55 protein-coding genes are annotated in these 56,684 nt (G+C 59.5%); 46 read left to right on the forward strand and 9 right to left on the reverse strand.

All coding sequences use genetic code 11. From position 1 onward, the window contains the following. From CTP10_RS39505 to CTP10_RS39520, 4 genes are all read left to right on the forward strand, one after another. The gene (locus CTP10_RS39505) at positions 1-1,299 is read left to right on the forward strand and encodes a replication initiation protein (protein ID WP_116321320.1); all 1,299 of its coding nucleotides are present in this window, start codon (positions 1-3) and stop codon (positions 1,297-1,299) included. A 96-nt stretch (positions 1,300-1,395) separates the two neighbouring features. Beyond that, positions 1,396-2,550 carry a ParA family protein gene (locus CTP10_RS39510; protein WP_116321376.1) on the forward strand — a complete coding sequence of 385 codons (1,155 nt, stop codon included), beginning with the start codon at positions 1,396-1,398 and terminating at the stop codon, positions 2,548-2,550. Between the two features lie 8 nt (positions 2,551-2,558). After that, the gene (locus CTP10_RS39515) at positions 2,559-3,560 is read left to right on the forward strand and encodes a ParB/RepB/Spo0J family partition protein (protein ID WP_116321321.1); all 1,002 of its coding nucleotides are present in this window, start codon (positions 2,559-2,561) and stop codon (positions 3,558-3,560) included. 269 nt (positions 3,561-3,829) lie between these two features. After that, on the forward strand, positions 3,830-4,966 hold the full coding sequence (locus CTP10_RS39520; RefSeq protein WP_147316236.1) for a hypothetical protein: 1,137 nt from the start codon (positions 3,830-3,832) through the stop codon (positions 4,964-4,966). A gap of 564 nt (positions 4,967-5,530) precedes the next feature. Here the strand turns inward: CTP10_RS39520 and stbB are convergent. Together stbB and CTP10_RS39530 are read right to left on the reverse strand one after the other, a co-directional pair. Continuing rightward, the gene (gene stbB, locus CTP10_RS39525) at positions 5,531-6,220 is read right to left on the reverse strand and encodes a StbB family protein (protein ID WP_116321324.1); all 690 of its coding nucleotides are present in this window, start codon (positions 6,218-6,220) and stop codon (positions 5,531-5,533) included. Then, complete coding sequence (locus CTP10_RS39530) at positions 6,221-6,676, reverse strand: hypothetical protein (protein ID WP_199414641.1); 456 nt, start codon at positions 6,674-6,676, stop codon at positions 6,221-6,223. Between the two features lie 1,332 nt (positions 6,677-8,008). Between CTP10_RS39530 and CTP10_RS39535 the strand changes: the two genes are divergently transcribed. The 15 genes from CTP10_RS39535 (at position 8,009) to CTP10_RS39605 (ending at position 23,254) form a co-directional block, all read left to right on the forward strand. Next, positions 8,009-8,935 (forward strand): site-specific integrase, encoded by a 927-nt coding sequence (locus CTP10_RS39535; protein WP_116321325.1) that lies wholly within the window; start codon positions 8,009-8,011, stop codon positions 8,933-8,935. 671 nt (positions 8,936-9,606) lie between these two features. After that, complete coding sequence (locus CTP10_RS39540; RefSeq protein WP_116298363.1) at positions 9,607-9,957, forward strand: helix-turn-helix domain-containing protein; 351 nt, start codon at positions 9,607-9,609, stop codon at positions 9,955-9,957. 62 nt (positions 9,958-10,019) lie between these two features. Then, positions 10,020-10,643, forward strand: a complete 624-nt coding sequence (locus tag CTP10_RS39545) for a DotI/IcmL family type IV secretion protein (protein WP_158577687.1) — start codon at positions 10,020-10,022, stop codon at positions 10,641-10,643. A gap of 8 nt (positions 10,644-10,651) precedes the next feature. After that, a complete protein-coding gene (locus CTP10_RS39550; RefSeq protein WP_135707257.1) occupies positions 10,652-10,918 on the forward strand; it encodes a hypothetical protein in 267 nt (88 codons plus the stop codon). Positions 10,919-10,920: 2 nt separating this feature from the next. Further along, entirely contained in the window at positions 10,921-11,868 is a 948-nt protein-coding gene (locus CTP10_RS39555) for a DotH/IcmK family type IV secretion protein (protein WP_116321327.1), read from the forward strand. A 2-nt stretch (positions 11,869-11,870) separates the two neighbouring features. Next, on the forward strand, positions 11,871-13,043 hold the full coding sequence (locus CTP10_RS39560) for a DotG/IcmE/VirB10 family protein (RefSeq protein ID WP_158577688.1): 1,173 nt from the start codon (positions 11,871-11,873) through the stop codon (positions 13,041-13,043). Between the two features lie 55 nt (positions 13,044-13,098). Further along, positions 13,099-14,022, forward strand: a complete 924-nt coding sequence (locus CTP10_RS39565) for a hypothetical protein (protein ID WP_116321329.1) — start codon at positions 13,099-13,101, stop codon at positions 14,020-14,022. Next, on the forward strand, positions 14,022-14,552 hold the full coding sequence (gene traQ / locus CTP10_RS39570; protein ID WP_116321330.1) for a conjugal transfer protein TraQ: 531 nt from the start codon (positions 14,022-14,024) through the stop codon (positions 14,550-14,552). The genes CTP10_RS39565 and traQ overlap by 1 nt, the downstream gene beginning before the upstream one ends. Before the next feature lie 25 nt (positions 14,553-14,577). Then, complete coding sequence (locus CTP10_RS39575; protein WP_116321331.1) at positions 14,578-15,129, forward strand: hypothetical protein; 552 nt, start codon at positions 14,578-14,580, stop codon at positions 15,127-15,129. A gap of 12 nt (positions 15,130-15,141) precedes the next feature. Beyond that, on the forward strand, positions 15,142-15,918 hold the full coding sequence (locus CTP10_RS39580) for an HNH endonuclease (protein ID WP_116321332.1): 777 nt from the start codon (positions 15,142-15,144) through the stop codon (positions 15,916-15,918). After that, a complete protein-coding gene (locus CTP10_RS39585; RefSeq protein WP_147316237.1) occupies positions 15,893-17,176 on the forward strand; it encodes a hypothetical protein in 1,284 nt (427 codons plus the stop codon). Before CTP10_RS39580 ends, CTP10_RS39585 begins: the two co-directional genes overlap by 26 nt. Continuing rightward, a complete protein-coding gene (locus CTP10_RS39590) occupies positions 17,157-17,414 on the forward strand; it encodes a hypothetical protein (RefSeq protein ID WP_116298372.1) in 258 nt (85 codons plus the stop codon). The genes CTP10_RS39585 and CTP10_RS39590 overlap by 20 nt, the downstream gene beginning before the upstream one ends. Beyond that, positions 17,411-20,479 (forward strand): hypothetical protein, encoded by a 3,069-nt coding sequence (locus CTP10_RS39595; protein ID WP_116321334.1) that lies wholly within the window; start codon positions 17,411-17,413, stop codon positions 20,477-20,479. Before CTP10_RS39590 ends, CTP10_RS39595 begins: the two co-directional genes overlap by 4 nt. Beyond that, on the forward strand, positions 20,476-20,973 hold the full coding sequence (locus CTP10_RS39600) for a hypothetical protein (protein WP_147316238.1): 498 nt from the start codon (positions 20,476-20,478) through the stop codon (positions 20,971-20,973). The genes CTP10_RS39595 and CTP10_RS39600 overlap by 4 nt, the downstream gene beginning before the upstream one ends. A gap of 46 nt (positions 20,974-21,019) precedes the next feature. Further along, positions 21,020-23,254: a DotA/TraY family protein gene (locus CTP10_RS39605; protein ID WP_233528224.1), complete on the forward strand. Its 2,235-nt coding sequence runs from the start codon at positions 21,020-21,022 to the stop codon at positions 23,252-23,254. 147 nt (positions 23,255-23,401) lie between these two features. Here the strand turns inward: CTP10_RS39605 and CTP10_RS39610 are convergent, their stop codons facing one another. Beyond that, positions 23,402-23,683 (reverse strand): hypothetical protein, encoded by a 282-nt coding sequence (locus tag CTP10_RS39610; RefSeq protein ID WP_233528225.1) that lies wholly within the window; start codon positions 23,681-23,683, stop codon positions 23,402-23,404. An 852-nt stretch (positions 23,684-24,535) separates the two neighbouring features. On the opposite strand from CTP10_RS39610, the gene CTP10_RS39615 reads away from it, so the two are divergent. Both CTP10_RS39615 and CTP10_RS39620 read left to right on the forward strand, forming a co-directional pair. Next, on the forward strand, positions 24,536-25,162 hold the full coding sequence (locus tag CTP10_RS39615) for an ATP-dependent DNA ligase (protein WP_233528226.1): 627 nt from the start codon (positions 24,536-24,538) through the stop codon (positions 25,160-25,162). Between the two features lie 239 nt (positions 25,163-25,401). Beyond that, positions 25,402-25,659 (forward strand): hypothetical protein, encoded by a 258-nt coding sequence (locus CTP10_RS39620; protein WP_116321336.1) that lies wholly within the window; start codon positions 25,402-25,404, stop codon positions 25,657-25,659. 154 nt (positions 25,660-25,813) lie between these two features. Here the strand turns inward: CTP10_RS39620 and CTP10_RS39625 are convergent, their stop codons facing one another. The 3 genes from CTP10_RS39625 to CTP10_RS39635 all read right to left on the reverse strand — a co-directional run bounded on the left by CTP10_RS39625 (position 25,814) and on the right by CTP10_RS39635 (position 27,811). Continuing rightward, on the reverse strand, positions 25,814-26,137 hold the full coding sequence (locus CTP10_RS39625; protein WP_147316239.1) for a hypothetical protein: 324 nt from the start codon (positions 26,135-26,137) through the stop codon (positions 25,814-25,816). A gap of 276 nt (positions 26,138-26,413) precedes the next feature. After that, a complete protein-coding gene (locus CTP10_RS39630; RefSeq protein WP_116321338.1) occupies positions 26,414-27,418 on the reverse strand; it encodes a replication protein RepA in 1,005 nt (334 codons plus the stop codon). Positions 27,419-27,580: 162 nt separating this feature from the next. Continuing rightward, positions 27,581-27,811 (reverse strand): hypothetical protein, encoded by a 231-nt coding sequence (locus tag CTP10_RS39635; RefSeq protein ID WP_116321339.1) that lies wholly within the window; start codon positions 27,809-27,811, stop codon positions 27,581-27,583. Positions 27,812-27,904: 93 nt separating this feature from the next. Between CTP10_RS39635 and CTP10_RS39640 the strand changes: the two genes are divergently transcribed. From CTP10_RS39640 to CTP10_RS39695, 12 genes are all read left to right on the forward strand, one after another. Next, complete coding sequence (locus tag CTP10_RS39640) at positions 27,905-28,312, forward strand: hypothetical protein (protein WP_147316240.1); 408 nt, start codon at positions 27,905-27,907, stop codon at positions 28,310-28,312. Continuing rightward, positions 28,309-28,785: a lytic transglycosylase domain-containing protein gene (locus tag CTP10_RS39645; RefSeq protein ID WP_116321341.1), complete on the forward strand. Its 477-nt coding sequence runs from the start codon at positions 28,309-28,311 to the stop codon at positions 28,783-28,785. The genes CTP10_RS39640 and CTP10_RS39645 overlap by 4 nt, the downstream gene beginning before the upstream one ends. Beyond that, a complete protein-coding gene (locus tag CTP10_RS39650) occupies positions 28,770-29,888 on the forward strand; it encodes a secretion/conjugation apparatus DotM-related subunit (RefSeq protein ID WP_116321342.1) in 1,119 nt (372 codons plus the stop codon). Before CTP10_RS39645 ends, CTP10_RS39650 begins: the two co-directional genes overlap by 16 nt. A gap of 10 nt (positions 29,889-29,898) precedes the next feature. Next, positions 29,899-30,897: a thioredoxin fold domain-containing protein gene (locus CTP10_RS39655; RefSeq protein ID WP_116321343.1), complete on the forward strand. Its 999-nt coding sequence runs from the start codon at positions 29,899-29,901 to the stop codon at positions 30,895-30,897. A gap of 14 nt (positions 30,898-30,911) precedes the next feature. Further along, on the forward strand, positions 30,912-33,773 hold the full coding sequence (locus tag CTP10_RS39660) for a type IV secretory system conjugative DNA transfer family protein (protein WP_116321344.1): 2,862 nt from the start codon (positions 30,912-30,914) through the stop codon (positions 33,771-33,773). Positions 33,774-33,865: 92 nt separating this feature from the next. Further along, positions 33,866-34,309 carry a YcbK family protein gene (locus CTP10_RS39665; protein ID WP_158577689.1) on the forward strand — a complete coding sequence of 148 codons (444 nt, stop codon included), beginning with the start codon at positions 33,866-33,868 and terminating at the stop codon, positions 34,307-34,309. A 116-nt stretch (positions 34,310-34,425) separates the two neighbouring features. Then, a complete protein-coding gene (locus CTP10_RS39670; protein WP_116321346.1) occupies positions 34,426-35,547 on the forward strand; it encodes a hypothetical protein in 1,122 nt (373 codons plus the stop codon). A 3-nt stretch (positions 35,548-35,550) separates the two neighbouring features. Continuing rightward, complete coding sequence (locus tag CTP10_RS39675; protein ID WP_147316241.1) at positions 35,551-36,066, forward strand: hypothetical protein; 516 nt, start codon at positions 35,551-35,553, stop codon at positions 36,064-36,066. Between the two features lie 19 nt (positions 36,067-36,085). Continuing rightward, positions 36,086-36,691, forward strand: a complete 606-nt coding sequence (locus CTP10_RS39680; protein ID WP_116321348.1) for a hypothetical protein — start codon at positions 36,086-36,088, stop codon at positions 36,689-36,691. Positions 36,692-36,833: 142 nt separating this feature from the next. Beyond that, a complete protein-coding gene (locus CTP10_RS39685; protein WP_116321349.1) occupies positions 36,834-37,529 on the forward strand; it encodes a hypothetical protein in 696 nt (231 codons plus the stop codon). A 7-nt stretch (positions 37,530-37,536) separates the two neighbouring features. Then, positions 37,537-38,241, forward strand: coding sequence for a bactofilin family protein (locus CTP10_RS39690; RefSeq protein WP_116321350.1), 705 nt, complete (start codon positions 37,537-37,539; stop codon positions 38,239-38,241). Positions 38,242-38,507: 266 nt separating this feature from the next. After that, complete coding sequence (locus CTP10_RS39695; RefSeq protein ID WP_116321352.1) at positions 38,508-39,896, forward strand: helicase HerA-like domain-containing protein; 1,389 nt, start codon at positions 38,508-38,510, stop codon at positions 39,894-39,896. Here CTP10_RS39695 and CTP10_RS39700 read toward each other — a convergent pair. Further along, positions 39,893-40,168: a hypothetical protein gene (locus CTP10_RS39700; protein ID WP_147316242.1), complete on the reverse strand. Its 276-nt coding sequence runs from the start codon at positions 40,166-40,168 to the stop codon at positions 39,893-39,895. The two genes, CTP10_RS39695 and CTP10_RS39700, sit on opposite strands and share 4 nt — an antisense overlap. Between CTP10_RS39700 and CTP10_RS39705 the strand changes: the two genes are divergently transcribed. The 12 genes from CTP10_RS39705 (at position 40,167) to CTP10_RS39760 (ending at position 53,178) form a co-directional block, all read left to right on the forward strand. Continuing rightward, positions 40,167-40,445, forward strand: a complete 279-nt coding sequence (locus tag CTP10_RS39705; protein ID WP_116321354.1) for an HU family DNA-binding protein — start codon at positions 40,167-40,169, stop codon at positions 40,443-40,445. The genes CTP10_RS39700 and CTP10_RS39705 overlap by 2 nt on opposite strands. Positions 40,446-40,947: 502 nt before the next feature. Continuing rightward, positions 40,948-41,451: a hypothetical protein gene (locus CTP10_RS39710; RefSeq protein WP_116321355.1), complete on the forward strand. Its 504-nt coding sequence runs from the start codon at positions 40,948-40,950 to the stop codon at positions 41,449-41,451. A gap of 12 nt (positions 41,452-41,463) precedes the next feature. Further along, complete coding sequence (locus tag CTP10_RS39715; protein ID WP_116321356.1) at positions 41,464-42,102, forward strand: DNA topoisomerase; 639 nt, start codon at positions 41,464-41,466, stop codon at positions 42,100-42,102. Between the two features lies 1 nt (position 42,103). Further along, a complete protein-coding gene (locus CTP10_RS39720) occupies positions 42,104-42,532 on the forward strand; it encodes a hypothetical protein (protein WP_116321357.1) in 429 nt (142 codons plus the stop codon). A gap of 12 nt (positions 42,533-42,544) precedes the next feature. Then, positions 42,545-42,772, forward strand: a complete 228-nt coding sequence (locus CTP10_RS39725; RefSeq protein ID WP_116298407.1) for a hypothetical protein — start codon at positions 42,545-42,547, stop codon at positions 42,770-42,772. A gap of 2 nt (positions 42,773-42,774) precedes the next feature. Then, a complete protein-coding gene (locus CTP10_RS39730) occupies positions 42,775-49,395 on the forward strand; it encodes an LPD1 domain-containing protein (protein WP_116321358.1) in 6,621 nt (2,206 codons plus the stop codon). Between the two features lie 7 nt (positions 49,396-49,402). Then, entirely contained in the window at positions 49,403-49,597 is a 195-nt protein-coding gene (locus CTP10_RS39735) for a hypothetical protein (protein ID WP_116321359.1), read from the forward strand. Positions 49,598-50,029: 432 nt separating this feature from the next. Further along, positions 50,030-50,440, forward strand: a complete 411-nt coding sequence (locus CTP10_RS39740) for a hypothetical protein (protein WP_116321360.1) — start codon at positions 50,030-50,032, stop codon at positions 50,438-50,440. A gap of 14 nt (positions 50,441-50,454) precedes the next feature. Continuing rightward, a complete protein-coding gene (locus CTP10_RS39745) occupies positions 50,455-50,946 on the forward strand; it encodes a hypothetical protein (RefSeq protein ID WP_116321361.1) in 492 nt (163 codons plus the stop codon). A gap of 92 nt (positions 50,947-51,038) precedes the next feature. Then, complete coding sequence (locus CTP10_RS39750) at positions 51,039-51,461, forward strand: hypothetical protein (protein ID WP_271816411.1); 423 nt, start codon at positions 51,039-51,041, stop codon at positions 51,459-51,461. Then, positions 51,458-52,672 carry a conjugal transfer protein TraW gene (gene traW / locus CTP10_RS39755; protein ID WP_116321363.1) on the forward strand — a complete coding sequence of 405 codons (1,215 nt, stop codon included), beginning with the start codon at positions 51,458-51,460 and terminating at the stop codon, positions 52,670-52,672. Before CTP10_RS39750 ends, traW begins: the two co-directional genes overlap by 4 nt. Before the next feature lie 8 nt (positions 52,673-52,680). After that, the gene (locus tag CTP10_RS39760; RefSeq protein ID WP_147316244.1) at positions 52,681-53,178 is read left to right on the forward strand and encodes a hypothetical protein; all 498 of its coding nucleotides are present in this window, start codon (positions 52,681-52,683) and stop codon (positions 53,176-53,178) included. 408 nt (positions 53,179-53,586) lie between these two features. Here CTP10_RS39760 and CTP10_RS39765 read toward each other — a convergent pair whose 3' ends face one another. After that, the gene (locus CTP10_RS39765) at positions 53,587-54,141 is read right to left on the reverse strand and encodes a hypothetical protein (RefSeq protein ID WP_116321366.1); all 555 of its coding nucleotides are present in this window, start codon (positions 54,139-54,141) and stop codon (positions 53,587-53,589) included. A gap of 810 nt (positions 54,142-54,951) precedes the next feature. Here CTP10_RS39765 and CTP10_RS39770 point away from each other — a divergent pair. After that, on the forward strand, positions 54,952-55,851 hold the full coding sequence (locus CTP10_RS39770) for a DNA-binding protein (RefSeq protein ID WP_116321368.1): 900 nt from the start codon (positions 54,952-54,954) through the stop codon (positions 55,849-55,851). Between the two features lie 94 nt (positions 55,852-55,945). On the opposite strand, the gene bamE is transcribed toward CTP10_RS39770, so the two are convergent. Beyond that, positions 55,946-56,293 (reverse strand): outer membrane protein assembly factor BamE domain-containing protein, encoded by a 348-nt coding sequence (bamE, locus tag CTP10_RS39775; protein ID WP_158577690.1) that lies wholly within the window; start codon positions 56,291-56,293, stop codon positions 55,946-55,948. Positions 56,294-56,684 lie beyond the last annotated feature (391 nt).

Consider the following 56,684-nt stretch of genomic DNA (forward strand, 5'->3'; position numbering starts at 1 on the left):
ATGCAAGCCACATCTGACAGCGGCCAGGAGCCGCGCAAGAATCATCTCAAAAAGCATGTCGCCGCCATCCATACTAGCGGCGAGCTGAGCCTGCTCGAGCGGAAGCTGTCGAATGTGCTTCTGTTGAACGCGTACGATGACTTGCCAACGGCGCGTACTCATCGGATTCCGGTCGCTGCACTGTGTGTGATCCTGGGCTGGGAGACTAGCACCAGTCAACGCAAGCTGAAGGACGCCCTACTTCGGCTCATGTCCACTCCCATCGAATTCAATCTGATGGGAGATAACTTCAAAGGCGGAGAGGACTGGAGTGCGACGTCCATCATCTCATACGGGCGCATACATGGCGGCGCCTGCACTTACCGCTACGATGAAGCTCTGGCCGAGAAGCTGTATGACCCTGCCATCTACGCCAAGGTGCATATTGGCGTGCAGACCCGTTTCAACGGCAGCTACGCCTTGGCTCTCTATGAGAACTGCTTGCGGTACCTGAAGGTTGGCTCAACGGGTGAATGGGACGTAGTGACGTTGCGGAAACTGCTAGGGGCGACTTCCGACCACTACAGCGACTTTGGCCGCCTGCGACAAAAGGTCCTGACGCCTGCGATCAAAGAGATCAACCGAGTCGCAGACATCGAGCTGACGTTGCATCTGATCAAGGTGGGTCCGAAGGTGACTGCGGTGCGCTTCCAGGTGGATCCAAATCGTCAGGCGTCTCTGTTGCCGCCTGGCGAGTTGGATGAAGTTTCTCGCTTGCGGGAATCGCCTCTGTTTGCGCGCTTGCGCAAACATGGCATCGGAGAGAAGCTGGCGCTGAGTTTCCTTGCCGAGGACCCTGAGCGAGCAGCCCGTATTGTCGAACTGGCCGAAGAGAAGGATGGCAAGGGTGAGATTCGTAGCAGCACGGGTGGGTTTATCCGTTCACTGATGGACAGCGGCGCCGACGTGCAGAAGCCCGTGCAGCAGCGACGGAAAGAAGACGCCACGCAAAGGGCCAAGTCCCAACGCGAAATTGAAGCGCTAGCGGACCTGAGATCTGAGTTTGAACGCAGCACCAAGGCAAAGTCGGTGCAAGCCTTGACCCCTTCTGAATTGCTGGGCCTGGCTCGCGTGTTTATCACTACCGATGCCGGGAAGCCTTACGCCAACGACTTCTCCGAAACCAAGACGGATCATTTTCCAGGCGGTGCTGCTCGTGTTGCCTTTCGCCGATGGCTACCGAGTCAAGTAGGTTTGCGTCTCGGCGACGACGCCTTTGCCGCCTGGCTGGCTGAACGAACAAAGGCAATTCATACCTAATTGGTAAAAAACATCAATTTAGGTTCGAATTCGTTTGCTTCCCATTGTCAGTGCAGGATATGATTCCTTCATCTCAAATTGATGAAGGGCTTGTCCATGGCGATATCTATCTACGACATTGCGGAACAGGCACTGAAAGCTGCCAGCACCGTTAGAGACGTGCGCGGGCGCATGCTGGCTCCAGAGGCTCGAAAGCAGCCGCCCGTCTTCAACATGGTCCAGCTCGCCGGTCTGTGTGGAGCGGAAAAGACCGCCATCGCTTATCGATTGACTCGCAACGAGTTGCCGAGTGGCGTGGTGAACGACACTGGCCGTCGTCGGGAATTCACCTTGGCAGAGGCCCGGGAATGGGTCCGCGTCTTTCGCGCAAAGATGGCCAAGCCGAAGGGTGCGAAGGCGATGACCATCGCCGTGTGTAATTTCAAAGGCGGTGTGAGTAAGACCACGACGACGATGACTCTCGCGCAAGGACTTAGCCTGCGGGGTCATCGCGTGCTCGTGATCGACATGGATCCACAAGGCTCGCTGACCACGCTATTTGGCATCCTGCCTGACACCGAAGTTCGCGAAGAAGACACGTTTGTGCCGCTGGCCAACGGGGATGAGGACTCGCTGGACTATGCCATCCGCTCTACCTATTGGGACGGCATTGACCTGGTACCCGCTTCCCCTACCCTTTTCACCTGCGAATTTGGTCTGCCTGCACGACAGATGAAGGACCCAGAGTTCCAGTTTTGGAATGTCCTGAACGGGGGGCTTGGCGCTGCGCGCGAGGCCTACGACGTGATTCTGATCGACACGCCGCCCGCGCTGAGCTACGGCACAGTCAATGCCTTCATGGCGGCTGATGGCTTGATCGTGCCGACGCCGCCGAATGCTTTGGATTTTGCCAGCTCTGCACAGTTCTGGACTCTTTTCAGCGACCTGGCGCTGAACCTAACTCAGACTACGGGCGTGGATAAGACCTTCGAGTTCATTCACGTACTGCTCGCGCGAGTGGACCACAACGATGCCGCGGCCAGCGTGGTGCGCCAGTGGATCTCCGCGACCTACGCAGAGAAGGTTTTGCCGGTGGAGATCCCGAAGACGACGGTCACTTCCAACTCCTCCGCGGAGTTCGGTACGGTTTATGACGTGTCGCGCTATGACGGTAGCGCAAGCACCTATCGGCGGGCCCGCGAGGCCTATGACCGAGTCACAGAATTGGTCGAGCAATCCATCCAGGCCTATTGGGCCAAGACCGCTCAGTAAGGAGGCATATGTCGATCAAGGATCGTTTGCTGGCCAAGTCCGGCGATATTGGCGTGGCGCGGCCTGCGTCCGAAGAGCCGCAGTCCAGAGAGCGGGATAGTGCGCCGAAGACAGGGCCGGGGCAGATGCTTGCGTTCCGGCAACAGATGCTGGAACACACCAAGCAGGTTGAGTCGCTGAAAAGCGAGCTTGAGAAGTTTGACGGTGCTCAGCCAGTTCGCAAACTCGACCCGAAGCTGGTGCATCGCTCGCGCTGGGCTAACCGGCACGAGGACAGCTATTCGGATGGAGCCTTCCAGGAGTTGCGCGAGGCCATCAAGAGCACTCAGGGCAACGTGGTTCCGATCAAGGTTCGTCCGCGCGAAGATGGCGAATACGAGTTGGTGTTTGGAAACCGGCGTCATCACGCGTGCCTGGTCGACAATCTTCCGGTGTTGGCGCAGATCGATGAACAACTGACCGATCGTGATCTGTTTATGCAGATGGAGCACGAGAACCGGGAGCGCAAGAACCCTAGTGCCTGGGAGCAAGGCCGGTCATACCAAATGGCTCTGGACGCAGGGCTGTGGCCTTCGCAGAACGCTATGGCGTCGGATGTCGGGGTGAGTCAAGCGCACGTTTCCCGTTCGATTGCGGCGTTTGCCCTGCCCTCTACCTTGGTGGAGGCGTTCGATAGTCCAAACGATATCCAGTTTCCGTGGGTGAAAGACCTAACCGGCTTATCGAAGCTGGAGCCGCGCGTTCTCGCTGAGCGGTTGCGTCAAGCTAAGGAAGTCACGGAGCGCACGCCAAAGAAGGTCTTTGCTGCGTTGATGGACGACGGCCCGCGGGAGGCGGAGGCCCCCAAAGCGGCTAGGAAAAACACCGGCTTGGTATCTGTCAGCGTAAGCGGCAAGGACACGAAGGTCGTGTGCAAGAAAACTGTCCTGACCGAGGAACAGCAACAGAAATTGGCCGAACTCGTGGACGACTTCATCCAGGCACAACTGGGCGTGAAACCGACCGCTTAGCGCCGCTTATACATCATGTATAAGCGCGCGAAAGTTGGAGGGTTATACATCATGTATAAGCCGCCCTTGGCGCCTTACACAGACTCGCAGTAGAAGCAGTGCCGGGATAGGGATTAGGCCCCCTACCCGGCACCTGACACCCCAACCCAAACCAGGAAATTGGAATGCTGACTCAATCATACCCTGCCCGAGCTGGCCGGGAGGCAAACGACCGTCATTTGCGTCCGTGGGCTTACACTGCCCTCGCCTTGCTTTCAGGCGCTGGGGGCGTGGCCGCCGCAGTAATTACCACGCGCTTTTTCGTGCTCGGCCTTGAGCGCACCGAAGCTGATGAACCTGCGCGCCAAGCACTGATCGCCGCGGGTGCGCTAATGGTCGTCGTTGAATTGCTCGCCTTTGGCTTGGCCGCTCTCCTGCCTCGCACAGCGTTGCGCGCCGCCCGTTTCAAGCTTGTGGCGTTGGGTCTTGCCCTACTCGCTTTTGAGGCCGGCACGCTCTATGTCACCCAGGTGGCTATGGTACGCACGTCTCAAGCCGCCTCACACAGCCAAAACACTAGAATCCACGAGCTGCGCGCATCAATCGTGGCGCAGCGTGAAGCTGCAGCTGCCCTGCGCGAGACGTCTGCAAGGCAGGCGCAAAGCAGCAACGTATGGATTCGCGAGGCTGCCGCAAAGCAGGCCCGTCAGGCGCTGGACGTGGAAGCTAATCTCGCCGGCCAAGTGACAGAACTTGCTCGCCTGGAGGCCGCGTCCGCGCCGACCTTGGCGGATACGCTGGGCGAACAAGGCATGATTGCCTATGCCGTGTGTCGGTCGTTGTTGATCGTCCTGATGGGGGTCGTTCTATTCGCTGTGGCCGGTGCACTTCTGCGTGCCCGCCGCACCGTCATCAATGCGGTTGGCCCATGCGAGCAAGAGGTTGTGGCTGAACCTGTGTCACAGCCGCTTCCAACGATGCGGTCTACTGGAGGCCGGTTCGCTGCTGCACCGCTTGCTGCATTGGCCGCAGCGCCTGCAGCGTTCGCCCAACCGCAGGTCACTGTACAAACGCCCGCGCCGGCTGAGCGGCCAACTGTAGCAACACCGATGCAGTCGACCGCATCAACGATGATGCGGCGGGCCGATGCAGTGGTAACCGAACCGCTAGAGACCAAGCATCGTGCAGTCGTTACGCAAGGGGCAGTACAGGACTCCGGCACTGGTGAGGACGACGGCGCAAGGTTTCAGCGCGTACGCGCCGACATTCTGGCTGGCAGGCTCAAGCCTTCGCTGCGTGCCGTTTACGCCGAGCATGGGGCAACACAGGCTGTGGCACGACGGTATTTGGCGGCAATGGAGGCCAGCGGGGAAATCAAACGGGTAGGGCAAGGATACGTGCTGGCTGACGCTTCGTCAGGGACCTAATTCTTGGCCGGAGGTGAAGCCCCATCTCTACTATGAGTCCTTGACATCCGTCCAGGGCAGGGCGGATGTCAAGGATCTTCCAGGCAATCAAGGAAGGCCCGCGCAAGCAGCGTTATCTGCGTCGAACGGAGTAGGCCAGAGCCTCTTGCGTTTGGGAGTCGAGCGCGTTCCAGATTTTGGTCTGAGTTGCACTATCGAGACTGGGCCAAGCTCGCACAATGGCGCGCCCGATATCAGTCGCCTGGGCCTGCTCTGGCGTCTGCATGGGCTGATGGCGACTAACCAGGGCACCCACGCTGGCCGCTACGATGACGCCTGCAATCACAGCAGCGGCCCACATTCCTCGCCTCTCCCAGCTTCCTCGCGAATGTGGCGCTGTTCGATGAGGGGTGGGCTTCGAGATTGCAGCCCGTGGCGACCCGTTCATAGCGGTTAGCGTGGCCGTGGCCCGCTCGACCTTCTTGGCAGCGTCAGAGATCTTGTCTGCGAGCTGGTCAACGTCCTCGAAGTGCTGCGCCAGGAGGGCTTCGTGGACCTTTCGGATTTCACGCATACCCGCGGTCTCTACTTGAACAACACCTTATAAACCGCGTCGAGATTATCGTTGGCCGAGTCTGCGAGGCGCTTGGCAAGGATCATTTGCACGCAAAGTTCCTTCTCATGTTCGTCCTTGGCTTCTTTCAGCTTCGCGCGGAAATCGGTTGAGTCCGCCAGAATCTCGGAAAGCGTCTTGCCGAGAGCCTTGCTTCGCTCGAAGACATCGTTCTCGAAGACGGCGGCCTCCGGCCTCACAACACATTTCTTCTCCTCAATGGCATAGCCGAAGATCGCGCCAAACTCGCTATGCACATCGTCCTCGATGGCCATCTTGTTGAACACGACTCGGATCTTCTTAGCTGGCACACCAAGTGCTGACAGCGCGTCAATGGTGGCGATGGTGTCTTTCTGCTGCTTGGATTCCTTCACGACCGGCACCACAAAATAATCAAAGTCCTCGTGGGATCTGCGGTATTGCGTCATCGCGTGGATGAAGGCCTCGATGTTGGAGGCTCCAATATCGATCACAGCAACGTCGTTCGTAAGCAGATGGCTTTGCAACTCGTCGTACTGGCTGGCCTTGATGCTCTCGCCGCCTTCGTCTGCATTGATCGTTTCGACGGTGATCAGCTCGGTGTTCAGTCGCGGTGCGAGAAGATGGCGGGCGAGCGTGGACTTGCCAACGTTGCCTGAAAAGTTGATAACGGCGACACGCATTTAGGACTCCTTTTTATGTCCAAGACGTTTGGAAAGGGTGGTGCTGCTTGAGTAACGCGAGAATTTTTCTTCGCGCGATTGCTGATTGGTCAGTGCATCGCGAACTGCCTCAGTGGCCGTATCGGATGTTGCCGCGCTAGCCACAGGTGCCTCATTGATAAGAGTGGTCTGGGTCTGGGGGGGCATGGGCGGGGAAGTGGACAACTGGCCTGCGCACGACACTCGGGCCGCCTTGCCTCGTTGCCTGCGGATTCGGTACAGCGCGCTCTCGAAGCCCTTGAGGCTCATCCTGAAGCCCTGCGCGTTTAGAGCGTCCAAGATCGCTTGGCGCTTTACGCCCGCGCTAAGAGCCGCTTCCACCTCCTCTAACACGTCGCGCAGGCGCGCAGTCTCGGAGCGCCCGTTGCTGTCTGTTGCCAATGCGCGCAGCGCCCCTGCCACGCTGCTTCTCTCCATCGGGGAGCCTCCTTTTTAGTACGTATCAGTGTAATTATACGTAAACAAGCGATGCAGTGCGCTCACGGTGACATTGCGAGCGTTCTGCATTGCGCGTGCAGTGCACTTGCAGTGAGCAGGCAGTGAACATGCAATGGCCCGGAGTGAGCGAGCAGTGAACCTGCGGTGCATCTGTGTCCAATTGGCCGATGGGGCTCAATGCTCGGTAACAGATAATTCTGTAACCACCACCGAATGCGGCGGGCCGCGAAGCAAAGAATCCGCGTGCCGCCCGCACTTCCGCTCTAGATCAGCGTGCTACGTTGATTAGGTGTTAGCGCTATTGTCCGTTACCGAGCATTTCATATGCTCGGTAACGGACAATACTGGCATCTCGATTGCCGCGACACAGGAGCGTCAGCCCGGAGGCCCACCTTCATGTGTCTGACGAACCCCGAGCAGTGCCGTTCCGATGCTGGAGGGATAACACGACGGCGTTGTAGCCCGGTCAGAAGGTGGGCAATCGGGCTGTGGGGGGACAGCATCAGAGGACAGCGACAGGCACAGCAGTAGGGCCAGGATTAGACGCACGACATCTCCTTGCGAGTTCATGATGTCGAGTAAAGCGTGAGCGTTTTAGGCATCGCACCAACACACCTGGGCCCGCTCCCGGTCACGCCAGCGCCGGTTGCAACTCGTCCGGCCCCCAACCTGTGCCGAAAACACGACATTCGATTCCGCCCGAACAAGGTATCTGCTAGGATTCCGCCACCGAGTGCCTGTTACACGACGTAGCGGGCGCTCGTGTAACGCGGCTATGTGCAAACATGGCCGCCGCCGATACCAATCCGAGTAACGGAATCTTCCAGAGTCGCAACCCGCATCGGCAGGCAACGGCAGGAACAGCAACCCACCAGGAAGTGACCGACAGCTCAGTGACCAATCGCCACGACAGCAGCCGCGCATGGCCAGCACCCCTCCGGGACGACACCGGCAGGGTCTGAAGGCGAACAGCGTGGCCGCGCAGGTAAGGAATCGAGCGAGACGACACCGCCAGGCCGGAACCACGTGGGAGGAATCAGCCGAGAGCGGAAGGCGCGGGATATGAAACCGCCAAAGCCGCGCCGAGCCAGCGTCAGGCTGGCCAACTCGAGGAAGCAGGGTCCGACCGAGGGCGAAAGCAGCATGGCAGCAACCGCCAGGATCGAATCCAACCTGTTGAGTGACCGCCACCGCGGTAGCCGCGCACGGTCGAGGCCAACAAGGCGGGTACGCCGTTGAGAGAAAGCAGGGCGGGTGAGGCTCAAGCCAGCCGTCCACGGAACCAACCGCAACCATTGAAGCGCGACGCACATGAATCCGAACAGAGCACGCGAGCAATCCCGGACGTCGGCAACGGTCGAGTGCTACCTCCGGCGCGCAAACGGCTTGATGAGCCGCTTGGCGAAAGAGATGGCGCTCCCTGATGACGCCTATCCGCCGCCTGAGGCTGTCGTCGCCTTCCTGAAGCGGAACGCCTCCCAATGGAAGTGGTCGACATTCCGGCAGTACCAGGCCAGTTTGGCCTGTCGCTACGAGATCGAAGCCGAAAGGACCGGCAACGCTCTCTTCACGCAGACTGCTGAAGAGATCCGGACCCTACCTTACGGTGACTGCGTGCCGCCGGATGCAGTCGGCCAGACTTCGTCGCGCAAGCGCAAGGGTATCCGGAAGGCTGACTACGATTTACTTGTCGCCAACCTCTCGAACCCTACGCGGAACGGTCGTTACGCCAAGCGCGCAAGCCTATGGCTCATGGCCGCGGTCGCGACTGGCTTGCGCCCACGCGAGTGGGAGTACGCCGAGCTGGACGAAACCACCGGCCTGCTGCATGCACGTAACGCCAAGGCCACAAATGGAAGAGGAACCGGCCCGACGCGCTCTGTCCCTGTCGCAGCCGAAGATATGGGGGTCGTCCGCGCGCATATTGCCTCCGTCCGCGAAATGCTTGCCGCAGGAAAGTCCTTCACGGAAATCCACGAAAACTGCGCAGTGGCAGTCAACCGGGCGTGCAAAGCGCTCTGGGGGAATGACCCGACCAAGCGCTACGCGCTGTATTCAGCTCGTCACCAGTTCAGCGCAAACGTCAAGGCCGTGCACAATCACCAAGAAGTTGCTCGCCTGCTCGGGCACGCGTCTACGCGGACGTCCCGGACGCACTATGCGCCAAAGCGCTCCGCCTGGCCGAAGTACCGCGACCAGACAAAGCCAGCACCGACCCCGAAGCCAGAGGGCGCATAACCTGTTGCTCAAGGGCTGAGTTACTAGACGTCTCACCCCAGGACCGGTCGGGAGATTGCCGAACGGACTCTTCCTCACAGGCGGCAGGTTGACTGCAAGTCACTGATTCCAAAGGGACAAAATTTTGTCCCTCTCCCAGCCAGCCGGTTTTGCGTACCTAAATGCAATGCCGATAATTATTTCCACGACCGCCGTCACCAACACGTGTGACGTGTTGCCGTCGCTCGCCTGAGGCACGCGTTCAGCCTCCCCCGAGACCAGCCTCGCCTGGCCGCCCTGGCTTGCAACTATTAGCCCCCGTGCGCCCGTGGGGCCTTTGCGATATCACTCGCAATTTGCGCCAGAGCAACATCTGTATGCCCCAGTGGTGGGGCATCCCCCCCAAGTGGGGTATCCATAAAGTTGTCATATCCGCCGTTTAACCAAATACATAAGTCAGATAAAAGCAACGTTTAGATCACAAATCAACAGTTGCCATAGTGCCTCATACGCCACATACAGGAGGCAGAGAGGCAACATTCCCCACCCATAAGTGGGGCAAATGTACTAACAAGCGCACAAAATGGCCGAGTCGCAGATTTGTTTCCCGTCAGTGAATGTTCTTGACAGTCAAAATCTGAGCGCGGTTTAATTCCGTACCATTGACACGATACATAATTACGCCCGTTCCAATGTCCGCATCCGATAGACCGCTGACGGCTCTCAAGGCCATCCGCGTGGCGCGCAACCTCAGCCCAGACAAGCTCTGTGAAGCCGCTGGGATTTCCCGTTCGTACTTCACCCGCCTGGAGCAAGGCGGCGTGCCGACGCCGGAAGTCGCGGCGAGTCTGGCGCGCATTCTCAACTCTGGAACGTGTGGCCGCGATAAAGACGGGGCACCCTCGGAACAGAAGACGAAGCTACTAGCCGCCTGCAAAGAGCTTCTCGACCGCATGGGCGGCGTGTACATGATCGTGTCCGAGATCCACCTACTGTATCCGGAGCGATTTGCTGCTCGCCAGCCAGAGAAGGACACCGCCTAATGACGTCGCCAGCCCAAAAGTCTCCAGCCGGCGCGCGTCCGGCCATGAACACGGACCCCATCATGAAAATGCTGGCAACGTCCGGCTTCTACAAGTCAGGGTTCAGTCGCCAGCTCCGCAACAACCTCGTTATCGGCTTCGCCCTGGTCGGATCCGTGGCCCTGAACATTACGCAATTCGTGACGCGACCCGCGCCGGTCCTGGTCGGCATGACCGAAGGGGGCCGACTGATCCAGATCGTTCCGCTGTCGAAGCCCTTTGTCAGCAGCGAAGCCGTCCTGCAGAAAGTACAGAAGACTGCGACCGGGGCCTTCTCACTCGACTTCGATGACACCAATCTCAAGGCGAAGTTGGTTGCGCTGCGGCCACAGTTCACCCGCGACGGATACGCCTCCCTGATGGAGCAGTACGACACGTCAGGCCTCATCGAGAAGATCCGCTCGCGCCGGTTGGTGACGTCAGCCGTAGCCACTGGTGCGGGGGTGATCGCAAACGAGTATGAGCGGGACGGCGTGTACACATGGGAAACCGAGATGCCCGTCGCCATCACCATCACCGGCCAGAGCGAGCGCAAGACCTACGAATGCCTGGTCAAGCAAACAGTCAAGCGTCTGCCGGTCGAAGACAACCCGGCAGGCATCGCTACCCAGTCCCTGCGGCTTACTTGCAACACAAAAATCAACTAGGTGAAGTCATGCCACAAGAAGCAGAAGAATTCTCCCTGCCGACGTCGCTGGATATCGTTCAGCACGCCGCCTGCGGGGAACACGGTCATCCTCTCAGCACAGCAATGCAAACCGACTGGGCAACCCAGCTCGACCTCATCGACGTCTTCGCGGCATCACGGGATACCCTGACCGAGCTGCAGCAAAGCGCACCGTCGCGGCGGTGCCATGATTGGCTGCAAGGCATCATTGACACCCGCTGCATGGTTGCCGCCGTAACTGGAGTGCCATTCTAGCCATGCGCCTTTCGATCCCGCGGCTCTACGCAATGTTGATCCTGTCGATTTCGACTGCCTGTGGCCACGCCGCCGCGCAAGGCAGTCCGGGCGAGTCGAACAGGCCCGGAACGCCGTCGCCCGCCGCAGGAGCGGACGATGCTCCGCGCGCACTCCCGCCTCTCAAAGCACCTCCGGTTGGCTCGGCCAACTTCAATAGCGCCGTAGACACGGTCTCGCCACTGTCGAACAACGAGATCTTGGACCTGCGCAAACGTGTAGACAGCGCCCGACGCGCCGCCGCGACCTATCCGGGCGTGCCGCCGAAGCCGGTCATTTCGACCACCACCGTCGATCTTTCGCCTGGCTCGACCCCCCCGATTGTGCGCGTGAGCAACCAGGGCGCGGCAGTTTCCCTGGTCGATATCACAGGGGCACCGTGGGACATCTTGGAAGTCAACAACCTCGCCAAGCGCTCTTTCGAAGTGAAGCAGCCGGCCAAGGATGTTCCCACTATTACGATCACGGCCATGGGCGACTACGTGGAAGGCAACGTCGCCATCTTCCTGAAAGGTCTTTCGATCCCAGTGATGCTCCGCATGGTCGCTGGTCAGCGTGAAACCGACTATCGGCTGGATCTCCGTATTCCCCGGCGTGGGCCCAATGCCACTGATCCGATCGCCGGCACGCCATCGATCAACCTTCCTGCCAACTATCTGCAGACTTTACTGGATGGCATCGACACGCCGAATGCGAAGTCGATCCGCGTGGAAAACGCACCGCCTGGAACGCGCGCATGGATGGTCGGAGGCAACATGGTCCTCCGCACGAGTCTATTTCTGAACAACCCAGCCTACCAGGCAACGATTGCTGCAGCGGACGGTACGCGGGTGTACGAGATGGCTCCCACCCCCGTCGCCACGCTCAGTGAGAACGGCTCGCTGCGCAACGTCTACTTCGACTTGGAATGACCATGTCTGAACGAAAGAAGCTGCATCCCGGATTCAAGAAGAATGCCAAAGTCATGGCGGTCGTTACAGGTGTAGCGGTGGTCGGGGTAGGGGTCGCATACATGGCGATGCAAGGGCGCGCCTCCCAAGCCGCAACGGTTGAGGTGCCGGCACTTGACACGCAAGGCGGCAAGAAGACCGAAGAGACACCGAACTACTCGCGGGCGCTCAATCGCGCTAATGACAAAGGCTTCCAGCAGGCCGAACATGCGGACGGTACTTTTATTCCTACGCTATCGGAGAACAGTGGCAAGACGACAAACCTTGAAGACGAGCTTGCCAAGCGTGCCCAGGCCACCCCTCCGGCGCAGCCGCGCGATATGGCCCGCCCGAATCAACCCTATGCGGCAACAACATCGGCTGATTCTCAACAAGCACAGCCGACGTCAACAGGTCTGGGCGACCAAGTGCAAGGGCTGCGAGCATTATGGACACGCGATGAGTCTTCGCAGCAGATCCTGAACATTGCCGCGCAAGCCGGTGACGCACGCAACACGAACGCAGCTGCAGCGACTGCCGCCGCGGGAGGAAACACGACGATAGCAGCGGACGATACCAACACGAAGCGCCAGGCCGTTCCCTATATTCGTGGCTTGGATCAGATCCCTGCGGTGTACCAAAACAGCATCGATACTGACGCACCGTCTGACGTTCTCGCACGCGTCGAGACCGGAAAATATGCTGGCAGCGTGTTCTACGGCACCGCGCGCCTCTCCAACGAAGTCATTGTCACCGACTTCACCAAGATGAAGGTCCCGACTGGCGAGATGATCACCATCACGGCCGCGGCTCTGGACGAGGAAGAGATGCGCACGGCCCAGCCGGCAGACATCGATCATCGGTACGTACAACGCGTTGGCGTGCCAGCTCTTCTTGGCGCGCTGGGAGCAGCCGGCTCGGTTTACCAGAATGCGGGGTCCATCGTGCAGCAGACGCCGCTAGGGGGCGTGACCACGACGACGAACCCGAATCCGAGCGGAAAGCAACTTGGCGGCGCTGCAGTTTCCTCCGGCCTGCAAGCTACGCAGCAAGTGATCCAGCAGGAGAATTCGACCATCCCGCCGCGGCGGGGACGGATCAAACGAGGCACGCCGATCATGGTGCTGTTCAAGGCCGATGCCTATCTGAAAGAGTAGAATTCGCATACCGATTCTTACGTATAATTGCATGGATACGCACTAGAGGCACCCGATGAGCCAGACCAACCACTTTGACGCCCACCTCGAAACCAGCGAGCACGACGACCCTCAGCACGATACTTCGCAAGATTACGTCACCGACGTTTCAACTTCGGAGAAGCCGAAGCGCAAGCTGCCGACAAACTATCTGATCTACGGTGCGGTAGCCGTGGCTGTGCTGGGCTTCTGGGGCTTCAAGAAGATGACGAAGCCGTCCAGTCCGGCTGGCTTTGCTGCCAGCGCGCCTATGAACGACGGCGGCATGATGGGCGCTGCTCCGAATCCTGAACGCCCAACATCGGACTCATTTGCTCCCGTCCGTCCAGCACAGCAAGAGACCGCGCCGCAGGGCTTCGCGCCGAGTGGCGCAGTTCCCGCGATGAGCAATAACAGCCTGCAGGCGTCCGGGGCAGGGTCGGTGAATTCCACTTCGGCGAGCGGCCCTTCCGTCGAGTCACTGGCGGCTAGCGCAACCAATGACGCAGCCGAGATCGCAACCGGCAAGCCTGGCCTCAAAGATGCGGACCGAAAGGAGATGAGCGCCGCCGATGCCGCCATCCTGGAGCAATTGAAGGCGCAGACGGTGCAGCTTGAGGACATGGGAAAGCGACTTTCCGCACTCGAAACTCGCCGCGTTGAAGCCAAGACCGAATCGAAGCCTGCCCGCGGTAGTAAGCCAATCTCGGACGAGGACCGGGCGCGAGAGAAGGCTGCCGGCGTAGTCCGCGCAAAGGCGAGTCGTACTCGCACGAGTTCGAAGGAGGAAGTCCAACTTGGCTACAGGATCAAGCAAGTCATTCCCGGACAGGCCTGGCTCGAGGACGACACGGGTAAGCAGTACGTGAGAACCAAGGGCGACAAGCTCGGCGGAAGCGAAATCGTTGAGATTGACGCCGACAAGTTCATTGTTCGCACGACTGCTGGCGTCATCCGCTGATGGATCTGACAACAATCGTCACCCAGCTCGGCGCCACGATTGTCGAGTTCCAGTCGCTCGCCGCAGCCGCCGCCTATGCAGTCGGCCTCTGGTACATCGCTAAGGCGGTGAATCGAGGGATTAAAGCATCCAGTCAGCCGGGTGGCGGTGAAACGTCTGGCGCAGCGATCTTCACGACGCTTCTTATCGGTGCGGTGTTGCTCAATCTCACCAACACCATGGGAGATCTATGGGAAACCATGACCGGTGAGCGTGGTGCTGGTTTCGGAATGGTGTCCTATTCGGGGGCAAGCGCTGCAGGTGCCTTTGCGCCGGCCATCAACGCTATCTTCACCATCGTTTCCACATTCGGCTGGTGGTACGGATTCAAGGGACTGACCATGTTCAAGAAAGCATCGGAGGGACACGGAAGCGGCGGATACGAAGACTACGCCTGGAAAGGATTCATCCATGCCATCGGCGGAGCCGCGATGGTCAACATCGGCAGCACCGTGGATGCGTTCAAAGAAACCGTTGGCTTGACCTTTTAAATCAATCCTCCCGATGGAGATCAAAATGCAACACTGGATTAACAAGGCGCACATCGCCGCGCAGACGCATGCCCATGCACTGAAGTATGGGACCGCAGTATCCATCATTCTTGGTGGGCTCCTGTATCGCAATCCAACTCTGGCTTGCACACTTCTCCTTTCGACCGCCATCTGCTTGTACGTTCTCGCCTCGACTGGCAAGAAGCTGCGGTTCGAGGCAGGCAGCATGGCTGCAGTCGCCGCCGCTTCGCTCACGCTGACGATGTTGCTCTCGCCCGATGTTGCGCACGCCGCGGGTGGAATTGCTGGGTGGGCTCGCGCCATCAAGGCACAACTTGGCGACGTCTATGACCTGATGATCTACGGCTCCTACGGTGGCGGCATGATCGGCCTGATTACCAGCGTGGTGAACGGCAAGAAGAAGTCGAACGGCGACCAAAGCATCAAGACCGCCAGCATCTACGGCAACGGAATTGGCGGCGTGGCACTCATGATGCTCGGCTACCTGGCGGACTCCCTCGCCGAGTCTGTCGGCGGCAGCTCTGGCCAGATGAACCGGATGCCTGGCGGCCTGTAAGGAGCACAGCGAATGACAGAGAACATCGAGAGCATGGGCGACGAGTCGGTGGATGGCGTTGCAACAGGCATCTCGTGGGAGAGGGCGGCAGAGGGTATGTCGCCTCCTTCTGAGTCGCTGGGCGCGAACTTCGCGGTGCGCCGCTTTGCGCCCATTGTGTTCTCCGTCAAGCGCCACCTCTGGCGCAAGAACGACGACAACATGGAAGCCGCTGACGCCGAGTACCGCGCAAAGCGAGAGTCCCGCCTGCAGAAGGGCAACTATCAGTGCGTCTTCTGCGGCTTCCGCTCCAAGCACACGGAGATCCACCACAAGAACGACAACCATGCTGATAACCGAAGCGAGAACCTGATTGTCGCTGACCCGCTCTGTCATGGCACCCAGCACATCGGCCAGGTGGGCTCGAAGCGGCATGGTTTGATGATTGACGCGGGTGGTCTGCCGCAGGCCGAGCTGAATCACTTGCAGCGAACGATTGCAGTGGTGCTGGAGATCGGCACAGACGCGGAAAAGCACGACGCGTCCACACTTCTTCAACATCTCGCTAGCCGCGGGGAACTGGTCATCAAGGTATGGGGCAGCGCGAACCCGTCCGACTTTGCAAATGCAATGCTTGAACTGAAGGATCACGAGCTGGAAAAGCGGGAAAGCGCTTTCGCCGGCCTCGGTCTGCTCTATCGTCCTTCTCGCTTTGTCGAGTACATCGGTCGTTGGATAGACGAGTTGTACAAGTCGCTTCCCACGAATACCTGGCAGCGCATCCATGACCGTGCAGTCGGCAATCAATAGCGGGGAGGCGCCATCCACTGCAGCGGACAATGACATCGTCATCCCTGAGGTAGGCGTCCTCCTGTACGACAACCCTAACGAATGCACTTCCGGGCATGCGTCCGTCAATGGATCGCCTGCCACCCACGTTCGTCAGCATTCCGATCTGGCAAACAACGTCATCTGGATAACCAATGGCGCTTGGAGCCAATTTATGGTCCAAGGCCATCGCAATGTTCACAACCTCCGGGGCTCCGACTTCTTTCGTACCAATGTCACTCAGATCGGCGCGGATCTCGGCCTGGACATGAGCACGACAAACTCCGCCCAGGTTGCACCGACGATAAGCCTCATCGCCGCACGGACGTTCAAGCTGCTTGCGGAGTGCTACGAGTGGAAGCCGAACGAACTCGCCAACGCGGAGAAACTACATCAGAACATCAAATCGCGGTTTCCGCGCGATGTAAATCTCAACAACCCCGCGCTTGAGCGGGGCCTGCAAGCGGCCTATCAGACCGACTCTGCCACTTCCAAGGCAGACTTCATCGCGGATTCGGTCTTTCTCACGCTTCGCATGAACCGTCTCGCCCATGCGAAACGGGTCATGTCCTGTCCGGTCCCTGAAGACGCATGGGAGTACGTCCCAGGCGTGGCACTACCGAGCGGCCAGCGGGATCGTCTCGCCTTCTGCCTAAGCCACGAACATCCCGTTCTGGCCGAAGTGCTGGTGGACATGTCGAGAGCCGACTCACAGTATGCGGCCCTGGCAGCCTTTGGTCAGAAGGCCAGCAGCCGCATGGTATTGCGAGAGTGGGTTTCTCATCCCGAGCTGCTGTGGCTGTCCCGTTTCGCGCCTCTGGAGATCAAGTCGGTGTTTCGGTCATCACGATACGTTGCCCTGGCGGAGCGAATGCAGTTGCCGGTGGCGCTGACGTCCGACCCATTGCTGGAGTTGTCGTACTCGGCAGGCCTGCTGGCGGAAAACCACTGGATGAGCCTTGCCACCGACGAGTACAACAAGATCACGAAAAGAAAGGCACTTTCCTCTCGTGCTGTCTGGTTGCGCGCAGCAGACCGAGCACTGTGCTTCGCACTGGCGAAGAAGGCTGTCGACAAGGGATTCGTGGTGACGGGCTACGGAACTGGTGCTGTTCGGGTGCGCATCCAGCGATCCGAGTTGTTCCAAGCGCTGGAGTTCGCCATCGAGAACCAACTCGTTGCGCCAAATTTCGCTCGAATCATTCATGCAGGAGACGTCCATGCAGCTGCAGCAGCATGACCACCCCATCAACCTCGAGGACCTAAGCGAGATCCTGTGCGCTGTGGCGATTCGGGCCGGTGATTTTCTCAGCCTCGACGTACTTGCCACGATGTCGCCCTTGCAGCGAGTGATGCACGCTGTGAAGACAGCGAACGAATCTCTGAGCGCAGATCCGGTGGTCGCCAAGGTGCTGAGCGAGACGCAAGCAGCCCCCCTACTGAAGATTGAATTCATGAAGAGAAGGAACGCACAATGAGCAGTGCACTCGCGACAAACGTAGTGGAAGGCGTGGAATCGATCCTGGCGTGGCTCGCCAGCTTCGGACTCGGCGCAGATCTTCCGTCGTACTGCCACCTCGAATCCGCCATCGGGCTGGACGAAGACGATCCACGCACTATTGCGGCGCGCGCGAAGAGCCCAGAAGGGGTCAAGCCATACATCCTTCTCACGCGCGAATGCTCCATGCTTACCGCATTCGAGTTGACGGGTTCGATGGACGTGGTCGGCGACGCGGAGTTTCAGTCGATTACCTCCAAGGTTCACGACGCACTAGCGTCCTACTTTCAGCGACCAGGTCATAGCATCGAGATTTCCTTCGAGCGAGATCCCGCACTTATGCGGGCCCATGTTGACAGGATGATGGAACCAGCCTACGCGACGGCCAGGCGGCTAGGTTTGGACGGCTTGTGTGATGTGCTAGATGACCGATGCGCGCGTGTCGCTGCCCTGTGCCAGCATGAGTCCTGCCTGTTGCTCGTCTATACGCATCTTTCGTCCATGTCATCGGACGAACTCAAGCGTGAAATGGCTGACCACCGCCAACGAATTAAGGAGCACGCAGTTCCCGCGGCGAAGTATGCGCAGTCCCCAACTGCATTGATCAAAGGCCTGCTCCACACGCACGAGACTCTGATTGAGGCCATCGAGGATGACCTCCGCTCGGCAAAGATGCACGTTGGTCGTCTCTCTACTCACCATGCGCTGCGCGAGATCCGCCGATCCTTTGATCGGTGGAATACTGGTTTGGATTGGAAGGCAGCGTTGCCAGGGGACCGCTACACCCCGCGGGCCTCGTCGCGCACGGATGATGCGTCCAATCTGCTGCTGCCGAAGTTGTCCCAGCAGCTGTGCAAATCTAAAGTCGAAACCGATGGCGAGTTTGTCGTCATCAACGGCCAGTACCATGGCTATTGCTTTATGGAGCTGGGCCCTCAAGATCCGCGCGACTTCATGACGCTGTTCCGCCGCATGGGAGATCAACTCCCATGGCGCGTGAAGTGGACCATTGAACCTGGTGGTATTGACTCCATGGCCATGAAGAAGACCATCGTGGATATCACGGCTTTCCTGAGTTCGACCAATGCGGCAATCAAGCGCTCGTTCGATGCCCTGCAGGAGGCAATTGAAGACGGTGAGCATGCCGTCACCGTGAAGATTTGTGCGTCCACATGGGCAAACAGTAAGGCCGACTGCCAGCGTCAGGTATCGACCATCGCGAAGGCGCTGGAGGGGTGGGGTATTTCACAAGTGACCACCGACGCTGGAGATCCGATCCAGGGCCTAGTATCTACGCTGCCGGGGTTCAGCGAGAAGAATATCGCGCCCCGGATGGTTGCACTTCTGAGCGACGTGGTTCGGATGCTTCCTTGGCAGCGACCCGCATCGCCTTGGTTCGAAGGTGGCTCGATTCCCCTCCGGTCGCTGGATGGCAAGCTCTACCCCTACCAGCCGACGTCGTCAAAGCAGACCGCCTGGATCGATCTCATTTGGGCCATCATGGGCTCCGGGAAGTCGGTTTGGCTGAACACCCTCAACCTAGGATCGATCCTCTCGCCGGGACTGAAGCGCATCCCGCTGATCACGATCATCGACGTGGGACCGAGTTCGGCGGGCCTCATCGACCTTCTGCAAAGCGCACTCCCTGAAGACCGCAAGCACGAGGCGATCTACGTGCGCCTGCGCAATACCGATGAGTTCGCGATCAATCCTTTTGATACCCAACTCGGTTGCCGCTATCCAACCCAGTTCGAGCGCGAGTTTCAGATTGCCCTGATCAGTATGCTTGCGACGCCGGCGGGTCATACGGATCCGCCCGAGAGCGCCCCGGAACTGGCGGCGATGATGATCGATGAGGCTTTCAAGCTGTATGCCGCGCCGGGATCCATGAAGCGCTACGACGCCATGACAGACGAAGCCGTCGATCTGGCGCTTGCTGACATCCAGTTCGCATCAGACGACATGACGACCTGGTGGGAAGTCACCGATGCGCTGATGGCAGCTGGCAAGCCGCGCGAGGCCAGGTTGGCGCAGCGATTTGCGGTGCCAGTTCTGTCGGACCTCATTGACGTTGTGCGCAGCGCCCCAATTCGTTCTATCTTCTCACCTAGCGAAGATTCGCAGGCTCGCACGGCTTCCGGGCTGACGCTGATCGACAAAATGGCGCAGGTCCTGACGACTGCACTGCGAGACTTCCGCATCATTTCGAGTCACAGCCGCTTCGAGATCAACGAGAACTCGCGTGTTGTGGCGCTGGACCTGGACGAAGTGGCGCGCGGCGGCGGTGAGGACGGCGAGCGTCGCGCCGGCATCATGTTCGTATTCGCACGGCAGATTGCGGCTCGTCAGTATTACCTCTCAGAGGAGATTCTCAAACTGTGCCCGGCACTCTATCAACGCTATCACCAAGAGCGCATCGAAGAGATACGCGATCAGATGAAGGGACTTTGTGTCGATGAGTTGCATCGCACTGGCGGCAAGAAGGCCTTCCGCAAGTTGCTGTCGCTGGATCGGCGTGAGGGACGAAAGTGGGGAATCCGCGTGTCGCTCGCATCCCAGTTCATGAACGACTTCAACACCGATGGTGAGTCCATCACGGAATCCGCGTTCTCCGTCTACATCATGAATGCCGGTACCAGCGAAACGCAGAGAGCTGCGCAAGAATTGTTCGGCCTTTCGGATTCAGCTATCGAGCGCTTGAAGCGGGATGTGCACGGCCCCGGTAAATTCTTGGTTTGGCACCAAGTCAAGTCAGGCGTTGTCACGCAGGTGTTGCACAACGCGCCGGGGGCGATTGAGTTGTGGGCCTTTTCCACAACACCGAAGGATGCAGGGCTGCGTCGACGGCTGTATCGGCACATGATGCCCGCCACGGCCCGGAAGATCCTCGCCAAGGAGTTCCCAGCAGGTACTGCCGAAGCGTATATGGAGCAGCGGCAGAAGGAATTGAGCGAAAGCGAATCGGATGGCGTCATCGACATCGTCGCCAACGAATTGATGGCGAAGTACCAGGCAGATATTCAAGCGGAAAGGATGGCAGCATGAGCGAAGGAAAGAAGCGGGGCGTCCTGCGCACAGTTGGACGGGTCATGAACCCTTTTTCACCGCTGACGTCGATGAAGCGGACGGTCGGCAGCGGCTGGCAAACGATTCAGGAGCTGCAGGCCGATCTTGCACATCAGCGTCGAAATCCACGGATTCGAACCTTTAGGGAGGCGATGGCAGCGCGCCCCGCGGATGCAGTTCCTCTGGAACAGATCCAACGTAGCTGCCTGACAAACAAGCGCATCGCACTCGCGTTCGGCTTCCTGGCGCTGGTGTATGCGCTTGCCAGTCTGGTGCCCGGGAATCTGTTCGGAGCCTTAACAGGACTGCTTTTCACGATTCTCTGCATAATTCTCGCGATGCGATACGCGCACCGGTCTTGGCAGATCGCGAAGGGGCAGACCTCTCCCGATGAGCCACTCGGCGGGGTTCGCGACTTTTTGCGCACGAGCGGCTTCCTGCGGAATACCTTCAATCCGCAACTGTTCGACTGAGCGTATGCTTACGTATCGTTTCTTTCATACAAAACGAGGCGAGCCGATGGGACTCTTCCTGCGCGCACTGATTCGCTCAGCCAGCGCTTGCGCTGTTGCTCTGGCCAGCTCGGCGTCGTTTGCACAGACGTCGGTAGGGGAGATCCAGAATGCGGCCAATCGATCTGGCGACAAGTCCATGGCGCTCCTCGAGCTGGTCTTCGGCAGCATTGTCCGAAACCCGCTCTCAGCTTCTGGCGGAGCGGGTGGCGGTATGCTGGCGAGCATCTTCCTTGTCATCACCTCCTGCATTCTTGCCGTTGGCGTAATCTGGGCGATCTATCATTTCGCATCCAGCATGATCGCCACCGGCCAGGATGGTGAGTTTCTTGGGCAGAAGAAGTCATCTCCTTGGTTCATGATCCGCATGGTGATTGGCTTCTGCTCTCTGGTCCCCATCTTCGGAGGCTACTGCGGCGCACAGGTTGTCATGCTCTGGGGCACGATGATGGGTGTCGGCGTTGCGAACCTCACCCAGGACGCGACCATCGCCGTACTGAAGTCGGGCGGTTCCATGGTCGCAACGCCAGCCGCTCCAGCTGCCAATACCCTGGCCCAGTCTCTATTCGAAGCCAATCTATGCGGCGAGTCAGTGAACACCGCCATAGCGCAGATGCCAGCAGAGGGTGGGGTGAGCGCCGACGCGGCGGAGCGATTTTCTCCATCGCTCTCGAGCAAGAGCATCAACATCGTGAATGGGCGAGGTCAGTCTTGCGGGGGCGCCAAGCTTGAGCTTCCACAGCCCGTATCCATGACAGCCGGGGCAGAGAGTATTGCAGGCTATGGGCTCGATACCTCGACACTATTCAGCCCTATGCAGTCGGCGCACGAGGCGGGACTGGCTGCCATGCAATCCACCCTTAGCGGGCTCGCGCAGCAGTACGTGAATGCTGTGAACAGTGGTAGCTCTCCGCCGGACGTAAGCGCGGCGCTGGCCTTGGCAGCTCAAACGTATGAGAACACCATTCGCCAGGCCATTGCCGGATCGCGTGGATCGATCGATTCGCTCACCAGCAAGGTTGAGCAGAATCTCAAGCGAGACGGCTGGATCATGACCGGGGCCTGGTATCAGACTTTCGCGCAGGCCAACGCGCAAGCCACGGCACTGGCAAACGCCACAGCCTCGGGCGTGGCCGGCACCGATCCGAACAACCTGGCATACCCCCAGCTCTACCGCAAGGTTTTGAGCGCATACCAACAGCAGCGTGCGCTGGACGGGACGAACGCGTCCAGCACTGCGAATGCTGTCGCCGCATTGAAGACGGAATCCACGGATGCAAAAGGCTTCGTCGCCAGAATCTTCAGTGGGCAAGAGTGGGTCAAGGCCGCCATCAATTTGAACGGGAACAACGGCGGGGGCGGGACCACGAACCCGATGATCGGGATGAAGAACCTGGGCGATTACATCCTGATGGGAGGTTGGGGAGCACTTGGGACCTACACGGCCATTAAGGGCGGCCTCGCGGCGTCAGATTCGACTCTGGGGAAAGCGTTAACGGCGGTAGCTGATGTGGTCACGTTCGGAGGCGCTGGCGCATTTAAAAAGGCCGCTATGGGTGTCCTGGAAGCCTTGGGGCCTTTCATTATTGTGGCGCTACTTTCGCTGTTCTTCTTTGGCGCGATGCTATCCATCTATATCCCGATGGTGCCGTTCATCATCTGGTTTGGCGGTGTTACGTCATGGTATGCCGTGGTCGGAGAGGCTTTAATCGCGTCGCCCCTGTGGGGCATTACGCACCTCGACGGAGATGGTGAAGGTGTGGGGCAGCGGTCGACGCACGGCTACATTTTCTTGCTGAACGTCCTGTTCCGGCACGCGCTGATGATGATCGGCTTCGCGCTCGGCGGCGCTGGCGTCATAGTGCTCGGTACGCTGCTGAATACGATGTTTGGCGTCGCCATGGCAAACGCTCAATTTGATAGTACGACCGGCCTCGTCAGCATCATTGGCTTCATCGCGTTGTACATCTCGTTGTGCCTGACGTTGATCCATGGCTGCTTCAATCTGATCCATGTGGTCCCGGACCAGGTCTTTTCTTGGGTGGGCGGACACATGGCAGGCCAACTGGGTCGAGATACGGACGACCGCTCGAAGCAGGTGTTCCTTGGCGGCATCGCCACAGGCAAAGACGCGGCACGGAATTCACTGGGTGGAATGGGACGTGCTCCGCGCGCAACGCCAGGGCCTAAACCGCCGAAGGCAGCTTCCGGCGAGGCTACTTCCAAGCCGCCGTCGTTCTAACCAGAAGCTCAAGGCCCCTAGCGGGCCTTTTTTACTGGATGGGAGCACTACGTTCTGCGGTGGTTTGACCCGATGGGAAGATATACAGCAGCAATAAGCAAAATGGCGAGTCTGGGACTCGCCATTGGACTTGTTGAACGATTTGACTCAGGAAGCCTTACGTTCTTCCAGCGCCTCATAGTAGGCCGCGTTGCCCAGCGCTTGGCGGTTCTTCTGAACCAGGAGATAGTTGTGGGGGTCGACTCGGGCCAACTCGGCCAGCGCCGCGTCCTTGACGGCACTGACTGCCTTCTCGCGAGCATTGGCTTCGCGCAACTGCTGTTCGAGTCGATGAGCGTAGGCAGCCCAGTCATCGGCAGCCTGCGCGTTTGCATTTGCGACCCGCGCATTTGCCCTCGCTTGCCCCATGAAAAGCATGTCCATCGCCATTTTGACCTCGCCATGTATACGGTTAGGCTCAATATATCGGACACACGGATGACCACGCAAGCCGTTTTGACGAACCTGTGCACAGGCAGGGTGACCTAAGTCCATGCAATGAGGCGAACCCCTACGCCAGGGCGCCCCGTCCGTGCAGACTGCTGCAGTTGGTCAGGCCTCTATATCAACGTTGGTCATCGCGCCCGGGGAACCTGTGGGCAGCTGCCGACCGGTGGGGAAGGGCAGGGCAACCCGTAGGGTTGTCCTGTGCTTCTCCACGGGGGAACCGCGAAGCGGTTAGGCGGGAACCCGCGAAGCGGGCTGTCCATAGGTTGGTCGGGCAAGTCTTAGCCCGACAGGGTTTCCACAGCGATGGGCAGGTCAACTACCGGGATATATAGGTAAACCATAAAGGCAAAATACAGGGACTACAGGGTATACCTGCCAAGCCGCCCCCAGCTTGGCTTTGCGGGGAGGTGGCGCGACCATTTCACCCCGCATGCGCGACCACTTCACCCACACAGCGCGACCATTTCACCCAAGGGGTCGCGACCATTTCACCTCAAATAGCGCGACCATTTCACCTAGGATAACTTTGATTATCCACAGGCTTATCCAGAGCATAATACCGCGACCATTTCACCTCAAATAGCGCGACCATTTCACCCCGAGTGTACAAACGCGCGCGACCAAATCACCTCGCCAAGCGGGGCGCGACCAAATCACCTCGGGTGCTGGCATCAAATTGTGAGGGGTGATTTGGTCGCGCAGCCCCGGCAGGGGTCCCCCAGCACAGTGCGGGATCATGGGAAACTAACAGAAGAATGTTCATGGGGCGATAACTCGTCAAAGGCTGGTGTCATGGGAGCCGTGAGCGCGGACCTTGCCGCCATACCCCTAATGCTGGCAAAGCGGAGTCTTCAATTGCCGCGAACTGGGGATTGGCACTTCGAGCTGAAGTTAGATGGATACCGAATACTGGCAGGCACGGGGAATCAGCCGGCGTTGCGCACGCGCGCGGGCGCCATCGCTACAGCTTGGTTTCCAGAAGTGGTGGAGGTACTGAAGCAATTGCCAGCGGGGTGCGCATTGGATTGTGAGGCGGTGGTGCTCGATGACATCGGACGGTCCCACTTTGAGGCGCTGCATGGGAGGGCGAGGCGCAGGCGCTGGTATCGAGGCGCTCCCCACGTTACGCTGGGCGCTTTTGACCTATTGATTCTCAACGGCAAGGACATCCGGGACTGGCCCATCGAGAGGCGCAAGGCAAAGCTGCATGCCCTTCTTGGTACCGACAGTGGTCTGCTCTACGTTTCGGCAGTCGATGACGGCGTCTGGCTTTACCAGCAGGTTCTTGCCCTGAAACTCGAAGGGGTGGTCGCCAAGCGCGCCGGCAGCTGTTATACCGCGGGCCCCTCGGACAACTGGCTCAAGATCAAGCGTCCGGGTGTGCACGGCCATGGGGCGTTCAAGCGAGACATGGCATAGAAAGCTGGGGGCGCGGCAGCGCCGGATCTCGACTAGCGCAACCTGTGCCCGTACGACTACGTGTACGAAGTTTTCATGCGCACGCGTGTTTATCCGCTCGTGGCCATCGCCGTGGCCTATGCCGCGTGCTTCGTCGGGTATGGGAAACCGTACCGCCCGCCACGCATGAGCGATTTCCTGAAGCAGCAGTAGATAGATGGAAAAACGCCCCCTCGGGACAACCTCAAAAAGGAGGTGCTATGGAACCAGCCGACGAAGAAGAAATCCGGCGAGCCCTGTTCCCGGATATGACAACCGAGGAATACCGAGAGATGGTGCGGCGGAATCGGGCCGAATTTCAGCGCCTGCCACCGGAGCGCCAGGCGCGGATCCGCGCCACGGTTGGCACCTGTGCGACCTGCGGCTATCCGGACGAGGACGCCTCGCAATCGCCGGGTAAATCCCCCATATGGCAGTGCCCGGCGTGCGGCCGGGCATTTTACACGTCCGACGAATGAAGAGGGCAAAGCGCCGCCTCCGGGCGGCTTCTTGTGGCCCATGCCGATAACTGATTGTTATCGGCATGGCGCGTCCGAATGGCAAACGACACTTCCGGCCGCAGCTAGGCAACAGCGCGGCCAGAGAAGCCGCGACCATTTCACCCCAGCGGGATCATTCCTGCCGATGCGCACCGCCTGAGCGGGGCCCAAAGAACTGCCGATCCCACTCGCGTCTCTCGGCGACGCATGGCTCGCCGGCCAGTTCGCGCCTAAAGATGTCCAGGATGAATTCGGTGGAGTTCGCACAGCCGCCGTCCAACGCCACCTGGAGCTGATTGGCGCGCAGGATCAGTAGGCGCAGCCGGTGGATTTCCCATAGCAGCTCGCGCACCTCTGCGGACGGATTGCGTTCGTAGATGGCGCGCAATTGGGCGGCGGTCAGCCGGGGGTACTCGTATTTTCCGTCCGGCCCGATAGGAAATTGCTTCTTAGGCATACCTGTATGAATATACAGTATTCGAGAGCCATCCGATTGCGGGGTTCGAGGTCGCAGTCAGGAGAGCATATGCAGCGCGAACGGACGGGATAGCTAGCGCATGGCGCGACTCGCCGGAGCGCCTGGCCATTCTGGCGGACTGGTCCACCCAACAAGCGGCAAGGATTCGGCGCGCGGCGGAGTAGGGCCTATATAGATCGGCTATGCAATCGCCGAGCGCGACCATTTCACCCCGGATGGGATTCGCGCGGCCCACTTCCGGACGCTGGCTGAAAATTAACTCGCGAGTAGGAGCTGAGGGAATTCGTCGCCGCTACGGCCAGAGGGGAGGGAAGTCGGAGCCACCGGAGTCGGCGAGGGGTAAAGCACCAGCCCACTGCCACCCTCCGCTTCGCTCACGCGAAGTCCGGGGTAGACGAGTTCGACACGTTTGAGGGATTCGATGAACTCGCTTCGGAAGTCTCGAAGTCGACCGTAGTTAGACCCGAACTGCTGATACAGCTGTTCCCAGGTCGGGCGAGCCGGCTTGGTCAGCTTGAACATCCGGTAAGCCAGCCACTGATAAATATCGAGATCCATCGGCGAGCGCTGGAGGGCGGAAACAGCTCGCAGATCCACTGGAATGCAGTGAGTCGTGATCTCGTTGAAGAAATTTTCCGTGAGGGTGATTTCGGACCCGAACAACGAACCCTGTTGCGACGCCTGCTCATCCGAGTCAAAAAAGAGGGAGTATTCGTCTGCAAAATTGAGAAGATCGGTGTGCTTGAGCTTTGCACTGAGAATGTCCGCTCGCTTGCCCGTGGCAAGGTGGGCTGGAAGCGTTACAAACGCAGCACGGCTCTGCAAAAAGCGATCCGCTTGTTCGATCAAGGCTTTGCCCGCACCGCGCTTGCCTCGACTCCGATCAATGTTCAGCTTGCGGCAAAACTCGGCGAACGTACCACCGGTATGAATCTTCCGGCTGCCCGTCCGAAGCGCCTCAGAAGTCAGCCACATGACAAACAGGCGCGGATAGACGCCGTAGGGAATCCCGTTGATGCCGCCCTGTATCCAAAGAGCGTAGTTTCCGTTGTGCCTGAGCCAGGCGCCGTTGATCAACTGCACCGGCTTCGGATTTCGGTATGGCAGAGAAGCAGAGACGAGGCATTTCGCGCCGAATCCCACCTCATCACTTCCGGGCTTGCGAGCGGCGATTACGCTTGACGCTTGAATGATCTTTTCGCCCGCACAGACCTTTGTTCTCGCTTTGGCGGCGGGCGCAACCAGTTCCAGTTCGACCATGGCTAAATTCCGTATCGATGCTATGACACGTAAACGATAGAGGGAGGGAGGCGATATGTCAAAAACTGTGCTTTCACGGCTTGGCCGGGGTGTTGGCAAGCAGTGACAAAAAAAAAGAAAAGCCCGCTTTGAGGCGGGCCTTCATTTACTTCATTCCGTTCTTCACCTGGGGGTGTAGCGCTTGCGCGGCTCCGCCGCTGCGCGGGGATCAGTTGCCAGGACCGAACCGCCCGGGCGCTCAGCGACGATTTCCTCGCAACCGGCCTCGGCAAGGTCTGCCACGTGTCCGATCAGCCCGAGACCCGCCAGACTCGCCAGGTGGGTGAGTTCCTGGGCAGAGCCTTCCTCTTTCTCGTGCTTACCCGTCTGGGCGTGCGGTTGCTCCTGCTTCATCGACTCAGTCAATTTTTCCTCCCAGTCAACTTTAAGTTTGGCGTTACAATGCGTATCGATACATCGGTACGGAACTACGGGAGATCCTAACACATGGCCTCAACGCTCGGAGAGCCTCGGGAGGCGTTGATCGAGCTGCTGCAGTCGGAACTGGGCCGGATGGTTGCAAGGCAGATCGATGCACCGCACCAAGGCATGCCAAAGCGGCAGATCGCCGCCGCGGCCAATCGCATGGCCAAGATGGTCGCAGCCATGTCGCGAGATGACCTGGAAGCATGCCATGTCGAGCTGAACCGTTTTTTCGCAGCAGTGCCGTTTACCGCCGCGATACCAGTCGTGATCGCCATGGAGCATAAGTGGCCACATCACGTCGAAACCATTCCGGAAGCCAACCGCCGCCTGGATCGCATTCGGAAGGGAGGCGAATACGCCTTGCTGTTCTCGACCGAGAAGCTACGCCATCTGCTGGTCTGCATTCAAGAGATCGAGGAAACGCAATGACGGGGGCCCAGCGGAAGCTACTTGTCGCTGCGGCGACGGCACTGATCGCAACCACCGCTGCTGCTTCGGACGACGCAGAACTTGAGGCGTGCTTTGCCGCAGCAGAGGCGGAGTACCAGGTGCCGTCTTGCATCCTCCGCGGCATCCACCAGGTGGAAACCTCTGGGTCGAAGAGCACCAATATGGTGTCCCGGCCAAATCGGGACGGATCGCGCGATTACGGAATCATGCAACACAACGACTTCTGGATCCGCTATTTCCAGCGCAACTTCGGCATTACGGCGCAACAGATCGTCCAAGACCGGTGTCTTGCTATCCGCGGCGCAGGTTACGTCCTGCGATACGAGATGAACCGCGCGCGTGATTTCTGGACAGGGGTAGCGAAGTATCACAACCCAGACCCCGTCATCGGTTATGGCTATGTCTTGCGGGTGGCTAACGCGGCAAAGAGGTTCGGATGTCAGATCAAATAAAGAACGACCGCTCGGCAGCCCCGCTGGTCGGCATGTGCATTCTGATCGCGGTCGCGCTCTTCTGGTTCCTGTGGACCTTCCGGCATGAGGCCATGGCGCAGCGACTGCTGATCTGGAAGGGCTACGAGATCTACCCATGGGCCAAGCTCTTCGACTTCGCAAGGGACCGTCAGTGGCAGCTGATCACATACTTCAAGTATGCACGTGTCGTGACGTTCAAAGAGATCTGGGTAGCTGGGTCAGCAGTGGGGTATCTCTGGGCCTTTGTTCCTGTTTCACTCGGCATCTGGTTTTCCATTAAGGCCTTGCGCAACCCGATCCTCAAATCAAAAAGCGTCTACACCATTCAAAGCCTGCTGGAAGCGCAGAGCCAGAACTTTTCTGCGGTCGCTCCGATCCTGCACCGGGATCTTTCTCAGGAGGACCCGCCAGAGTGGGCATCGTCTGTACATCCGGAAGAATGGGTTGCTGAGCACGGGCTGATCTATTCAGACCATCTGGACGAGGACCGGACTAGAGAGCTGCTCGCGCAGCAGCTCGGGCAACCTGTCGCGGACCGTCGCCAGCTGGCGAAACTGGCTCCCACCGAACGCGCATTATTCGCCGTGCTCGGCCTCCGCGTGTTCTTCAAGGACCTCGAGGCATGTCGCGCACTCATGGATGCACTGAACTACAGCGCGTCAAATGAGGGCTCGCGGCCTGACTTCTCCTTGGCCACACCTGCGTTCCAGCGTTGCATGAAAAGCAAGGAAGTGGATGTCTGGATCAAGAAGCACAGGTATCCGCGCACTTTACTGATGGCGATGCTCATTCAAGCACGCGAATTAGGCACGCTGCCATCCTCGGAGTTCATCTGGCTCAAACCGCACGACCGGGCACTCTGGTATCCGCTCAACACCGCTGGCCGGAAAGCTCCAATGATGGAGTCGGCTGGGGTCTTTAATCACATGCAAGCCGAAGAGGTGGCATGGGATGCCGGCTGCGTCCTGTTGGAGCCACACGTCGACAACGCCCTGGCGGGCCTTCGGAAGTATCTCGAGGACACAGGCGTCATCGAACAGTCCAGCAAGCAAGAAGAATTCTCGCTATTGAACCGACCCTGAAGGAAAGGAAATGAAGATCTCGTTTGAGCGAAAGCCGAAGGATTTTGTGCGCATCGAGCCGGATGGCTCCCTCTCATCATTCTTCGCCGGTACCGGGCATATGAAGGCGTTGTCGCGTGTTCGGTTGACCTCGGCGAATGAAGCGTCGCTGAATGCCTTCTCTGTCGCTTCCGCCAGGCCCGGGGACACTTCGCAAGACGATGCAGCTACCGCGCCTTATGCTATCGTTTTCGTTACGGAGGATGCGGGCGAAAAGCTACGCATCCTCGAAAGGTTCCAATCGCACGAGGACGCTGAGCGTGCACATGGACTCATCGTCAGAGCATTCCATCGCCGCTCGTTCGTGGAGCGGCTGAAAGCAAGGCTGCGCACGCTGGGGCTATACGTCGGCGTTCCGCTGCTTGTCCTTGGCATGTACAGCAGTATCGCAACTTTCGCTACCGCGAAATCTCAATCTCCGGAGTTGACTGCCGCGATCCTGGCCGAGGCAAACCGAATCGCCGCGCCTACCGCGCTGCCTTCTGCGCCGACTTCCAATGCCTCGCCCGTTGCGCGCACGGACGGGCAGATTTCTGTAAGTCCGGTCCTCTTTCCGAAAGGCACGCCATCGATCTACGTCTTCTCCGACCCGAAATGCCCCGCATGCAGAGCGGTTGAGCCCGCTATCCAGGAGATTGCCCGGCATCAACGGGTTGTCGTCCTGCCCGTTGCCTACAAGACCGGGTCGGATGAAGTGGCTGTCGATGCGCTGTGCCGGGGGGATTCGAAGCAGCAGGCAGCGGCATGGGGGGAAGCGATGGCGGTTGACGTTCGCGGTAAGGAAAGCACGTTGAACGAAGAGCTGTTTCAGAAGCAGGGTCGCGCCCCCGAGTTGTGCGCAAAGGGGAAGGAATGGCTTGAAAAGAACCGCCAGGCGTTTGAAGCGATGGGACTCACGCAAACGCCATCGGTGGTCAACGCAGATGGTCAGCTGCTGGATCTGAATGACCTGGTGAAGCAGTACCGATGATGCGGTGAACGACCGTGAACAACCCATACCAGACCGCGCCTAATCGGGAGCTATCCCAGCAGGGGATCACGCTCGACCCTCGCCCCATCGCGCAAAAGATCGGGGATTGGCTCAAGCAGCCACGGAACTATGCAAAATTCCAGCTGGGAGCTGCCGTTGCTTCCGTAGCACTGTCATTTCTGTGGCTTCCGATCACAGTAGTGATGCTGCTTACGCAGCTCTGGTACTCGTGGCAGCGCTTCCAGCTACCGATGCGAATGCCAAAGCATCTCGGCGGTATTGACCCTACGCTGGAAGCGGCGGAGCCGAACAAGGATGGTACCGGGGAGGTGATCAAACGCAAGGAAGCGGACGGCATTCTGCACCTCGGCAATCAGCGTTCCGTCGATCAGGCAGAGCATCTGAAAGAGCTTTGGGTCACGAACTCGGATGCTCGCACGCATATGTTGCTGATGGGCACGACAGGCTCCGGTAAGACTGTCACGCTGCTATCGATCTGCTTCAATGCCCTAGCGTGGGGGTCGGGCTTCTTCTACTCGGACGGCAAGGCTGATTCCAGCCTTCACGCCGCGGTGTGGAGCATGTGCCGCAGAACCGGTCGGGAGGACGATTACCTTGTCCTCAACTTCATGACTGGCGGTGCGGATCCGTATAAGCGCAAGAAATCCACGGAGAAGCATTCGAACAGCATGAACCCGTGGTACGAGGGCACGCCAGATTTCCTGTCGCAGCTCTCGTCGTCGTTGTTGCCAAAGGCGGGCGGGGATGGGGCGCAGTGGCAGCAAAAGGCGGTGAACATGATGGACGCCGTGCTGCGTACGCTATGTTACGAGCGAGCAGTTGGCAATCTCACCCTATCCATCGGCGTCATCCGGGAATACCTGGCGCTTCCGAACTTGGTGAAGCTCTACCTGAAAGGTAAGAAAGGCGAAATTCCGGAGTATGCCTTCCTGCCGATCAAGGCCTACCTTGAGACAGGCCTGCCTGGCTTCCGCCCAGATCTCGCGGACAAGCCAGACAAGTGGGATCAGGGCGTCTATGACCAGCACGGGTACCTGACCGGCCAATACGCGCGCACGCTTTCCATGCTGATGGACACGTATGGCTACATCTTCAAGGACAAATACTCCGAAGTGGACATGATGGATGTCCTGCTTAACCGGCGCATCCTGGTGGTCATGATCCCGACGTTGGAGAAGTCCGCGCAGGAAGCGGCCAATCTTGGCAAGCTGGTGGTCGCAAGTATTCGTCTCATGATGGCGATGAACCTTGGTCACAGACTCGAAGGCACCTACGCAGAGATCATCGACACCAAGGCAACGAACTCTCCGGCCCCGTACATCATCACGATGGACGAACTGGGCTACTACTTTGCCGAGGGCATCGCGCTCATGTTCGCTCAGGCGCGAAGCCTTGGTTTCATGATGATCGCCGCGGGCCAGGACGTGGCGGCTATGGCAAAGGGAGAGAACAAGGAAGAAGTGGATTCGATGATCGCCAACACGAAGATCAAGTACACGTTGGCATTGGAGGATCCAGACAAGACGCTAGAGGTCTTCAAGAAGGTTGCTGGCCAGGCGATCACCGTCGAGACGGGCTCCTATGAGGGGAGTGTTGGAAACCTCTTCCCAACGAACTTCAATCAGGCGCTGACGGGGTCTATCCAGCGCCGAGATCGCATCGAGCTGCAGGAGTTGAAGGCCCTCAAGGAAATGGAGGGCATCTTGATCTTCAAGGACCAGGTGACGCGAGCACGAAGCTTCACCTGGTTCCACTCGTTCAAGAAGACCAAACTGCCTTTCCGTCTGAACCGCTTCCTGCAGGTAGACCGTCCGCAGTTCTTCGAGCTGAAAGGCAAGGTGAAGCCAATCAAGGCAACGGACCGTCGCTTCACAACCATTGCCCATATCCTGCAGAAAATCCGAGAGGGCACCGCAAAGAAGTATCCAGCGAACGATGACCCCATCGTCGCAGCGGTTCGTGAGACGTGGCTAAGGATCGAGGATGCGAATCCGAACGAAGGCGCTGTGAATCGCGGCATTGCCTACTACCAGGCTGCGGTGGCAGCATTGCGCGCGCACCAGCCCGATGAGCAAGGCCGGTACTGGAAGGCAAGCGGTGGCGAGGAAGAGCAGGCTGCTGAGCCCTCTGCCATCGAGCAGTACGAAGGTGTTGATTTCGCGGCTGAAGCACCTGCTATCGTGCCTTCCGCACCGAACCAGGAGGCGACTGTCCGTACGGAGCCGTACCACAATCCTCCGCTGCAGGAGAAAGCCGCGTCGAACGCATTTGCAGAGTTGGTGCGAGAGTTTGCCGAGTCTACACAGCGACCTGCATCGGTGCTTTCGAGCATCAAGGAGAAGACGGTCAGCGCTACTGTGCCGGATGACTATGACACGTTGCCAGAAGCCCAAGCGGCCAGTGTGCAGGCTCGCGGAGCGGAAGGCGGCGGTAGTCCAGCCAGCAGCGCGAGCGACAGTACAGACGGTGGCCTGAACGAATGGCTCGCCCAGTATCAGGACAGCCCGCAGGCTGACGGCGACACGCCCAATGAGCGCGCTATGGAGCGCGAGCACAATCTGACCCCTGCACAGGTCGATCTCGTGAACCCGGAGCCACCGCAGAGAACCGCGCACCAGGTCGAGACCAATCCAGTCGTCATCGGCTTTACGCAGGAGGCGGCGGACATGCTGGTGCGCATGGAAGAGGCACTCGGCAGCGAACAGCCACAGGAGGCGGTGAAGGCCACCGAGAGCGAGATCTCAGCGCAGTTGAAGTGGAGTCAGCCTGCAGAAGACATGACCATCGATGACATTGAGCAACTCTTCGGAAGCATGCAGGCGAACATCGAGAAGTCAGCGAACAAGGCGCGGTGATGCTGAGGCGAGACTTCCTCCGCGCAGCCGTGGCGGCAGCCGCGATTGCCCCTTGTGTGGGGGTGCGTGAGGCATTGGGGCAGGAGGCCGCGATGCCTTCTGTTCTGTGGCTGCGCCGTGGCAAGGACCAAGCGCGCATCGACTTCGCTACGCCTGAAGGATATCGTGCTGCGGCGTACCTACTCCGGGACGTCCAAGCCGGCTTTACTGGTAGCCCGCATCCTGCGCTGCTTAGGCTGCTAGCCTGGGAGCAGGCGTGGCTGTCGGCCTACGGCTACACGATCCCGTTTGTCGTCCACTCCGGATGCCGCGTGGCTGCCACCAATAGCCGCGAAGGTGGGGTTCAGAATTCGCGGCACTTGCCGAATCAGATGGGCGTGTTCCGGGCCGTGGATTTCAGCACCCGCGAGATCCTGGCTGAGTATCTGGGGCGCTTGGCCTATTTGGCGGGGCAGGGCGGGGTTGGCTTTTACACCCAGCGGGACTTCGTGCACAACGACGTCGATGAGCGGGTCAGGACATGGAGGGCTCGATAGTGCTCTAGAAGGCACTCCGTAATTTCTTCTCACTCTTTTGGGTGGGGCTGATTTCGGCTCTCCCTGTTTGCAACCCCGTATAATTGAAGCGATACAGAATCGCGCTGGAACACTCTATGACCCCGGGCGTAATGTCGGAAAGTTACTTTGGAAGTCCCGCAGAGAAGGAGGTGGCCACAGCCGGTAACGGCGAGCTTTGGCTGGACAAAGCCGCGCTGGCAAGCCAGGTGAAGAAATCTCCCGTGCAAGGTCAGGAGGCCGAAGGCATCACGCTGCGGCACCTGATCGAAGCCATTCGCGCCTTGCTGCGCCGAATCGTGAGTTTCTTTACGGGCAGGCCGGAAGCCTCGAGCGGCCCCAGTGCCGAGGGTCAGGCCGATCCCATCAAGGGCGGTGGCTACGATGACGCTCCTCCCTTGATGGCAACGGAATCCCCCGAGGGCTTCCAAGTCAAGGGGCCACAGGAAATCCTTGACCGGGTCCAGACCATGGTGTCCGGCCTGGTGGAGTCGGCTACTGGACAAAATTTGTCTGCTTCCCTGCGGGCCGCGCTTAGCACGCCGGAACTCGCGGATCCGAAGATTGCGCTTCGGGTACTGCTCCAGTCAAATTGCGACCTGGATCGACAAATGAATGGCGTGGTCTCTGATCTGGAATCGCGAATCCTAGTCCACATTTCGCCGGCGGCTGCCCGACTGGACATCAACGCAGAGGATGCACTAACGGTGTTTGCGAGCGACATTCGCCGCGGCGGCGGAACGCTAGCTCGCGAATTCGACCCGCAGGGCGAGATGACGCCCTACGTTGTTGAATTGGACCGGCTCGATTCTGCGTTGGCAGCGCAACGTCGGGCGCGAGAACAGATCTGCGCGACCGCACTGGAAGCCGGCTACAGCGAAGCTGAGTTGGCAGGCCTGCTCGATAAGTACGGGGTGGGGCAGGATGCACTCAGGAACGCGCTTGCCCTGAAGCATCAGGCCACGAAGGAACTGCCGGACAACGTAGTGGAATTGAAGCCATTTCGACAGCTGCGGCCCTTGTCGGAGCCGCCAGCGGCGGTGCAGGATGTATTGAGCAAACTCGAAGCCGCTGGGCATTTGCCCCCGGCTGAAAAAGCAGGAATCGAGCGCGTTGCTGCCCAACACGTAGCCCTGGTGGGCAACGACGACCTGTTTGAGACGGAAATGCAGGCGGATGACCTTTCCGGATTTGGGAAGGGGAGTCGACCAACAACCTAAATTATGAAAAAGACAGACCGAACCTTGGCCGAACCAATCAAGAATCTTGAGGTCGAGAAGTGGCGCTTGAAAAATGGCCTGACCGTGAGCGCGGCATGCGAGCAGTTGGGCTTGCAGCGCGCCAAATTCGCCGAGATGCGATCAAGGCCGCAAGAGCCAATCGAAGACAAGGCGGTCTGTCAGCTGCTGGAAGTATACGAGTCTCATCCGGAATCAATGCCGAGTGTCCGGCAACTCGACATTGAGCAATTCATGATCGAACTGGGGTTCGATCCTCAGAATCCGTCAGACAAGAAGGAATTTGCAGTGCTCGTGGGGCGCGAGCCTGCAGCTGTGTACCGTTGGCTTGCTGGAGAGGGGAACTACAGCAAGCCAGTCGAGCGCCTGATTGAGGCTTATAGCCGAATTCACCTCGCTGGAGCAAAGAAGAGGAATTTGCTGCGGACACACGCGATCAAGATTGCCGAACGCCTAGGGATTACAGACCTGTTTGAACGGGCTACCTGGCGAAAAGGCTAACTCGGGGAGAGAGAGCTGAATGACAAAGACAAAAGGGGCACCGGGCATCGACGTAGCCGTTGTGCTGTTTTTCAAGAAGGCCGCAATTCCGGACAAGATTCAAATCCGCGACTTTTCGATGCCATTGGTCAACCGGATACCAGGCTTCATTTCCGGACTGTCCGGCCAGTCCGGTCTTGTCGGCATGATGCATGCGCGTAAGTATGCCGATGAGAAGAAACTGGAGATGATCGTAGTGGATCTCTCCGTAGAGGTCGAAAAGCCGCTGTATCCGAAGGTGTTGAAGCCCGAAGATCTGCCTAATGTGGACCTTCTGAACCTTATACGGAGCAGCAAGGAGTTAATGCAAGGCATTCGAGAGCATTGGCTGGACTGGCTCTCCGAAGAAGGCCGTCGCGGCGTGGACTACAGTTCTCTGAAAGAGGCGGAGCTGATCGCTCGTCGGCCAGATTTGATCCCACGACTGCTGCGCTTGCCAGGCTTCGCCCATGTCCACGTGGTGACGCACCCGGCTATGACTGGTTTCCACACCCTCCCGCTTACGGCAACATCGTTTCCCAGCGATTACAAGCACATAGTTGCCGGCAGTGCGCGCTTGCACCCTGATATCGAGGTGGTGCTGTAAGGATTCGAGGACGCGGGCAGCTCGTGACCATCGCGACGCTGCCCGACAACGCCCGGGCCCTGCGTTTCTTGACTCGCATGCAAAATATTGACATGCAAATTACGTATCGTCTATAAGATACGCATATTCAGAGGAGGGCGAGATGCAACTCGTTGGCACATTGAAGGCGCAGGCCACAGGGTCCGCAGTCAAGACTGGGGGGTATGAGATGACCGCATCAGGAAGGGTGCTGCTCGTGGCCCTCCTGTGTGTGATTGGCATGGCGGGATACCTGTACACCGATTCGCACGGAGTGCGAAGGTCTTCGGCTGAAGGCCCCACCTCGCAGAAGGAGCCAGCTCGCGCGCCTCAACCAATAGTCAGCCCGGAAAAGCAGGAGGCTGCGGGGCCCGTGGTACACGCCGAGGCGAAGGAGTCTACTCGCGAAGGTCAGCGAGAGGCGACGTCAACCGTGATGCTTGCAGCATTGCGTGCGACGGCAGAAGCGCAGAATGTGCGACTGGCCGAGGCAGAACGTACCCTGGCCGATCTGGAAACGCTTCTGGCGTCGAAGGCAACCACCCCGAAGGGGAAGGAAGAGATCTCCGTATCCACGCAAGCGGCACGAAAGACGGTAGCCACAGCCAAGGCCGCGAAGGTTGATGTGAGTGCTCTGCCCGTTGACTTCATGACTGTCGAGAAGAGCGGGATCAGCGTATTCGACAAAGAATCTGTCGTGATAGCCGGCGCGCGTCACGCGGTCGGAAGCCGCCTACCCAGTGGCGAGCTGCTCGTCGCTGTTGATCCCCAATCGCGCACGGTCGTAACGGACAAGCGCATTGTCAACGTGCCGAACTGAGGCCAGTATGCAAAGCAATCCTCCCATCCTCACGCGCTTCCTCCTTTCCACGGGGCTTGTTCGAAAAAAACAAATCGAGCTGCCAATAAAGTCGCTTCAAGACGAAGAGAGGCAGCAGCCGCGAACGACGCAGGGCAGGCCCGCGCCAGGCGGGCTGTCGGAAGCGGGAATGGCTCTGACAGTGCCGGCCATACCAACCAAGGTGAAGATTCCGCGCGTGGATGGGACAGAGGTGGTTCACACGCTCATTCCTGCATCCATGACAGTTGTCGGGGAGATTGAGATCGGCGAGAACGTCGTGTTCCAAGGGCCGGTTCGCGGAAACATCACTGTGACTGGGGACCATCAGGTCATTCTGACGAAGACGTCCAGCGTCCACGGGAGCATCCGAGGGAAGGCTGTGATCGTCAGCTGCCACGTGGAGGGCGACATTGAGGCCGAGCGAGTGATCCTCACAGAAGGAGCAGCTGTGCGGGGCGACATTCGGTATAGCACTCTGGCCATGGCCGAAGGCGCGAGACTTGATGGGAGGCTGACTATGGTGATCCCCAATGTCATCACGGAGCAGCCAGCCGACCCCGATCCGGTCAAGGAGCTGGGAATAGATCTAGGCGCGAATGCGCGGGTCGAGTTGAACCGAGAAGACAGCGCAACGGGCGGCGAGTCAACGAGCGTTAGCGAACTGCGCCCCGCAGCAGCGCGTTTGGCATGAGCGTACGGGGGACGGTGGCCGTGCTCGGCCTGTGGCTCGCTGCGTCTTTCGTCATTTGGGCGAGTCATCCCATCTGGCTATGCATTGCGGCTGAAGAACTGGCGAGCCGCTTTGATCCCGCGCTAGGGATGGAGGGCGCTCAAGCGTCTCTCGCAGGCATAGCTGCGGTATCCCTTCTGCTGCTGACGGCATGCCCGCGCTACCTATTAAGGGGCAGGCCGGCGAAGTGAGCGCGCCACCCCCGCACCTATTCGGCACTAAACATCATGCGAGTGTTCCTCGGCTACGACGACTACAAACGCAAGCACCAGTCGACGGATGTACCCGTCTTCTGGGATCCTGCGAGCATCATCAATCCCCACATACTTGTGTGCGGGAAGAGCGGTACGGGCAAAAGTACCCGGCTAAAGCAAATGATTTCGGAGGCGGTCGCTACTGCAGGCGAAGAGTTCGAACGGTACCACAACCTCGACGTGCACGGCGACCTGGTCATCGAAGGAGAGTCTCGTGTCAGGTTCGACGGTGAGACCAGATACGGATACAACCCGCTGGTCCTTGATACGGACCCCAGGACAGGCGGCGTAAACCGTCAAATCAACTTCCTGATCTCAACCATCAACCAGACGTCTCGCAAGCTGATGGATCGCCAGGAGGCCACGCTCCGAAACCTTCTGACGGATCTCTACGCCTTCTATGGAATCCATGAACGTCAGCCTGAGACTTGGGTACGCAAAGAGATGACCGAAGCGCTGCGTGACGAGATCTGGGAGCAGCGCCGCTGGGGCGAATTGAACCTCTACTATCCGACGCTGCGTGATGCCATTGGCTTTGCGGAGCGTCGCCTGAAGGCCATGTATGGCGGGTTGAACGGTAGCGAATCCGGCTTCCGCGCCGTGGGCGCGCTGGAGGCTATGAACAGTGCGGCAGCCCGCAAGTACCGGGCCCTGGTGAAGCAGGAGAAGGCCTTTTCCACAGAAGAAAAGGAGAAGGCGCAAAAGGACTTCGACGCGGCGGTCACCATTTTCCGCGACAAGGTAGACGAGTACATCGTATCCATCGAGAACGGACTGGAATTCGACAACCTGATCAAGTACGACAGCAAGGAAACGCTGAAAGGTGTCATCGACCGGCTGAAGAATTTCGAGGCGCGCGGCATCTTCAATGCGAATCCTCCACCATTCGATCTCGACGCAAAAGTTTGGTCGTATGACCTGACGAGTTTGTCGGAAGAAGAAAAGACGCTCTTTTGCATGGTCCGAGCGCAGTACATCGCCCGTCGTAGGAAACTGCTTGGCCCGGTTGCCCAAGTGCGGGAGATCCTCGGCGCGGACGAAGCCCACAACCTCTTCGATGACGACCCCGACAGCATCTACAATAAGATTTGTCTTGAGCTTCGGAAGTTCGGAATGGCGCTATGGGTGGTGTCACAAGCGCCGTCCCATTTCCCGGAGGCGGTAATCACGACAGTGGGCACCAAGATCCTGCTGGGCATCGACAGCTACTACTGGAGCGCATCGTGCAAGAAGCTCAACATCGAAGAGAGCGTGTTGAAGTTCATCAAACCGTGGAAAACGATGGCGGTGTACAGGGACTCGGTGGGCTCCACGGCATCGAAGTTCATGCAGGTTCAACTCAAGGAGTTGGAAGAAGCCTAGAGCTGAAACCATACATGGGACATCGCCTCCACCATGTTGTCGTCGTGACCGGCTTGGCAATGATGATCGGCGCCTTCCTCTTCTTTTGCCTGAAATCGGGACAGGAACCATTTTTGGCCTACTTTGGTTCGATGATCCTCGCACTCTTGGGTGCGGGCGTCATGCTTCTTGGTAGGTCCCTGGAAAAGGATGCCAATTCCGACTCCAAGGAGTAGCCGTTGTTCCGGCAGTGACGGCGGCACAAATTTATCAACTTTAGAAGGAGCAAACATGACGAAAACCGAATTGATCGACGCCATCGCGGCTGGCGTGGACGGCCTGACGAAGACCAAAGCGGAACAGGCGCTGAACGTTACCCTCAACACCATCATGGATTCGGTGGCCAAGGGTGACACCCTTAACTTGATCGGCTTTGGCAGTTTCAGCAAAGGCGAACGTTCGGAGCGTATGGCGCGCAATCCTCAGACTGGCGAAGAAATCAAGGTCGAAGCAGCCAAGACCGTGAAGTTCAAGGCGGGCCAGAAGTTCAAGGATGCCGTCAACAACTAACCAGGTCAAAGCCATCGCCCTATGCGTGCTCATTGTGCTGACCCTGGCGATGTCGGTCCGCGACAATCTGCCAGCCTAGCGCGGGGGGCTACCCATCCGCTGCCACGCCTCGCGCGAAGATCTCATGCGTGAGCCGGGTCCGACGAAGGTCCCTGCGCGCCATGCGCGCGCAGGCGATTGCGCAGGCCAAGCGGGCACCCGCTCCGGGAACGGTCTTCGAGACAGTAAAGGACCGCATGGCAATGGCTTCTGGTCTCGCAGCCTGCCTTTTGGTGGTTGGCGGACGCATGTGGTCCGCAGACTTCCAAGGCCGTCCTCCTCGCCGGACTGTCGTCCAAAAGATGCAATAAACCGCCTGGAGAAGTTCTCAGCAGACTGATCCCTAGACAGTCAACAGGCAAACGGCTATATTTTGACCACATTCTGTATCGTATGCATGATACGCAACGTATTACCGCGTGCCGCGATCGATGCCCTTCCAAATTGACTTCGGAGAATCGCTATGTCGTACGACCAAGGCCCGCAGCCCATCCTGCGCTGTGTCCGCAAAATCGGGGAGAAGTGGTTCGAGAAGGCGGCATTCTACAAGAACACCAATCCGAATAGCCGGGCTGCCTTCTCGGGGTATATCGACCTGCTCGGGCAGGGTCGCCAGCATGTATTTGGCTTCATCAATGCCCGTCGCGACGGCGAGGGAGTGGTCATCTCACTGACCGCCAGCTATACGGACCAGGCGTCGGGCGAGATGGGGCACCGCACGGTAGCACTAGGGAGCGTGGTCAACCAACGCGGTGACGGTGGTGACGTGTACTTCGACACCATCCTGTTCAACCCGCTCAACGAAGACGAGCAGCGAATTGACGACGCCGAACCGGTGGCCGTGTACGTGACTGACGAGTGCGATCCGGACCTGCATAGGCAGTTGGGCTTTCGGCAAGCGCGACTCGCCCGTCCCAAGCGCGAATCAGCCTCGGATCTGTCTCAGCGCTTTGACGACTACCACTAATCCTGCCCACACATGACATACACGGTAGGGCAGCGGCTTACAGGAGGCCGCGCCCGTCTGCGCGCAGCCGAGACGACGCCTCCGCGGCGATACAACGACGGCACGTTGATCTCGGCAATGACCAACATTCACCGCTTCGTTACAAACGAGGCGGATCGCCGCATTCTGCGGGACACCAGAGGGATCGGTACCGAGCGGACCCGCGACGCGATCATCGAAACATTGAAGGCACGCGGCTACCTCAAAGCCGTGAAGGGCGAGTTGCATCCGACAGACGCAGGCATCGAGTTGATCGAGAAGCTGCCACCGGAACTCAGGGACCCCGTCACTACAGCGAAGTGGGAGATGGCGCTCGGGCTCATTGCAGAAGGCAAGATGCCCGCCGCGAGCTTTGACGACATGATCCGCAAAATGTGTTGCGCACTGGTCGATGGCATGAAGGGCGTCAAGTTCGATCTCTCAAAGATGGGCGCACAACAAGACGCGGATGCAAAGCCCCGCTCGGAGGTCGATCAATCCTTGCCCGGGCATGGTGCTGCCTGTCCGAAGTGCGGCAAGGGAACGATGACGGGCCGACGCCTGGCCTCCGGGAAGAAGCTGGTGAGCTGCTCCGCCTACCCGGCATGCAAACACACTACATGGATCGACTGACATGAACGCCATCGCGACGATTGCGAAGACAAAGTACCTTTCCATGGTCGCGGATCTGGCGGGAGAGCGAGCGTCGTCGCTGCTGCTTCTCGCCAACCATGCAATGGGCTCTGTCGACCTGGTCGGTTCTCACAGCGACAGCGAAGTCGCGACGTTGCGCCTTAGCGGTGACGTCATCGAGTTCTTCTGCTATCTCGGCGTCCACGGGACCATCTACCCGAGATTTGCCCTTGATGCGGGATCACGCATGCATTCTCTGACGGGGCAGCCATACACCGAAGACAGCGTCATTCGGCTGCTTCGGACATGCATCCGGAGCGCGAGTGCACTGCGCATCGAAGACGACTCCTCCTTGTTTGACCCGGAGGACGAAACCTTCATCGTAGACCCCGCGTTAGAAGAAGAGTTGCACGAAGTTCACAATACCTAAGAAGCAAACATCATGTCCCTGGACGAAAACGTCGAACTCACCCGCAAGCTGCAGCAAGCGGGACGGAATCTGGTGCGGTTGAGCCGCTACGGCGCACTCGGTATCACGCCAAGCCGGGATAACCTACAGAAGGCAGCGGACTATTTCGATTCGATCTCCGCAAAGCTCGAGCCAGTTCTCAAGAGCGTTGAGGCTAGCAAGGCCGTTCAGCGCGTGCGGCCTCTCGGCATGAGGGGGTAGTCATGGCCGTGCGTCGCTGGGTCGATCTTTCGCGCTACGATGGCGCAGAAATGCTCATTGCAACCGGATGCCCACCGGACGGCGGACATCGCCTGGCAGTGCGCAACTACATCCGGAGTGATCTTTCGCAGTTCGGCTTCACAAAGCTGCAGGACAATGTGTGGCTCGGAAGCGTCCCCTCGTTCAAGACGAGCGACCTGCGAAAGTGGTTTCCGGGTTTCGACCCCGCTCGCGACGTTCGCGAGTTTGACGCCACAACCTTCCTCGTGGGTTACGAGGATCTGGACCTTGCAAACGCCGACTTCCAGCTGGACGACCTGATGGCGAAGGCCGCAGACGCAGGAAACCATCTTAGTCGCGACGAGCAGGCACGCCGCGCCCGCGACGAGGCAACGCCAGAGCAAATTGCCGGCGTGCTTGCGGATTTCCCGAGTAGCGGGGCTCTGCTGGCCCAGACGCGAAGCTACACCGACGAGGTACTCGAGAGAGCGCTGGCCGGACTTACGCTGCCGGAAGATGCGGCGGCAAGAGGGGAAGCCCTGCAGCCGCTCCTCGGCCAGAAGCGCCAGACACTGCAAGCTCTGGCCGACCGCTACGATGAGTTGCAGACCCGGGGTCTCGATGCCATCTCGGACTACGACATCCTCATCGCCTTCCAAGGCAAGGCGCTCTTCGCGCTGAGGGGGTCGCTGAACTACCAGCGAAGTCTCATCAACGACGAGCTTGACCAGGTCTTGGCGTTGACCGTAGCCGCCAGAGAAGCGGAGGCGCAGGTCCAGGCCGAAGCAGAAGCCAGGCAGCGTTCCGGGCGCGAACTGGTCGCCCGTAAGGGTGACGTCCTGGTTGACGAGAATGGCGAGAACGCCTGGCGGGTCAAGCACGATGTTGCCACCGACAACCCGTTCATCGTGTATGTCACGGTGAACCGCGATCAGCTGGGCGAGCGGACCAAATCCGTCACCGCTGACGAGTTCCGCATGCGAGTCGCCGAGAACAAGGCGTTCCGTGCGAAGGCGAGCGATCCGACCCACGAGAACAAGACACCGGGGACTAACGTTCAATGGGCAACGCTTGGGGAATGGGTGAAGGGTTGGCGAGCCCTCGACCGACGCGCCGCTTCTACAAAGAGGCACGAGCAGTTGCAAAGTCATGTCGACGCGCTAGCCAGCAAGGTCGACGTCATTACCTCCGAAGGGAAGGAGTCAGTCCTTGTTGCCGCGAAGCGGCTGATTGAACAACTTCAGCCCCCGCGCGGCACGCGCGAGCATCATCCGACCACAGAAATCCTGCACCGTGTCGGCACGAAGCTGAATCAGGTTCGAAACGCGGCCCGCGACGCGCATTACCAAGAGCGGCTAGCCACCGCGAAGGCCATCGGCCAGGCGAACGGCATGCAGAAGCCGGAGTACAGCGATGGCTCCTCGTGGGAGAAGGGGAGTCGTAGAGATGACACCTACATAGAACTACGAGTCTATAGCCCGCTGCATAGCGGCAAGACAAAATACTCCGTGGTCCGCTTCTTCGGCGGCGAGTATGCGAGTGGAACCTACGATACTCCGGGGCAGGCAGACCAGGCCATTAAAGCGCAGGATCGGGCGGAGTTCGAGGCTATCGGCGATCCGACCGCGAGGGCGAAGGCCCGCATTGCAGCAGCCGACCAGATCGCGAAGGCTGCCGGCCTGATGCCATCTGGCGAAGTCGGCTGCGACTGGGAACACCCCAGCCGCAGCGACGGTCTCGCTCTGTCCGCGCACGCCGGGCCCGGCACCACCAGTGTGTTCACGGTCTCCCGCCTGAAGGACGGCGGCTACGAGTACAGCAAGCACGATGACCTGGCAGCCGTGGAGAGCGTCTTGTCGCAGTGGTCGCGCGAGGCGGATACAGACGATCAGCTGGATGACGATGCAAAGGCGGGGCGGCTGCGTCAATTTGCGATAGCCATGCGCTCCCTTGGCCTTGAAATGGATGGGCTGAACCCGCGCAGCTGGTCAGTGGATCTCGGCAGTGGACACGAAGTCCACGCCGCGCTGGACGCCAATAGCACTACGATCCAAGTACGCAGGCTGGCGTGGGAAGAATGGGTCGAGGAATGGGAAGGCCAATATTCCGCTGAGGCCACGCGCCTGGTCGGTGATTTTGTCCGCCACGCCATGGAGGCGCCAGCGACAGAGGATGATACTGAGGCGGAGGAGGATGGCGAGCAGGATTGGCGCGCCACGGTATTGCAGGAGCGCGTAAGCCGGCGCGTCACGGCACTGCAAGAGCGCGTGAGCCGGTTTGCGTCCGGCATGTCGCGCGCCAAGGACTTCCATCCTGTAGCCCGCGCTGAGCATGGCGTTGGCGTCGACATTGGCGAGCTGTCCGATGTCGCCCTGCGCGAACTCGCGGACCGTGTTGTGAACATGCGAGCGCAAGTCTTCGTTGACTCCGGTGCGTTCGGTCTCTTCAAGCGCGGCCTCAAGAGCGGGGATGTGCGACCAATGGATTTCGATGCGGTGCTCAAGAAGTACGAGCAACTGCAACAGTACATTGCCGAAGCCAACCCTTCGGAGGAAAAGATCACGCCTCCCATGTTGGTGATGCCGGATGTGGTGGGCGATCAAGCTGCATCCCTCGACCTGGTGAAGCAGTATCGGGACTGGATCAAGGTCGAGACCGCGTTTCAGGTGTCGCAGCCAGTCGTGCCACTGCAGCGCGGCGATCTGTCGCTCTCCGAAGCCTACGCGAGAGTGGTCGAGATTCTCGGGAGCGACCGCTTCATCGTCGGGATTCCGTCGAACGCTGCTGCCATCACGTCAGACGAGTTCATCGCATTCCTGCGAGAGTGCAAGCCCAAGGCCGTTCATATTCTGGGCGCGCTGGCTGACAGCCGCCTTGCGCCGCGGCTGCAGCAGATCGTTGAGGCCGGCGTGGATGCCGACATCGAGGTATCGGCTGATGCGAATATCCTGCGTAGCAAGATCCTCACGAAGGATGCGCCAGCAGACGGGCGGGCCGCGCGCATTGAGAAGGTGTTAAGCCAGGCGGCAATCCAGGCAGACCTCGCACAGGCGCAGCGTGCCAAAGAGCGGGAAGCTGACGCGCGTGATGCCGCGGGCACTACGACGGAGGATCTCGATGCTGCTGTGGAGGCAGCTAAGGCGGCAGCTTCGTTCGCCGAGGCCGGCTTTTCGGTGGAAGCGGACGGTCGATTCAGGAAGGTGCTCTTCCGAGGAAAGCACGTTTGCTCTGTAGAGGGGAAGCTGACCCGTGGCGTTCTCCTGGCTGCCTTGCAAGGTAACGCCGAGGCCGAGCGTCAGCGTGTCGACGTGCTTCTCGAAGTCGCCAGTATCCGCCGCGGTGAGCACTCCGGATTCCGGGGCCTCAGTGACGCCGTCGCCAATGCCGATTTCTTCTTGTCGCAGTATGCCCGGGAGAAGCCAGAGTTGGCGAAGGCCGCAGCGGCCGCATGGCTTGGTCAGCCGGAGCACTACAGCGCGGTCAGCGGCTTGTCTCCCGACCGGGTGCGGCAGTTGGGCAACTACCTCTTCGCGCAGCATAAGATCGCGATTGCGAATCAAGAGGCTGAACGCTCGCGGGCCCTGGCCCATGAAGCGGAGCCTCAACCTGACTCCCAACTGGCTGGGAAAGCCGACAGCGAGGCCGAACGCATCACCCACTGGGCTGAGATGTTCGGCGCGATCAAGTACAAACTCGCGACCGATCCGGAATGGCGGGCGTCTGCAGCGTCGCAGGTGTCGGGCGAAACGCCAGATGCTGCGGTGATGGAGCAGCGCGCCAAACTGGTGCTGGAAGCCGCTGTGTCGCTGTTTCAGACAGACAAGGCGAGCGTGGACGACTACGCCGAGCTGGTCAGGATCTGGGACGAGCACCCGGCGCAGTTTGCCGGCTTAGTGAGCGTCCTGCTCGCTAGCGAGCCGAAGGCCGCGCTCTGGCGCGAGCGAACCGCAGACCTGGAGGAGAATGAGCGCTATCGGTGCGGCCATTGGGTAAGCGTACCTGACACGCTTGTCTCCAGCGAGGCACTCGCCAACACGCTGGCGGCGGCGTACAGAGGTGTCGACTTAGACAATCACTACCAGGCCGTGCAGTCCGGCGATGACTGGTGCGTCGAGATCCGCTTCCGGGGGACCGACCAGTATGACATCTACCGCAACGATCTCGACTACTTCCGCGAGCAGGGAACTCTGGAAACGGCTGGGCTGTTTGAGTTCATCCGGACCGATACGCGCCTGCAAGCCGGCGAGTTTGAGCGGCTGCTCGCCTACGCTGGTTTCGAGTCAGATGCGGACGCGGAGGAAGGTGGCCACCGGCTAAGCGAAGACGAAGCGCGGGCAGCGGCGGTGGCTTACGTCGCCTTTCTCATGAGGCATGAAAGGCTCGCCGTCCCAGAGTCGGTGATGCCCGGAATCTACAAGGGTCACTCGTTCCAGACATGGGCAGGCGCAGGGGCTGGTGTTCGGGCAAAGCACCTCATGGTCGATGCGCCATTGGGTCATCAGTTTCCCCTTGCAAGCCTTTGGAAGGAAGCGCAAGCCGCCATTGAGAGCGAGAAGAGTGCTGCCGTCGCAGCACAGAACCGGGACGCCGCAGACGACGCGCTCACCGAGGAGCAACCGGTCCGCCGCCGACGTTCGGCCAAGAATCCTGACGCGGCGCGAGAGCGCATCGAAGATGCTGGGGAGAAGATCGGGGGAGCCCGCAAGGACTTCTACAACTCCGCCTTGCGTGTTGAAGATCTGGCCGACATGAACGACCGGGAGAAGCTGGAGCTGGTCACGAAAGACAACGTGTGGCCGTCACGATCCCTAGCCGATTATCGCGAGAGCGGCGTCGATGCCAGAGTCGCGCTCTTCGTCCAGACGATGCGCCGCGAGTTTCCCGCCGCGCCCAAGCAACTTGACCATGTCGAGATCTATGTCGACATGGCGCGAAAGCTCCAGGATCTTGCGGTCAGGATTAAGACGAAGGACGATCTTTCCGCATTCGAGGATGGCTTGGTTAGTGCTGGTCTTCTGGTGCGAGAGGAGCGGCCCCATGGGACCTCGCGCTCTATCCCGACCGAGTATGGCGAGATGATCTATGCCGCTTCGCGCAGTGGTTTCAGGTTCGTCAACCGCTACCTGTTCGATGCTGAGGACGGATACAGGGCAGCCGCCTATCCGTATCACTCGAAGCAATTCAAGATTGGTGACGAGTGGCAATGTCCGCGAGATATGGATTCGGAAGGGTTCTACGACTTTCTCGAGGCCCAACGGCAGCAGACCGCGGAGAAGCGCAAGCAGACCATGGAAAACCGAGAGAGCGGGGATGCAGACAAGCAGGCACTGGCGCGTCCGCACCTCGCAAAGGTGATCCGCGACGGACTGCCCGATGAGCGCCGTGGTCGCAATATCGCGCCCGATGACCTACTGAATGATTTCGGCTTCCGTGCTTGCGAATTCGGAAACTGGCTGCCGGATACCGAACGACAAGACGTCCTGAACCGCGCCTACGATGCCTTGTGTACCCTGGCGCGCGTGCTTGATGTGAAAGAGCAGGCCCTAAGCCTTGACGGCACCCTGGCTCTGGCGTTCGGATCGCGCGGCGTCGGGCGGGCCCTTGCGCACTACGAGTGCGCTCGAAAGGTCATCAACCTCACGCGACTTCGCGGGGCCGGCGCGCTGGCGCATGAATGGTGGCACGCGTTTGATGATTATGTGGGCGAGAAGCTGAAGGCGGAGGCGTCTGAGAAGCGTGCGCCCATGGCGCCAACGCTCACGAACACATACTTCGCATCTGAATTGTTCCTCGCCGTGCAGCGTGGCCGGCGACGGGGTGACTTCAAGACAGCGATCTACGCGAACTGGAACAAGCTGCCCGCGGACATGGAAGAGATGCGCCCCCTACTGAAGCTGGTCGATTCGATCAGCACCCGGGCGTGGTCTGACGAGGAAGTCCTTCGCGCCGTGCAAAATGACCTGGCGAAAGAGGAGCGTGCGCTGCTTACCTCGCTGGAGAATATCCTCCTGGCCGCGCAGCCTGGTGCGTCAATGGAGATCGTTAAACAGACTTCCCGGAAGTATCTCGACCAGCTACGGCTTGAAGCCAACGATCCGGACGCGCGAAAGTGCGTTTGGACGAAGCATCCGCTGCAGGAAGCTTTGCGAGAGCTTCCGGTGGTGGGACTTACCGGCAAGGCGAAAGCGGACCATGACATTCGCCTGATGGTGCTAGGCAAGCATATCCGTGGCTACATTCAGGCCTACGCGCTTTGCAGCGATGATGCGCTGCGCCGGGAGTGTGCCTATGCGCAGAATCGCGCCTATACGCAGTACGCCGTCAGTGCCCAGCACTTCGACAAGAAGAAGGCGCAGCCGTACTGGTCACAGATGCGAGAGCTGACGGCTCGCGCCTTCGAAAGCTACGTTCAGGACCAGGTCGAGGCAAATGGCTGGCGGGAGGACTATCTTGTTCACGGCACGGAGGAATCCGCGCATGACATGCGGCCACATTCAGCGTATCCCACCGGTAGGGATCGAGTGACGATCAACACCGCTATGAAGGACTTCCTCGACGTCGCACGTACAAAGTTCGAGATGGCGCCACTGGCCAGTCAAACACTGCGGCCAAAGGCCGCGTAGGAGCGAGATGACAATGCTGATCCGGTTCCTGAGCGCGGCCCAGGAATACCTGTCGCCCGAAGAGTGGGACTATTTCAAAGGCCGATATATGTCGGCCACGGCCCCTGCACCAGTAGCTGACGGAGAGCCGGCAGCCGAGATGCGGGACCGCATCCTGCGCAAACTCCGGGAGGGGAGAAGCAATGTCGCAAGCTGTGCTTGAGGCGGACGAGAAGCGACTTGCCGGTGGATCGATCTTCAAGCATCTGGCCATTGAGATGCTGGAACTGGCAGCTGCAGATCTTGCGCGGCCATTGCCGGCGTACAACGACCAAGCACGCGGCGCACATGAGGTCAGGTTGAACCACGAGTCCGCGAAGCGTTGGATCGCTGATAGAGGCGGTCATGCGGCGACGATACCATTCCCCCTTTGCTGCGATGCCTTGGGTGTAGATCCGCGAGTCGTCTCGGGAGCTTTGCTCTCGGATCCCAAAGGGTTGATGGAGAGGCTGCGACAACTCGCCAGGCGGGAAGAGTTGGGGCCGCGGGAATCGGAACACCGGGACGGGACGGTAAAAGACCACTGCACTGTGGCAGTACGCGTTCGTCCGCGTTAGGCTGTAAAATACGTATCACTACAACGGTACATAATAATATGGACGCTTTCCGGATTCCTGTGGAGCATCCCCGTGCGCTCGCCGTCTATTACGAGCGGGCTTTGGGCTGCTCCTTCGTCCTGAACGGACAAGACTTTGGCCACGATGAGGTTTTCCACCATGGCGGCTTCCTGCCGATGGTTGTTGACGTCGCAAGCGTGCTGAGCGAGCGCATCTTCGGTGCGCCCCTCCGCGCCCGATATTCGGCGTCGGAGCAGAGTCTCTTGGGCCGGCGCGTCGAGTTGGAGGACGAGAATGCACAACCCGTGATTCTCCTGCTATCTCGGGCTTCGGAGCTGATCTTTTCTCCTGAGCGGGGGAAAACCGTGGAGTTGTACCCCATGTTCGAGTACGCCTGGTTGCCTGCGGAACAGCGAGGTCGGGCGAGTTGGCAGCCGTCAGTGATCTAGGACCGGGAGAGGCAATGGCACACAATGAACCGAATTTGGCTCGCGTCCGGAGCCTGGCTGACGCATTTGGCGTCGAGCTTGCTCCCAGTGAGATGGCGCTGGTAGCCGACGCGCATGCGCAGGCAACGCGCTTCGGTGCGGTAGGGATGGAGACACAACTCAGCGTCCACGCACTGATCGAGGCCGTTGAACGTCGCGGCAAGGCGGAAATGAACGTGCACGCCATCGAGGGCGCGGTGTACCGCCACAGGCAGGCCGTTGAGGTTTGGCTTGCCGATCCTTGCTATGACCTGCACGAGACCACCGACAGCGCAGCTGACAGGCAGCTGCTCAAAGCCTTTGCGTGGGTGGCAACGGAGGCCGGTGCGCCGAACCTTCGCAACGCCATGTTTGTGCTGCAGCTTGAGCGGAAGGTGGCTGTGCTTGAGACAAAGGTGGAGGGCATGGCCCACAAGCCAACCGACACACATTCGTCAGGGAGCGCCCTGCGTCTGGGGAAGGCATGAGAAGGATGACACTACGCACCCAGTGCGTGACGGTAGCTTTGCTAGCCGCAGTCCTGAGCCCCCATGCAAACGCAGCGCAGCAGGGCTGCGACATGTCCGCAGCCATGGAGCAGAAGCGCCAGGAAGAGCGAGATCGTCGCATGAACGATATCGACACACGCTTCGAAGTCCTGCAGAAGGCCAACGACCTGATGAAGATGTGCTTGGACAACTTCCCCAGCTACCCGACCCAGTTGCCGTCGACCATGATCCTGCAGGAGGCTTTCAGGCGGGTGAAACAGCAGGCCTGCGAGGGGCTGACCAAGAAGGCGCAACAGAACTACGACGCCGCGGTCCAGGCAGCGCGCAATACCGCGAACGATGCGATCAAGGGTGCGACCAATTCCTTGCCCGGTGGCATCGGGAACAATCTGCCAGGCGTCATCAACGGTGGCGGGATCGCCGGCCAAAGCAGCTCGTCATCCTCCGGTAGCGCAGGCGGTTTGGTCGACTCGCTCAGGAGGTTCTTCCAGTGAAACGAAAGCTCTTCGCCCTCGGCGCCGCTGCCGCGGCGATGACCTCGCCGTCGGCTTACGCTGTGTGCGATTCATGCGTTGTAGGGGCGGTCCAGTACGCCGGTGCGTTGATCACCACAACGATCAATACCTCGACCAGTTCGCTCGCCGGGACCCTGACCAACGCAATCAATATGCTCAGTACCAACGTGGCAAACGTTGGCTCCAAGATCTCAGACGCTGTTGTGCAGTCCGCGAATCAGCAGCGCGAGATCCAGATCGAGACGCAGCGGCGAGCCGAGAAGGAACGCGTCGAGCGCGAAACTGAGCTTCCAATCGACCCGTGCTCGAACTCCAGCGGCAACTACGCTAGCCAGGCCACGGTCGCGACTGGCGGCAAGTCCTCTGGATACCGTCGAGGCGGTGGCGGTGGATCCTCGGTCAGCAGCCCCGTGCTCAACAAGGCCTTGAATGATCCGATCCCATCCCCGGAGGTCGCCCGGAGGCAGTCCCACGCGATTCACACAGCGAAATACTGCAATGCGGTGGAAATGCGACTGGGCTACCCGGGTTGCAGCGGCTCATCCATGCCGGATGCGGACGCTAACGTCGAATCCATCCTGACCGGCGCGGGCATGCCTGGCAAGGACCCCGAACTTACTTTCTCGACGGAGCAGGAAGAGGCTGCGCGGGCCTATGCGCGGCTGTCACTGGACCCGCATCCGCCCCAGAACATCACAAAGGCCGAGGCAGCAACCGAGCAAGGCAAGAGCTACATCGCCTTGCAGAAGATGTACCAGGCCAACATGAGTGCCGCGGAAAAGATTCAGTTTGACCTGATCGCTTCGCGAATGCCGTTCCCAGGCAGCAACAAGCTGATTCAGGAGATAAAAAAGGCGGACCACGCGGCGAAGTATTTCGACATGACCGCCTCCAAGCAGGCGAAGAACGGCTCGATGAGCCTCACCGAGATGCTGGACTTCGAGTCGGGTCGGCGCTTCCGGAATCCCTACTGGGTCGTTGCCATGGCGGCGGAAGCGAGCCCGGAGAAGCTGCAGCGAGAAATGATCTTCATGCAGGCCTACTCCAACGAGTTGCAATTGCAGAATCTGCGAATGATGGAGAAGGTAGGCGTGGCCCTTGGCCAACTCCTCGCGGCCCAGACGCGGACGGAGATGCGACCGACCATCGAGGCCCAGCTTTTGCGGGCGCAGAGCACAAATGCCAGATAGTGAGCAACATGACGATTGCCGAACACATGAACGGGAACCAGATTGCCAGCGCTCCGAACAGCGCTGTGCCCAGTCCAGCGGATGCCCTCGCTGCATTTCGCCGCGGGCGCGTGCAGATGGCAGTCGAGTCGATAGCCGCAACAACGCAGGCATTCGCCGCAGTGGTGGATGACTCGGTGTCCGGGGAGCGTGCGGCTTCCGCGTCCGTGAAGGCACTAGTTCAGGCCTTCGTAGCGAGCTTCCGAGCGCTGCAGGAGACACAGGATGCCGCCAAGGCGGCGGGTGTCATCAGCCACGATACCTCCAGCGCGATCAACGGCGTGATGAAGGGCATTCGTGGCGATTTCGAGCAGGGGGTCGGACTTCTCCGGACGGAAGTGGACCGCCTGGAGGCGCATCCACCTGGCGACTTCGGCGATTTTTGCCGCACAGCACAGGAGAAGCTGAGCAAGCTCAGCGTGTTCTGGAAAGACGCGGCTAAGAACGCGCCAGCCATGAGAATGTAAGGGAGCAGACGCTATGAGCAATCCAGACTTCACGACGATGAGCCAGGCTCAATGCGTGACCTGGTATGTCGAGACCGTTGGGTATGACCCCGTCATGGACGCCCCCACACTATCGCTGGACCAACTGCGCCGCGACTGCGCGGAAATGTATACCTACGCTACCTGCAGCGTCGATGCTGGTGGGCGGGGACCGGACGATCCGGAGTTCGACCCGTGCCGCGGTGTTCGAGTCTATGGTGGTACGCCAGTACACGCCTGCGAGCCCGTGGAACGCGAGCAAGAGGCAGAGCAGAGCTCCCGCGCGCGCCCGCGGATCAGGATGTAGTCAACCAGCCAGACCACTCCACTGTCTCGCCTCGGTAGGTGGTCTGGCTGCGTTGATCTGCACCGTCTATTGACACATGCCGCCTAGCGGACCACTGCCTTCATCTCGATGTATTGGTCAACCGCCTTCATCTCTTCCCACACAGATCTAGCGCGCGCCAGTTCGATAGGCGGCACGTCACGTTCGTCGCCTGCAACAAGCAATGGAGCAAGCGGGCGATTAAGAGCAAAGACGGCGGAGCTGCGCGACAGCCTATCCACTTCGCGCGGATCGAGGTGTCCGGCAGTGGCGTCCAGCGCAGCTTGGGCCTCGGCTGCGATGCTAGCAAACGTCTGGTTCTGCCTGTACGCCGCCGACCAGCCCGGCGCGGAGCGGACAACTGCGGCGCGTGTAAGGCTTACGAGACATACTGCACCCCCGTCATCCGAATCCCATATCAAGTGCATGCCGGTAAGGGCCGCATCCTCGTCGTCCCCGACGACCCTAAGCCGCTGATCTGGCGTTGCATGAACGAACAAGTACGCCAAGTGAAGAAACTGGCTAGTAGCCTCATCACGAGATGGGCTGACAACTGACTTTGGCACTCCACTGAGATCCACTACCGATACGATCCACAACTCCGACTGACGTGTTGTCATAGAAGACTCCGTTGGCCTAGTTTCGTTGAAAGTCCAAACTATCGTGCGCACTCCGTCCGCCATCGCAGTTGTGCGCGTTCGAGCCTTACGAGTATGGCACGCAAGGTTCCCTCACCCAAAAGAGCCACATTTTGGTTGTTAAGAAAGCCAAGTTCGGATTTGGCAGCGTGAGTAGTCCCATCGCCGTTACGCGCGCTACAGGTGGGCCATGCAATGCACCAGCATGACCTGCGCAAGCTATTTGAGCACCACCCACCTGTCCCTGTTTGGCCATTGCGCGTCCTGCTGAACCTATCGCTTAATGAAAGGGAACGCTGAAAAATAAAAACGGGGCAAACCTTGGCGGCTTCCCCGTCGCTGACCTCGCATGGAGGACGATACTTCCAGTTGGCGCGCCCTAAGGATCAATCCCCACCATCACCTGGTCAAGCCCCTGTCCTAACGCCAAAGATACGGTTGTTTCCAAAGTAGGGGTCGCACAGATTTCGCCCCCTTTTGTCAGTCGTTCAGGGGCGAGATGACCGAGAGGAGGGGCCCATATCGCGCCCGACAGGCCGAGGCGCTCGCCGCACTCGACACCGCCGACAGTTACAGGCAGACCCTCTACGCCACCGAAAGAGGGGCGCTCCGCGCACTGGACTTGGATGGGGCACTCACGCTCGCCGGCCAGGCGGGTGACCCAAGGCAACGCGGCGGCGGCTGTCCGGCAACCGGCATTCCCAGAGTGGGTGGCGACGCGGGCAGCCTGGGCGTTTCGTATCGTATCGTATAAGAGTAAAATACGATATCAAACAGAAGGGACGCTACGATATGGCACGTCCAGGCATTACCTACGAACAAGTGGCTGCGGTCGCGGAAACGCTGGTCGCTGAGCAGCTGAAGCCAACGCTGACCGCCGTGCGCGAACGATTGGGCAGCGGCAGCATGAACACGATCCATCGCCATTGGTCGGCTTGGCAGGATCAGCAAAAGCCGACGTCACGCAAACTCAGCGAACCGAATCAGCGGCTACTTTCCGCCTTGGGGGCCGAGTTGTCGAAAGTCGCGGAGGAAGCGGCTGCTGAAGCCGAAGCCGCCCTAGCGCAAGCACTGAGCGAATTGGCCGCGATGGCAGCGAACGGCGAAGCACTGGAAACAGAGCGAGAGGACCTCGCACAGCAACTGCTCGAGGTCACAACTGAGCGCGACACGGTAGCCGGCAAGGCGGCCGAACAGGCCGAAGAAATCAAGCGCTTGAAGCAAGAGGCAGCGCGGCAACAGGAGGAGTTGGCCAGCGTACGGCGTACGCTGGCCCAGGCGGAATTGCGTTTGGAAGCAGTGCCTCGCTTGGAGATCGAATTGGCGGCCCTGCGGGACCAACTCGCAAGCGAACAAGCTTTGCGCGTGGCGGCTGACAAAACTGCAGCAGTCGCCGAGGCTCAGCGCGCTGCAGAGGTAACTGCTCGTCAGCGGGCTGAGGCGCGCCTTGGCAGCGCCGAGGAGCGGGAAGGTGAAGCACGCAAGGAGCTGGCTGAGTCGCACGCCGCGCACCAAGCCACGCGCGACAAACTGACCGAGGCGGTCGGCTTGGCTGCCGGGGCACAGGCCGAGTTGAAAGAGCTGCGTTCTCATATCGAGGCCAAAACTGCGGATCACCTTCCCCCTACCGCCCTGAGCGCGGCCACGGGCGACGCCGACCAGAGCAGGCCGCGCGCGGGTAGCAAGCCCTGAGGTCCCATCTCTGCAGCGGCGGCGGCGATCTCGTCTCCGGGAGGGCAGCAGTTCTACGTGCACCCCTCAACGATCCCCCCCAATTGGGGTCTCCTTACAGGCGGTTCTCGCCTTGCTGGAATTCCCTCACCACGCCCTTCCCGTTGAAGCGCAAGACCAGCGTGGATTCCTTCGTGCTTAATCCCATTGTGTTGACGAACGGCACATATGCCAGGGCGTTCGTGTTGACGGTCTGGTACGACCAGATCTGCTCGCCTTTCTCCAGGTACTGCACGTTGCTGGGGCGACCAAAGATGCGCTCCACATCCTTTGTGGTCGTAACGCCGGGCTTGATCATGGAGACCTTGGATTGGTCCGTGATAGTGCTGCTGGAACCAATCGTGGTGCAGCCAGCGAGAGCCGCCGACATAGCCAGTGCAACTGCCAGAATGGATCTCTTCACGAATACTTCTCCCGCATAAGTTTGCTTGTTCTGAAATCGTGCGACGACACGTTCAGTCCTCCCACCATTGGGGGGCATGCCCTAGATGTGCTCATCTGCGTAGTCTTGGATCGCCGACACGATAGGATAGACGACTAACGCAAGGCATCAAGGCAAGAATAAGCGCCAGCATGACCGCCTCCTTTCAGCATTCCTTTCAGACCCGCTCCGTCTTGACAGTGGGGGCGCGCTTGCTCTCCGCAAAGGCAGAGCGAGCGGCCTGGTCCATTGCCCTGACGACAGGGACATAGGTTTCGTCACGCAGGCCTCCAAGCATCCACGAGAGGGGCGCAAATGCCGCGCCGCCGTGGAAGCCGACAGGCTTGGGTGGATCTCTCTCGGCCCGCTGCCT

This window comes from Cupriavidus sp. P-10 (assembly GCF_003402535.2).
Classification (GTDB): Bacteria; Pseudomonadota; Gammaproteobacteria; order Burkholderiales; family Burkholderiaceae; genus Cupriavidus.

Excerpts from the sequence above, each read along its gene's own strand:
- CTP10_RS39505 (WP_116321320.1), top strand. The coding sequence starts at position 1 with ATGCAAGCCACATCTGACAGCGGCCAGGAGCCGCGCAAGAATCATCTC.
- CTP10_RS39510 (WP_116321376.1), top strand. The coding sequence starts at position 1,396 with ATGGCGATATCTATCTACGACATTGCGGAACAGGCACTGAAAGCTGCC.
- CTP10_RS39515 (WP_116321321.1), top strand. The coding sequence starts at position 2,559 with ATGTCGATCAAGGATCGTTTGCTGGCCAAGTCCGGCGATATTGGCGTG.
- stbB (WP_116321324.1), bottom strand. The coding sequence starts at position 6,220 with ATGCGTGTCGCCGTTATCAACTTTTCAGGCAACGTTGGCAAGTCCACG.
- CTP10_RS39530 (WP_199414641.1), bottom strand. The coding sequence starts at position 6,676 with ATGGAGAGAAGCAGCGTGGCAGGGGCGCTGCGCGCATTGGCAACAGAC.
- CTP10_RS39535 (WP_116321325.1), top strand. The coding sequence starts at position 8,009 with ATGAATCCGAACAGAGCACGCGAGCAATCCCGGACGTCGGCAACGGTC.
- CTP10_RS39540 (WP_116298363.1), top strand. The coding sequence starts at position 9,607 with ATGTCCGCATCCGATAGACCGCTGACGGCTCTCAAGGCCATCCGCGTG.
- CTP10_RS39545 (WP_158577687.1), top strand. The coding sequence starts at position 10,020 with ATGAAAATGCTGGCAACGTCCGGCTTCTACAAGTCAGGGTTCAGTCGC.
- CTP10_RS39550 (WP_135707257.1), top strand. The coding sequence starts at position 10,652 with ATGCCACAAGAAGCAGAAGAATTCTCCCTGCCGACGTCGCTGGATATC.
- CTP10_RS39555 (WP_116321327.1), top strand. The coding sequence starts at position 10,921 with ATGCGCCTTTCGATCCCGCGGCTCTACGCAATGTTGATCCTGTCGATT.
- CTP10_RS39560 (WP_158577688.1), top strand. The coding sequence starts at position 11,871 with ATGTCTGAACGAAAGAAGCTGCATCCCGGATTCAAGAAGAATGCCAAA.
- CTP10_RS39565 (WP_116321329.1), top strand. The coding sequence starts at position 13,099 with ATGAGCCAGACCAACCACTTTGACGCCCACCTCGAAACCAGCGAGCAC.
- traQ (WP_116321330.1), top strand. The coding sequence starts at position 14,022 with ATGGATCTGACAACAATCGTCACCCAGCTCGGCGCCACGATTGTCGAG.
- CTP10_RS39575 (WP_116321331.1), top strand. The coding sequence starts at position 14,578 with ATGCAACACTGGATTAACAAGGCGCACATCGCCGCGCAGACGCATGCC.
- CTP10_RS39580 (WP_116321332.1), top strand. The coding sequence starts at position 15,142 with ATGACAGAGAACATCGAGAGCATGGGCGACGAGTCGGTGGATGGCGTT.
- CTP10_RS39585 (WP_147316237.1), top strand. The coding sequence starts at position 15,893 with ATGACCGTGCAGTCGGCAATCAATAGCGGGGAGGCGCCATCCACTGCA.
- CTP10_RS39590 (WP_116298372.1), top strand. The coding sequence starts at position 17,157 with ATGCAGCTGCAGCAGCATGACCACCCCATCAACCTCGAGGACCTAAGC.
- CTP10_RS39595 (WP_116321334.1), top strand. The coding sequence starts at position 17,411 with ATGAGCAGTGCACTCGCGACAAACGTAGTGGAAGGCGTGGAATCGATC.
- CTP10_RS39600 (WP_147316238.1), top strand. The coding sequence starts at position 20,476 with ATGAGCGAAGGAAAGAAGCGGGGCGTCCTGCGCACAGTTGGACGGGTC.
- CTP10_RS39605 (WP_233528224.1), top strand. The coding sequence starts at position 21,020 with ATGGGACTCTTCCTGCGCGCACTGATTCGCTCAGCCAGCGCTTGCGCT.
- CTP10_RS39610 (WP_233528225.1), bottom strand. The coding sequence starts at position 23,683 with ATGGCGATGGACATGCTTTTCATGGGGCAAGCGAGGGCAAATGCGCGG.
- CTP10_RS39615 (WP_233528226.1), top strand. The coding sequence starts at position 24,536 with ATGGGAGCCGTGAGCGCGGACCTTGCCGCCATACCCCTAATGCTGGCA.
- CTP10_RS39620 (WP_116321336.1), top strand. The coding sequence starts at position 25,402 with ATGGAACCAGCCGACGAAGAAGAAATCCGGCGAGCCCTGTTCCCGGAT.
- CTP10_RS39625 (WP_147316239.1), bottom strand. The coding sequence starts at position 26,137 with ATGCCTAAGAAGCAATTTCCTATCGGGCCGGACGGAAAATACGAGTAC.
- CTP10_RS39630 (WP_116321338.1), bottom strand. The coding sequence starts at position 27,418 with ATGGTCGAACTGGAACTGGTTGCGCCCGCCGCCAAAGCGAGAACAAAG.
- CTP10_RS39635 (WP_116321339.1), bottom strand. The coding sequence starts at position 27,811 with ATGAAGCAGGAGCAACCGCACGCCCAGACGGGTAAGCACGAGAAAGAG.
- CTP10_RS39640 (WP_147316240.1), top strand. The coding sequence starts at position 27,905 with ATGGCCTCAACGCTCGGAGAGCCTCGGGAGGCGTTGATCGAGCTGCTG.
- CTP10_RS39645 (WP_116321341.1), top strand. The coding sequence starts at position 28,309 with ATGACGGGGGCCCAGCGGAAGCTACTTGTCGCTGCGGCGACGGCACTG.
- CTP10_RS39650 (WP_116321342.1), top strand. The coding sequence starts at position 28,770 with ATGTCAGATCAAATAAAGAACGACCGCTCGGCAGCCCCGCTGGTCGGC.
- CTP10_RS39655 (WP_116321343.1), top strand. The coding sequence starts at position 29,899 with ATGAAGATCTCGTTTGAGCGAAAGCCGAAGGATTTTGTGCGCATCGAG.
- CTP10_RS39665 (WP_158577689.1), top strand. The coding sequence starts at position 33,866 with ATGCCTTCTGTTCTGTGGCTGCGCCGTGGCAAGGACCAAGCGCGCATC.
- CTP10_RS39670 (WP_116321346.1), top strand. The coding sequence starts at position 34,426 with ATGACCCCGGGCGTAATGTCGGAAAGTTACTTTGGAAGTCCCGCAGAG.
- CTP10_RS39675 (WP_147316241.1), top strand. The coding sequence starts at position 35,551 with ATGAAAAAGACAGACCGAACCTTGGCCGAACCAATCAAGAATCTTGAG.
- CTP10_RS39680 (WP_116321348.1), top strand. The coding sequence starts at position 36,086 with ATGACAAAGACAAAAGGGGCACCGGGCATCGACGTAGCCGTTGTGCTG.
- CTP10_RS39685 (WP_116321349.1), top strand. The coding sequence starts at position 36,834 with ATGCAACTCGTTGGCACATTGAAGGCGCAGGCCACAGGGTCCGCAGTC.
- CTP10_RS39690 (WP_116321350.1), top strand. The coding sequence starts at position 37,537 with ATGCAAAGCAATCCTCCCATCCTCACGCGCTTCCTCCTTTCCACGGGG.
- CTP10_RS39695 (WP_116321352.1), top strand. The coding sequence starts at position 38,508 with ATGCGAGTGTTCCTCGGCTACGACGACTACAAACGCAAGCACCAGTCG.
- CTP10_RS39705 (WP_116321354.1), top strand. The coding sequence starts at position 40,167 with ATGACGAAAACCGAATTGATCGACGCCATCGCGGCTGGCGTGGACGGC.
- CTP10_RS39700 (WP_147316242.1), bottom strand. The coding sequence starts at position 40,168 with ATGTTTGCTCCTTCTAAAGTTGATAAATTTGTGCCGCCGTCACTGCCG.
- CTP10_RS39710 (WP_116321355.1), top strand. The coding sequence starts at position 40,948 with ATGTCGTACGACCAAGGCCCGCAGCCCATCCTGCGCTGTGTCCGCAAA.
- CTP10_RS39715 (WP_116321356.1), top strand. The coding sequence starts at position 41,464 with ATGACATACACGGTAGGGCAGCGGCTTACAGGAGGCCGCGCCCGTCTG.
- CTP10_RS39720 (WP_116321357.1), top strand. The coding sequence starts at position 42,104 with ATGAACGCCATCGCGACGATTGCGAAGACAAAGTACCTTTCCATGGTC.
- CTP10_RS39725 (WP_116298407.1), top strand. The coding sequence starts at position 42,545 with ATGTCCCTGGACGAAAACGTCGAACTCACCCGCAAGCTGCAGCAAGCG.
- CTP10_RS39730 (WP_116321358.1), top strand. The coding sequence starts at position 42,775 with ATGGCCGTGCGTCGCTGGGTCGATCTTTCGCGCTACGATGGCGCAGAA.
- CTP10_RS39735 (WP_116321359.1), top strand. The coding sequence starts at position 49,403 with ATGACAATGCTGATCCGGTTCCTGAGCGCGGCCCAGGAATACCTGTCG.
- CTP10_RS39740 (WP_116321360.1), top strand. The coding sequence starts at position 50,030 with ATGGACGCTTTCCGGATTCCTGTGGAGCATCCCCGTGCGCTCGCCGTC.
- CTP10_RS39745 (WP_116321361.1), top strand. The coding sequence starts at position 50,455 with ATGGCACACAATGAACCGAATTTGGCTCGCGTCCGGAGCCTGGCTGAC.
- CTP10_RS39750 (WP_271816411.1), top strand. The coding sequence starts at position 51,039 with ATGTCCGCAGCCATGGAGCAGAAGCGCCAGGAAGAGCGAGATCGTCGC.
- CTP10_RS39760 (WP_147316244.1), top strand. The coding sequence starts at position 52,681 with ATGACGATTGCCGAACACATGAACGGGAACCAGATTGCCAGCGCTCCG.
- CTP10_RS39765 (WP_116321366.1), bottom strand. The coding sequence starts at position 54,141 with ATGACAACACGTCAGTCGGAGTTGTGGATCGTATCGGTAGTGGATCTC.
- CTP10_RS39770 (WP_116321368.1), top strand. The coding sequence starts at position 54,952 with ATGGCACGTCCAGGCATTACCTACGAACAAGTGGCTGCGGTCGCGGAA.